Here is a 55,690-nt window from a genome sequence, read left to right as displayed (position 1 = left end):
GGTCCGGTTCGGCGGCGCGGTGGCGATCTGCGCGAGCAGCAGGTCGCTGCCGGTGCGGCGGATCCAGCAGACAGCGGGCCCCGGCGTGCCCAGGAAGACGCTGCCGTCGCCGAGCGAGCCGGCCAGGTCCGGGCAGTCGCTCTGCACCCCGTCGGCGGCGTCGAAGGTGCGGTCGGCCCAGACCTCGCTCCGCGGCAGCGACCCGTACCAGGTCACCGGGACGGCGGCGGGCGCCGGGACGGCCCCGATCCGGTGCAGGGTCAGCGTCAGCCGGGCGTCCTGCCGGCTCGGCGCGGCCAGGACGCCGAGGCCGGTCAGCGTCAGCGGGTAGCTCCGGCCCGCGGGCGCCGGCAACGGCAGGTCCACCAGGTGCCTGGCCCCATCGGCCGGGGGCAGCCGGACGGTGACGGTGGAGTCGATCCCGGCGGCGTCCTCCAGCGTCAGCACCAGCTGCGGCGGCGCGGTGTCGCCGTCGCTGCCCAACGTCTCGTCCAGGCGCAGCGCGGCCGGGCGTCCGGCCAGCGGCAGCCCGTGCGCCGGGATGCCCCGGCCCAGCGCGGCCAGGCGGCCGGGGAAGCCGGGACCGGCCAGGTCGGCCCGGAGCGCGGGCGCCGGCGGCGGTGCGGCGCCGGGGGCGAGCGGGCCGGTGTCGATGCCGACGACCTGGTCGAGACCGCCGTCGGGGTTGGCGGCCGAGGTGTCGCTGACCGGTGTCGCCGCGGTGACGCCGGGCAGCGCGGTCAGCGCGCCGAGCCGGGCCGGGTCGGCCCGCAGGTCCTGCTGGTCCACCCGGACGTCCGCCCCGACCGCGAACCTCGCCTGGTCGGCAGCCAGTCGGTCCAGTCCGGCCAGGGCGGTGGTGGCCAGCGCGCCCACCGCGACCGCCAGGCACATCAGCACCACGGGCCCCGCGTTGCGGGCCGAGCGCCGTCCCAACTGCCAGGCCGCCAGCGGCAGGACCAGACTGCTCCGGCGTCGGCCGAAGCGGTCCAGGGCGAACGAGGCCAGCGGCAGCAGCCGGAGCAGCAGCAGCGCCGCGGCCAGTGTCGCCACGGCGGGGATCAGCACCAGCACCGGGTCCACGCCGATCGTGCCGTCGGTGCCCGCACCGGTCACCGTGGTCCGGTAGTGCGTGAGTTGGAAGTAGCCGAGGACGGTGAGCAGCAGCAGCGCCAGGTCCACGCCGATCCGCTGGACCACCGCGCCGCGCGCTCCGCGCAGCCGCAGCCGGGAGACCGCGTCCCGGCCGCCGACCGCGCCGAGCACCGGCAGCAGCGTCGCCGCGGCGTGGACCAGAGCGGTCAGCGCGACGGCCGCCCAGGCGGCGGCGACCAGGGTGCTGCCGGGCGCGGGCCCGCCGAGCAGTCCTGCGGCCCGCAGTCGGCCCAGCAGCGGCCCGGCCAGGAACGGCGCGGCCAGCACGGCCGGGAGCGCCACCGCCGCCCACTCGCCCGCCGCGGCTGCCAGCAGCCGTCCGGTGCCCGCGCCGCGGGTCTGCCGCAGCACCAGCTCCTCGCGCCGATGCGAGGCGAGTTGACGTGCCGTCAGAATGATGGCGGCGAAGGCGAGGACGGCCAGCAGGGCGGCCGGGAGGTCGAGCGCGGAGCGGGCCACCACCATCGGTGCCGCCAACTCGCCCACCGCGTCCGGAAGTGTGGAGGCGGCGGACATCTGCTGCAACGAGGGCCGTCGGCCCCGGAACACCGAGCCGACCGGGTCGCTGGCCGAGAAGTCGCCCACCCGCTGGGCCAGGCCCGGCAGTTGGGAGGTAGCGAGGTGGTCGAGGTCCGGCAGCGCGCTCCAGGAGACCTGCACCTCGGCGGCGAACGAGGCGTTGCCGAGCAGTGCGGCCGGGGAGACCACCAGCAGGCCCCCGGTCCTGGCGTCGCCGTCCACCGGAGTGCCCACCGCGCCGGGCCAGAAGCCGGGGGCGCCGGTGGCCGCGTAGACGCCGGTCACCTGTACCGTCACCGGCTTGCCGAAGGCGTCGACAAGGTCGAGGGCGCTGCCCGGCCGCAGCCGCAGCCGCTCGGCCAGTGACTGCGGGACCGCGGCGGCCACGGCGGCGGACGCGCTGCCTCCGGCCGGGGTCGGGCCGGGGGCCGCCGCGGTGAAGGCCGCGGTGTCGGGGGTCGCCGCGCCGGGCGGCCATGCGCCGGACAGCAGCCGGGCGTGGGCCGCGGCCCCCTGCAACGCCGCCGGATGCAGCGCGAGCTGGGCGAGCGCTGAGCCGGAGGCGGCTCCGCGCACGGTCACCGGGTCCAGGCCGTAGAACGCCAGATAGGTCTGCTCCGGTACGTCGCCGAACACCGCCGCGAGGGTGCCGCGGACGGCCCGGTCGGCGGCCGGCAGCCCGGCCGGGGCGTAGTGGGCGTTCACTCCCACCTCCGCCCGGGGGTCGGCGGCCAGCCGGGCGGCGGCGCCGGCGTCCACCGCGTGGCCGGCCAGCGCGGCGAGCGCGGCCAGCACCGTGGCCGCCAGCAGCACGGTCACCGCCGTCGCGGCCAGCACCAGGCCGTGGTGCACGGAGCCGCGCACCACCGGGGGCAGCGCCGCACGGACCGGCCCGCGGGGTGCTCCCGGCACTGGCCCGCGGGCTGCTCCGACGGCCGTCGAGGCCACGCGACTCCCCCATCGCTCCTGCCGCACTGCGGCGTCCGACGGCGAACAGTCTGCGACAGGACGAGAAAACTGGCGATGGTTTTGCAAAAATCAATTGGATAACAGAAATCTATCGACAGCGGCGCGGGGGACGTTCCGGGACCAATGACGTCGCAGATCCTTGGGCGGGCACACTGAATCAGAAGAGGCCCGAATGAGGAGAGAGCCATGAGCGACGACGCAGGCATGGGTGACGACGTCTACCAGCCCGATCCCGACGAGGACCAGCTGGACGACGCCGGTGTGCTCGACCGCGAGGACACCCTGCTCGACCGCGGCGTGGCGGACGCCCTGGACGAGGGCTACTCGCCGCCCGAACGGCCGCTGGGCGCGGAGCACTACGGCGTCACCGCCGACGAGCAGCAGCGCGGCGAGAGCCTGGACCAGCGCCTCGCCGAGGAGGTGCCCGACCTCCCGTCCGGCCAGGACGACGACCTCGGCGACGCCTCGGACACCGACGGCGAGTTGCGGGACGAGGAGGTGGGCGACCTCCGCTCGGGCCGCCTGGTCGCCCCCGGCGAGGGCGCGCACGACGAGCACGGCGGGATGATCGCCTCGGACGTCGGCATCGACGGCTCGGCGGCCTCCGCCGAGGAGGCCGCCATGCACATCACCGACGGCCCCGAGGCCTGACCGCGCCCCGCCGCCGTCTAGCCGGAGGCGGTGTCGAAGCGGAGGTGCGAGGTGATCCGGTAGCGGTCGCCCCGGTAGACCGCGTGCGCGAACTCGACCGTGCGGCCGGTGGTGTCCCGGGTGGTGCGCTCGACCTGGAGGATCGGGGCGTAGACCGGGATGTCCAGCAGGTCCGCCTGGTCCGGGTTGGCGACGGCGGGCTCCAGGGTCTGCACCGCGTCGCAGACCACGATGCCGAAGCGCTCGCGCAGCAGCCGGTAGAAGTTGCCGTCCTCCATGTCCTCCCTGGTCAGCCCCGGTAGGAGGGCGGCAGGCAGTTCCAGCCGCTCGATCGACATCGGCTCGTCGTCCACCATCCGCAGCCGGACCACCCGCAGCACCGGCTCGTCCGGGCCGATCAGCAGCCGTCCGGCCCGCAACCCCGCGGGGGAGCTCCGGAACTCGACCACCCGGCTGGTCCACTCCCCCTCTGCGGGCGGTACGGCGAAGGCCGATGACGGTCCGTCACTCAGCTCCTGGGTGACCTTCTCCGGGCTGGTGAACGTGCCGCGCCCCCACTGCCGGACCAGCAGCCCGGTGCCGATCAGCTCGTCGATCGCGGCCCGGACGGTCGGCCGGGACACCCCCAACTCCTCGGCCAGGTCCCGCTCCGAGGCGAGGCTGGTGCCGGGCCCCGCATTCTCGATGACGTCGAGCAGGTGCTGCCGGACCCGGTCGCGCTTGGCCGTCGGACGGGCGCGTCCGGCCTCCGCCGGATCGACGGTGTCCGTGGTGTCGGTGGTGGTCACTGCTGCATTCTCCCAGCGAGCGCGCCCCGTTCGGCCGGGGCGGGACGGATGCCGAGCGCGCGCAGCCGCGGGTAGTGCGGTTCCAGCCGGGCCCGGAACTCGGCGAAGTCGCCGCTGCCGCTCCAGACCGCCTCGGCGAAGCCGCACAGCCGGGGGAACATCAGGTAGTCCACATGCGCCGGGGTCGGTGCGAACTCGGTCCACAACTGGGCCTGTGCGCCCAGTACTCCGGGCGCCTCCCCGTCGGACACCGGAAGGCCGCCGGCCAGCGGGTCGAAGCCGTGGATGTCGGCCAGGGTGACCGGGTGGCCGGGCTGGCCGGGCGGCTCCTCGGGGTGCCGGTGCTGCTGGTAGTCCAGGTAGGTGGAACGGTGCGGAGCCATGATCACCCGGTGCCCGCGCCGCACCGCCTCCGCCCCGTGCGCGGCGTCCCGCCACGGTACGACGGTGATGTCCCGCGGCAGCGACCCGACGGCGTGGCCGCTCTCGTCCCAGCAGATGCTGCGCCGGCCGCGGTCGGCCAGGAAGTCCCGCATCTCCTGGAGGAACCAGCCGCGCAGCTCGGCCGGTTCGGCCAGCCCGAGCAGCCGCGCCTTCTCCCGGGCCGCCGGGCTGTTCTCCCACTGCACGGTCGGGCACTCCTCACCGCCGATGTGCACGTACAGCGAGGGGAACACCCGGCGGACCTGGTCCAGCACCTCCCGGCAGAGGTCGAGCGCGGCGTCGCCGACCCCGAGGATGTCCTCGCACACCCCCCACCCGGCCCACACCGGCAGCGGCCGGTCCGGGAAGTTCCCCAGCTCCGGATAGGCGGCGAGCAACGCCCGCACATGGCCCGGCAGCTCGATCTCCGGGACGACGGTGACGCCGCGGGCCGCGGCGTAGTCGACCAGCCCGGCCAGCTCGCGCTGGGTGTAGAAGCCGCCGTGCGGGACGCCGTCGTAGCGGTCGTTGGGGACGCCGTCGACGACGTCGGGGCCGACCATCGACTCGCTGCGCCAGGCGCCGACCTCGGTGAGCCGGGGATGTCCCTCGATCTCCATCCGCCAGCCCTGATCGTCCGTCAGGTGCAGTTGGAACACGTTGAGCTTGTGGAACGCCAGCCGGTCGACCACCTGGAACAGGTAGGGCATCGGCATGAAGTGCCGGGCCACGTCCAGCAGGAATCCACGCCAGGGCAGTCGCGGACGGTCCGTCAGGGTCAGGCAGGGCCAGGACGGTTCGTCGGCGTCCAGGAGTTGACGGAGCGTCTGGACCCCGTGGAACAGCCCGGCCTCGGCCGGGGCGGTCAGGCTGACCGACTCCGGGCCGATGTCGAGCGCGTAGGACTCCGGCTCCCCGTCGCCGCGCAGGGCCAGCAGGACCGGCCGCCCCTCGGCGGATCCGGTGAGGTCGGCGCCGAGGTACTCCCGGAGCAGCGCGGCGGGGCGCTCGGCGCCGGGGCCGACCGACAGCCGCGCCCCCCGGTCGAGGGTGAAGCGGCCGGCATGCCGCTCGACGGCGGCGGGGCGGGGGATGATCACGGTGGCCCTTCTGGGGTCCGAAAGCGGATACGGGAACGAACTGAGGGGGGAGCGCGGTCGCGGGCGGGCGGGTCAGCCCTTCACCGCTCCCGCGGTCATCCCGGCGACCAGGCGGCGCTGCACCAGCATGAAGAACACGATCACCGGGACGGCGAACAGGCTGGTCGCGGCGATGAGCCCGCCGTAGTCGGTGCCGACGGCGGTGCTGAACGAGGCCAGCCACACCGGCAGGGTGTACTTGGCCTGGTCGTCCATCATCACGTAGGCGTAGGTGTAGTCGTTCCAGGCGGTGATGAAGGCGAACACGCTGGTCGCCACGACTCCCGGCATCACCAGCGGCAGCAGGATCCGGCGGATGATCGTCATCCGCCCCGCGCCGTCCACCATGGCCGCCTCCTCCAGCTCGACCGGGACCCCCTGGAGGAAGCCGCGCAGCACCCAGATGGTCAGCGGCAGCACGAACGCGGTGTAGGTGAGCGAGAGCCCGATCAGGGTGTTGAGCATGTGCAGACTCTTCAGGCCCAGGAACAGCGGGATGACCAGGGCGGGTTGGGGCACCATCTGCACCGCGAGCACGATGATCAGGAACCCGCGCCGGCCCAGGAAGCGGAACCGGGTGAGCGCGGTGGCCGCCAGGAAGGCGATGCCGATCGCGACCACCACCACCGAGCAGGTGACCAGGGCGCTGTTGAGCAGGTCCGTGCCGAAGTGCGAACGGTGGATCGCGGAGCCGAAGTTGGCCAGGGTGAACGGGAACGGCAGGAAGTGCGGGGTGGAGCTGAGGATGTCCCCGGTGGGCTTGAACGCGGTGTTGAGCATCCAGTACACCGGGAACACCCAGAGCAGGCAGAACCCGGCCGCCGCCGCGTTGAGCAGCGGCCTGCTCCGACGTGTGGTGGTCACAGTTCCTCTCCCGACCGCACCAGCCGGCGCACGTAGTAGACCGTCAGAGCGAGCAGCAGCAGGACCGAGACCACGGCGATCGCCGCGCCCTGCCCGTACGACTGGGCGGCGAAGGCCTTGGTGAAGGACCAGATACCGAGGGTGGTGGTGCCGTCGGCCGGACCGCCCTTGGTGAGGATCCAGATCTGGTTGAAGACGTTGAAGTCCCAGATCACCGACATGATCGAGACCAGCAGCAGGATCGGCCGCAGGAACGGCACGGTGATCACCCGGTAGCGGGTCCAGTAGCCGGCCCCGTCCAGCTCGGCGGCCTCGTAGTACTCCGCCGGGATCTGGGTCAGCCCGGCGTAGAGGGTCAGCGCCACGAACGGGACCGACTGCCACACCACCAGCGTCCAGACCACCGCGAACGCCGACAGCGACTGCGACAGCCAGTTGTGCTGCTGGAAGTCGCCGAACACCCGCAGCTGGGTGAGCAGCCAGTTGACCACCCCGTAGGTGGGCTGGAACAGCCACTGCCAGACCAGTGTGGCCGCGACGTTGGGGACGGCCCAGGCGGCGATCAGCGCCAGGGTGACCGCGCTGCGCATCCGTCCGCCGAGTCCGCGCATCATCAGCGCGACCAGCATCCCGATCACCAGCGTCCCGACCACCAGGGCCGCGCAGAACGCCACCGTCCGGACCAGGACCGGCAGCAGCTGGTCGTCGTCCCAGACAGCACGGTAGTTGGCCAGGCCGATCCACGGCGTGGCGCCGGTGAACAGCGCCCGCAGACCGTAGTCCTGCAGCGAGATGACGACCAGTCGGACCAGCGGGTAGCCGATCACCAGGGCCAGCAGCAGCGCGGCGGGGGCCAGCAGCAGGTAGGGCAGCGGGGTCCGGCGCCGACCGCGCGCCGGGCTCGGGGCCGCCGCCCCGGGGCGGGCGGCGGTCGGCGCGGGGTCCAGCTCGGTTTCGAGGCCGGTCGTCTCGGTGGTCATGGTCACTGCGCGGCGTTCAGCGCCTGGTCGAGGTGCGCATCGAAGGCCTTGGCGGCGTCGGCGGTGGACTTGCGTCCGGTGGCGATGTCGGCCAGGAAGCTGTTGATCGAGTCGTCCGCCTCGATGGTGCCCCAGCCCGGGGTGGACGGGGTGGCCACGCTGTTCTTGGCGGCGGTGAAGAACGCCTGCGAGGTCGGCGGCAGCGAGGAGACGGTCTGGTCCAGCAGCTGGGTGGAGGCCGGGGTCCAGCCGTCGATGCCGACGATGGCGCTCGCCTGGACCGCGGGGCTGGTGGCGGCCTTGAGGTAGGCGAGGCCGAGGTCCTGGTTCTTGCTCTTGGTGGCGATGGCCAGGTCCGAGCCGCCGAGGAAGACCGGCTGGGTCTTGCCGGGGGTGGCGCTGGGGAACGGGAAGGTGCCCAACTGGTCCTTGATCGCCGGGTTGTCCTTGACCACGGTGTTGATCGAGGTGACCAGGATCGCCGAGGTCTTGCCCGAGGCGAGCAGCGCGTTCTGGTCCGGCGCACGGTCGTTGACGTCGCGTGAGGACTTCGCCGAGTAGGTGTTCTGGAAGCTCTTCCAGGCCTGCAGACCGCGCTGCGCGGCGGGCGAGTCCAGCGCGCCGGTCCACTTCCCGCCGGACTCGGTGGCGATCTGGCCGCCGGCGTCCCAGACGAACGGCAGTGCGCTGTACCAGTACTTGCCGGGCATGTTGATCGCGGAGAAGTCGGCGGCGTGGTTCGCCGCCTTGACCTTGTCCAGGTCGGCGGTGAACTCGGCGAAGCTGGTGGGCGGCGCGGTCACCCCGGCCTTGGCCCAGACCGTCTTGTTGTAGACCACGGCGCGGTTCCCGGCGAACAGCGGCGCCGCATAGACCTTGGAGTCGATCGTGGCCGGACCGATCAGACCCGGCAGCCAGGTCTGACCGTCCGTCATGTCCGGTACCTGGCTGGTGATGTCGGAGAGGCCGCCGCTGGCCGCGAACATCGGCACATCGGTGTTGCCGATCTCCAGCACGTCCGGCGGATTGTCCCCGGCCAGGGCGGTGGTCAGCTTGGTGTTGATGTTGTCCCACTCCTGGATCTGGACCTTCACCTGGGCCCCGGTGGCCTTGGTGAACGCCGCGTTGATCGCGGCCACGGCCTTGTCGGAGAGGTCGCCGTCCATGTACCAGACCGTCAGCGTCCGCCCCTTGCCGGAGCCCGTGGTCGCCGAGACGGCCTTGGCCGAACCGCCGGTACCGCTGCTACAGGCAGTGACGGTGCAGGCCAGAGCCAATCCGGCGGCGAGTGCGGTCCAGGTGCGTCTGTGCATGGCGTTCCTCCTTGACGAGTCGGGGCGGGCTGGTCGGGTCGGGCCGGCCCCGCTGTGGCGTGGCCAGATGCTGGCACCTTACCTCTGGTCATGTCAATGGCTTCTGACGAATACTCAGCAGGTCGCGGGCGAACCGTGGGCCCGCCCGGAACATCAACCAACTCGCTGCTCAGAACTAGTGCTTGACAAGGACAGGGCGGAGCATCATCTTTGAGCCCGACCGGTCGAGCGACTTAACCGGTGGTTAGTTCACTCCGGTTCCCACCGGAGGGCCCGACCACGTCGACCCGAACCCGCCGGACGTGGTGGCCCAGCCCCCTGGAGGCTGGGAGCCACGTCCGGCGCCTGACGCACCACCGTCACCGGCAGCGTTCCGGCCCGCTCCCCTGCTCACGGACCGTCATGGCCGCTGCCTGCCCGCGGACTCCACGTCCCGCATCAGCACCGTCGCCCATCCGCACCACCGTCACGGCTAGGAGATCCCCCATGCACGCCTCCAGACGCCCTGCGCGTCCCACCGCCCGCCGGGCCGCCCTGATCGCCGCCCTCGGGCTGGTCGCCGGCGGCCTGACCACGGCCGGCCTGGTCACCGGCGCCCAGGCCGACACCGCGCCGACCGTCGCGCTGCAGTACAAGACCACGACCCCCGGGGCCACCGCCGACGAGACCGAGCCCTGGTTCACCGTCAGCAACACCGGCACCGCGCCGCTGGCACTGTCCAGGGTCGCGATCCGCTACTACTTCACCGCGGACGGCAGTTCGCCGTACCAGTTCGCCTGTGCCTGGGCGGTGGTGGGCTGCGGCAACGTCAGCGGACACGTGACTGCCATGGCCACCCCCACCGCGACCGCCGACCACTACCTGGAGGTCGACTTCGGCGCGGGCGCGGGGACGCTCGCCCCCGGCGCCTCCACCCAGGACCTGCAACTGCGGCTGTGGCGGCAGGACTGGCAGTCGGTGAACCAGGCCGACGACTACTCGTTCAAGGCCGGGCAGACCGCCTACGGCCCGAACACCGCGGTGACCGTCTCGGTCGACGGCACGATCGTCTCCGGCACCGCGCCCGGCGGCAACCCGACCGCCCCGCCGAGCACCACCCCGCCCACCACCACCCCGCCGACCTCGCCCCCGCCCACCTCGCCGCCGCCGTCCGGCGCCGCACTGTTCGACGACTTCCACTACACCGGACCCAGCGACCCGAACATCGCCGCGCACGGCTGGACCATCCGCACCGGCGCGGGCGGCCCCGGCGTGCAGAACTCCTGGTCGGCCGACACCTTCAGCTTCCCCAGCGACTCCAGCGCGCAGGGCGGCAAGGTGATGGACCTGACCGCCAGCACCGACGGGACGACCGCCGGCACCAAGCAGGCCGAGATCGACACCACCGCACGGAAGTTCTTCGAGGGCACCTACGCCGCCCGGGTCTACTTCAACGACGCCCCGACCACCGGCGCCAACGGCGACCACGTCAACGAGACCTTCTACACCATCACCCCGGACGACTCGCTCTACAGCGAGAACGACTTCGAGTACCTGCCCAACGGCGGCTGGGGCGGCCCGGCCGACTCGATGTACACCACCAGCTGGTACAGCGCCGACGCGATGGACCGGGTCACCAACGACACCATCGGCAGCCTGCAGGGCTGGCACACCCTGGTCGCCACGGTCGCCGGCGGCACGGTGACCTACTACATCGACGGCACGCAGGTCTTCTCCAGCAACGGCAAGTACTACCCGCGCGAGAAGATGACCATCGACTTCAACGAGTGGTTCATCGACCTGCCCTTCACCGGCGCCCGCAGCTGGGACGAGAAGGTCAACTGGGTCTACTACAACGCCAACGCGCTCACCCCGGCGGCCGTGACCAGCGCGGTCAACGGCTACTACGCCGCCGGCACCCACTTCACCGACACCGTCCCGAACTGAGTCAGTGAGCGCTCACTGACCCGGCGTCAATGACCCGACGCGTCAGTCCTCGTGCGGGCGGTGCTGCCCAGGCAGCACCGCCCGCCGCGGTGCGGACGGACGCGCCCGCTGCCGGGCCGCCTCGTACAGCACCGCGGTGGCCGCGTTCGCCGCGTTCAGCGAACTGGCGCTGCCGGACATCGGGATGCTCACGGTACGGTCGCAGCGCTCGCGCCAACCCGCGCTCAGCCCGGCGGTCTCGTTGCCGACCAGCAGCAGCACCGCCTGGTCCGTGAAGTCGAAGTCGTAGAGCGGGATCTCGCCGCGCTCGTCGGTGCCGACCACGGTGACCGGACGGCCCGCGGCCCGCTCCCGGTCCAGCCAGTCCTCCACCTCGCGCTGCGAGGGGACCCGCACCGCCGGCAGCGCGAACAGCGAACCCGTGCTCGCCCGGACCGACTTGGGGTCGTAGACGTCCGCCGCGTGGCCGGTCACGATCAGACCGTCCGCGCCGAAGGCGTCGGCCGAGCGGATCACCGAGCCGATGTTGCCGGGGCTGCTGGGGCGGTCGAAGAGGACGCCGAGGAAGCCGTCGTCCCCGACCGTGATCCGGGACAGCTCGTCCTCCGGGATGCCCACCACCGCGATCACCTCGGGCGGCGACTCGTTCTTCTCGCCCAGCTCGGCGAGCAGCTCCGCCGCCATCGCCACCCGCTCGACCCGGCGGTCGACCCCGTGGACGGCCCCGTGCTCGCCCCCGCCGCCGTCCAGCAGTTCGGTCGCCCAGCGCGACAGCGCCCGCTCCCCGTCGTACAGCAGTGCGTGCAACGGCCAGCCGTGCCGCAGCGCGAGGGTGATCGGGCGGACCCCCTGCACCAGGAACTCCCCTGCCCTGGTGCGCTTGTTGCGGTTCGTCAGCAGCGCCTGCCACTGCTGGAACCGGGCGTTCCGCACGGTGATCCGCGGGCCGCGCAGGCCGCGCGGAGTGCTCGGGGTGTTCGGTGTGTTCGGGGTGCGCTGTGCTCCGGCCAACTTCCCTCCCAGGGACGTCCGCCACGCTACTCCGTTCGGCGCGACGCCCCGGCCGCGCGGCTCCGCCCGATCGGCCCTGGCATAGATTGGCCGAGGACGTCCGCGTCCGACCAGAACCCTCCGACCTGAGGACTGCCGCGACATGAAGTACGTGAAGCTCGGCTCTACCGGTCTCGACGTCTCCCGGATCTGCCTCGGCTGCATGAGCTACGGCGACCCGGCCCGGGGCAACCACGCCTGGAGCCTGGACGAGGAGCAGAGCCGGCCGTTCATCCGGCGGGCGCTGGAGGCCGGGATCAACTTCTTCGACACCGCCAACGTCTACTCGGCCGGCAGCAGTGAGGAGATCACCGGCCGCGCGCTGGCCGACTTCGGCCGCCGCGACGAGATCGTGCTCGCCACCAAGGTGCACGGGACGATGCGCCCCGGCCCCAACGGCGGCGGGCTGTCCCGCAAGGTGATCCTGACCGAGATCGACAACAGCCTGCGCCGGCTCGGCACCGACTACGTCGACCTCTACCAGATCCACCGCTGGGACCCGCACACCCCGATCGAGGAGACCCTCGAAGCGCTGCACGACGTGGTCAAGGCCGGGAAGGCACGCTACATCGGCGCCAGCTCGATGTATGCGTGGCAGTTCTCCAAGGCCCTCTACCTGGCCGAGCGGCACGGCTGGACCCGCTTCGCCACCATGCAGAACCACTACAACCTGCTCTACCGCGAGGAGGAGCGGGAGATGCTCCCGCTGTGCGCGGACCAGGGCGTCGGCGTCATCCCGTGGAGCCCGCTGGCCCGCGGCCGGCTCACCAGGGACTGGGACACCACCAGCGCCCGCAGCGAGACCGACGCGTTCGGCCGCACCCTGTACGGCGAGGACGACCGCGCCATCGTCGACGCGGTGGCCCGGGTGGCGGAGGCCAGGGGCGTGCCGCGGGCCCAGGTCGCACTGGCCTGGCTGCTGCACAACCCGGTGGTCACCTCGCCGATCGTCGGCGCGACCAAGCCGGAGCACCTGGAGGACGCCATCGCCGCGGAGTCGCTGACGCTGACCGAGGACGAGCTCAAGCAGCTGGAACAGCCCTACGGACCGCGGGCGGTGGCCGGATTCGCGTAGGGTCTGCCCGGCCCCGGCGCGCGGCCTGACCGACCCTCAGGGCCGTCCCGCGCCGGGGACGTCCACCGGGACGGCGAGCAGGCGGCCGGTCCCGGCCGGGACCATCGCCGCCGGGCCGCCCCACTCCGCCGCGGTGACGAACAGGGTGCGGCGGTCCGGGCCGCCGAGGACGCAGGCGAAGGCGCCGCGGTCGAAACCGACTGTGCGCAGCACCGCGCCGCCCTCGGCGACCCGGACGCAGCGGCGGTGGGGCACGTCCGCGTACCAGACCGCGTCCTCCGCGTCGACGCAGATGCCGTCCGGCACCCCGCCGTCCAGCGCGGCCCAGACCCGGCGTCCGGACAGGCTTCCGTCGGCGGCGATGTCGTAGGCGGTGAGCCGGCTCGCGTAGGACTCGGCGACGATCAGGGTGCCGCCGTCCCGGGTCAGCGCCATCCCGTTGGGGAAGCTGAGCCCGTCCGCGACCTGGCGGACCGTCGCCCCGTCCGGGCCGACCAGCGCGATCAGGCCCGCGTCCGGGGCGCCGCCGGTGAAGGCGTCGGCGACGTTGTCGACATAGGCGTTGCCGTGCCGGTCCACCACGATGTCGTTCCAGCCTCCCGCGGCGACGCCGCCCAGCTCGGCATGGGTGACCAGGGCGCCGTCGGGCTCGCGGCGCAGCAGCAGCGCGTCGGGGACCGAGACCAGCAGCAGCCGTCCGTCCGGCAGCCAGTCGGTGCACAGCGGGAACGAGTCGACGTGGGCGAGGACCTCGGTCCGGCCGTCGGGGGCCAGCGCGAGGACGTCGTGCGCGTCCCAGTCGGAGAAGTACAGCCGGCCGTCGTGCCAGCGCGGGGCCTCGACCAGGCCGAATCCCGTGGCCAGGGTGTGTACGTCGTCGGTCACCTGCGGTGCCTTCCGTCGTGCTTCCGGCCGAACCGGAACGGACTCGGCTGCTTACAGCGTCTCTGTCAGTAGAGACCGTTGCCCGTCGGACGGGTCATCGGTCCGCACGGCGCCCTTCAGAGACTTTGCCATTCCTTTGCAACCCCCTTCCCGGCTGCTTCGTCTCTACCGCACGACCAGGCCACAGCCCGTCACCGCACCCGGTGGCCGGGCCGACCAGAGAGAAGCTGCTTCATGCGCAGTAACCCCTTGCTCCCCCTCGCCCTCGCCTGCGGCGCGCTGCTGCTCGGCGCCGGGCCCGCGCTCGCGGACGGCGGCGCGGCGCCCGCCCCCACCCCCACCCAGTCCGCTGCTCCGAGCACGTCCGCCCGGCCCACCGCCGCCCCCGTCCCGACCGCCGTCGCGACCCGCGGCGGGCAGGTCGGTGTGGTGCCGCAGGGCGCGCCCGACACCGGCGTGCCGCCGGTCGCCTCCGGCGGCAGCGACACCGCGGTCGTCGGCGCGACCGCCGCGGGCGTGGCGCTGCTCGGCGCGGCCGGGGTGGTCGTACTGCGCCGCCGGTCGGCCAAGGTCCGGGGCTGACCGTTGCCAGGAGCAGTCGAGGGCGGCGGACGGCGCCGTGACGGGGCGGTGCGCCGCGACGGGCGGAGGGCGGTGACCGCGCCGGTCGCCGTCGCGCTGCTGGCCGTCGCGCTGGTGGCCGGGTGCGGGTCCGCGACCGGGTCTGCCACCGGGGCCGGGGCGGCTCCGCCCGCGTCGGCGACGGTGGGCGCCGCCGCGCCACCGTCCGGCGCGGGCCGGGCATCCGGCACCGGCACGCCGTCCGCACCCGTCCCGTCGGGCGCTCCCGCCCCGCTGGCCCGGTCCGTGCCGGTCCGGCTGGAGATCCCGGGCATCGGGGTGGACACCCCGGTGATCCGGCTCGGGCTCGCGGCGGACGGGACGGTGCAGGTGCCGCCGATCGCGGCGCACGCCCCGGCCGGCTGGTACCAGGGGTCGCCGACCCCGGGCCAGACCGGGCCCTCGGTGATCCTGGCGCATGTGACGGTCGGTCAGTACGGCGACGGGGTGTTCCTGCACCTGTCGCGGATGAAGCCGGGCGACCGTGTGGTCGCCCGGCTGTCCGACGGGGCCTCGGCCGTCTTCACCGTCTACCGGGTGCGGACCGTCGCCAAGTCCGCCTTCCCCACCGCCGAGGTGTACGGGAACACCGCCCGCCCGGAGCTGCGGCTGATCACCTGCGGCGGCCCGCGCGGCAGCGACGGGACCGGCTACCTCGACAATGTGGTCGTGTTCGCCGCGCTGACCTCGACCTCCGGGGGCACCGCAGCGTGAGCCGGTCGAACGACGAGGAGGCGTCCGAGCTGTTCGCCGTCCTCTATCCGCGGCTCGCGGGCTGGTGCCGTCGTCTGGTCGACGACGACGGCACCGCCCACGAGGTCGCCTCCGAGGCGTTCACCCGGCTCTGGGCGCGCTGGACCAAAGTGGAGGAGCCGCGCGGCTTCCTCTACGTCACGGCCGCCAACCTGGTCCGGGACCACTGGCGGAAGGTGGAGCGCGAGCGCCGCGCCATGCGCCGGGCCACCACCGAGGCGGTGCTGCGGCAGCAGGGCGCGAGCCCGGACGGCGGCGGCGTACGGGAGTTGGTCCAGTCGCTGCCCGAGCGGCTCCGCACGCCGGTGCTGCTCTACTACTACGCGGACCTTCCGGTCCGGGAGGTCGCGATGCTGATGGGACGGAACGAGGGCACGGTGAAGGCCGATCTCCACGCGGCCAGGGAACTGCTGCGCGCCGGACTGGGAGGACGCCTTGATCGGACGCGTTGATCAGGAAGGTCAGGACGGCCTCCCCGACCGCCCCCACAACGACTTCCACGACGATCTGCTGGTGACGCTGCTGCACCCGGGCGGCGAGCTGCTGCCCGCGCAGCCGGGCTCGTTCGACCTGATCCGGCGCGGGGCGACCCGGCGGCGCCGGCTGCGGACCGCCCTCGGCGGCGGGCTCGTGGCCGTGGCAGCCGTGGCAGTCGCGCTGCCGATGCTGCTGACGGGGGCTCAGACCGGCCGCACCGCACCGGTGCCGCCGCTCGCCCCGAACGGGCTGTCCGGGACCGGCCTCCGGCACACCCCCGCGCCCAGCGCCTCCCGGCCGCCCACGGCACGGCCGGTGCCGGAGCCGAGCAGCAGCAGGCTGACCGGGCCGACCCAGGTCCCGACCCCGATCCGCACCGGCGCCGGGTCCAGCACCTCCCGGGGCCCCCGGTCCGGCAACCCCGACCGGCCCGGACCGACCACGGCCACCCCGACCCCGACCCGGGGCGTGTCCGCGCCGACCGCCCTGCCGAGCGCCGCGTCCACCGCGGCGGTCACCGGACGCTAGGAGACCCCCGCACCCGAAGTGCGGGGGTCCCGACTACGGCACGCTCACCGCTTCGCGTACTCGGCCAGGACCGCCGGGGCGGTGCCCGACGCCTCGGACCCGGCCTGCGACGCCGGGACGTTCCCGGCCACCACGACCGTCCCGGTCGCCCCGCGCCGAGGGACGGCCAGGCCCAGCAGCGCCAGTGCCGCCAGCACCATCACCGCCACGCCGTACTCGCGGGTGGTCGGCAGCAGGCCGCCGCCGTGCACCACCAGGAAGCCGCCGATCACCGCGGGCAGGCCCATCGCCAGGTAGGAGACCACGTAGAGGGTGGACAGCAGCCCCGACCGCTCGTGCGGCGCGGCCAGCGGGACGACGGTGCGGATCGCGCCCTGGAAGCCGCCGCCGAAACCGGCCCCGGCCACCACCGTCCCGGCGAAGAAGCCGAGGGCCGAGTCGTGGTCGACCGACAGCAGGGTCACCCCCACGCCGACGATCAGCGCGACCGTCCCGAACAGCATCACCCGGCGCGGTGCGCCGTCCCGGAGCAGCAGCACGGTCACCGCGCCGCTGATCGCCAGCGCGAACAGCGCCAGCCCGCCCAGCAGCAGGGAATTCGACCTGAGCACGGTGCGCAGCACGGCGGGGACGACCGAGCCGTAGAGGCCGGCCAGCGCCCAGACCGCGACCAGCACCGGCACCGCCACCAGCAGCGGGCCGCGGGCTGCCCGCGGGACGCCGAGGCGGGGGCGCAGCGAGGCCAGTGCGCCGGGCTTCGGGCTGGAGGTCTCCCGCATCAGCGCGACGCCGACGCCCTGCAGCAGGAACACCCCGAGGATCACCAGGTAGACCAGGTGGGTCGGGGCCGGCAGGTACTGCACCAGCAGGCCGGAGACCAGGGCGCCGGTCGCGGTGCCGGTCATCGGGGCGACGGCGTTGGCGATGGTGCCCTTGGCCTTGTCCAGGTCGATCATCCCGGCCCCGACCGCGCCCACGGCCGCGCCGGTGGACAGGCCCTGGACCACCCGGGCGAGCATCAGCTCGGGCACGCCGCCCGCGGTGGTCAGCACGACCATCGCGACGGCCTGCAGCCCGATCGCGGTCAGCAGCACCGGACGCCGCCCGATGTGGTCCGACAGCGAGCCGACGGTGAGCAGCGCGGCCAGCACGGCCAGCGCGTAGATGCCGAAGACCAGCGTGGTGGTGATCGGGGAGAAGCCCCATTCGCCCTGGTAGACGGCATAGAGCGGGGTCGGCGCACTGGACGCGGCGAGGAAGGCCACCACGATCGACGCCTGCAGGTAGAAGGCCGCGGTCGGCGGGAGGCGGAAGGATCGGCGGACGAAGGGGTCGCTCACGGGGAAGGTCGACTGGGAGGACATCGGTGGGCTTCTTTCGCCGGATAGAGAAATCAGACCGGTCTGTCTAGTGACGCTTACACTAGACAGACCGGTCTGGTAGTGTCAAGTCATGGCTACGAACGCGACAGCGAAGCGGATCACCGCCCGTGAGCGGCTGCTGGCGGCCGCCAACGACCTCTTCTACGAGGAGGGCGTCCACGTCGTCGGCATCGACCGGGTGATCGAGCGCGCCGGGGTCGCCAAAGCGACCCTCTACAGCGCGTTCGGCAGCAAGGACGCGCTGATCGGCGCCTACCTGGACGGACGCCACGAGATCCGCCGGCGCAGGGTGACCGAGGCCGTCGCCCGGCACCAGGACCCGCGGGCGCGGCTGCTCGCCGTCTTCGACGCCCTCGGCGAGGCCTTCGCCGAGCCCGGCTACCGGGGCTGCGCCTTCCTCAACGCCAGCGCGGAGGCCGGGCCCGACAGCCTGATCGTCCAGGCCACCGACACCTACCGGGGCTGGATCAGGTCCCTGTTCACGGAGCTGGCCGCGGCGGCGGGCGCGGCCGACCCGGACCAACTGGCCGACCAGCTGGTGCTGCTCTACGACGGCGCGGGCGTCTCCGCCCGGATGGACCGCAACCTCGCCGCGGCGGCCACGGCCCGCGCCGTCGCCGCGGTCATGCTCGACCTGGCCGTGACCGGGACGCCGGGCCCGGCAGCGGCGGCGCAGGACTGACGCGGGCTCAGACCCCGGCCCCGGAGGCCGGGCTCAGACCCCGACCGCGCCGTCGATGCCCTCGCGGAGGAAGTCGGCGTGGCCGTTGTGGCGGGCGTACTCGTGGATCAGGTGCAGGATCACCATCCGCAGCGACACGTCCTCCTCCCACCGCTCGCTGTAGCCGGTGACGTCGAGCGACTCGGCCGCCCGCTCGATCTCGCGGGACCTGGCCACCTCCGCCTCCCAGGCCGCGAACGCCTCGTCCCGGGAGGCCTCCCCGGCGTCGTAGGCGACCTGGTAGTCACCGCTGTCCGACCACACCAGCGGGATGTCCTCGCCGTCCAGCACCCGGCGGAACCAGGCCCGCTCGACCTCGGCCATGTGCCGGACCAGGCCGAGCAGGGAGAGCGTGGACGGCGGCGAGGACCGGCGGCGCAGCTGCTCCTCGGACAGGCCCTCGCACTTCATGGCGAGGGTGGCCCGGTGGAAGTCGAGGAACGCGCGCAGCATCTCGCGCTCCCCCGCGGTCGAGGACGGTCCTACCCGTTCGTCAGTCATGATCGCCAGCCTAGGGCGCGGGCTCGGCGGCATCCACCGGATTCGGCCCGGCCCGCACCGCCAGCAGCGCCATGTCGTCCTGCGGCGGGCCTCCGGCGAAGCCGAGCACCCGCTGCTCCACGGCCCGTACCAGGGCCTCGGCGGAGGCTCCGGCGGTCTCGGCCAGGACGGCGGCGAGGCCCCGCTCGTCGAAGAAGTCGCCGTTCCGGTCCCGCGCCTCGGTGGCCCCGTCCGAGTAGAACAGCAGGGCGTCGCCCGGTTCCAGCACCACGTCCTCCAGCGCGACGTCGGCCGGCTCGCCGATGCCGAGCGGGCAGCCGCCGCCCTTGAGGAAGGCCACCTCCCCGTGCGCCCGGACCAGCGCGGCCGGGAGGTGGCCCGCGCTGGCCACGGTCAGCCGCACCGCGCCGGGGCCGGCGGCCGGTTCCGGCCGGAGCCGGGCGAAGACCGCGGTGGCGAAGCGCTCGGTGGCGCCGTGCACCGCCATCGCCCGGCCGACCTTGGCGAGCACCTCGCCGGGGCAGGAGTCCCCGACGCTGATCGCCCGCGCGCCGTGCCGGACCGCGGCGGTCACCGCGGCGGCCTCCTCGCCCTTGCCGCAGACGTCGCCGAGGAGCAGGCCCCAGCCGTCCAGCACCGGGAACACGTCGTAGAAGTCCCCGCCGACGGCGGCCCCGCCGCGCGGAGCCAGGTAACGGGCCGCCAACTGGACGCCGGGGACCGCGGGCAGGACCGCGGGGAGCAGGCTGGACTGGAACAGCTGGGCCGCGGTGGACGCCCGGCGGCGGCAGCGCCCGGCCCGCAGCGAGAGGGCCAGCTGCCGGCCCAGCTCCTGGAGCAGACCCAGCTCGTGCAGCACGAAGTCGTCGCCCCTGAGCAGCACCAGCGAACCCAGCACCTGGTCCCCGGCCGCGAGCGGAACCGCGAGCAGCGCGCCCGCGCCGTCCCCGCCGCCCGCGCCGTCCCCGCCCTCCCCGTCGTCCCGCACCGGCCGCCCGCGCAGCACCGGCTGCCCGGACCGCTGCACGGCAGCCGCCGCCGCAGCGGCCCGCCGCTCCGCCGAGCCCGACCGGTCGACGCCCCGCCGCGACCCGTCCACCGGGCCCGGAACAAGCGGGCCCGATCCCGCCGCGCCCGCGCGGGCCTCGGCGACCCGGTGCGGTGGCGCGTAGGCGGGCCCGTCCCCCGGCTCCGCCAAGAAATGGGCGGCCTCGTCCTCCGGCTCCGCCAGGAAGACGGTGACCCCCGCGCCGAACTCCTCGGCCAGCAGTCGGGCCGCCCGCTCCAGCAGGACCGTTTCCCCGTCCGGCTGCTCCCCGACCAGCAGCGCGGTCACCCGGCAGACCGCGGCCAGCCTCCGCAGCGCCTCCCGCGTGGGCGTCCGCGCTGTGCCGGTCACGGGCGCCCAACTGCTCCAGGCAGGCCCGCAACCGCCCCTCCGCGACCTCCAGCTCGAACAGCGTGCGCTCCAACTCGGCCCGCAGGCGCAGCGAGTCCACCCGGCGCCGGCCGCGGTGGCCGGAGATCCGGGTGTGCAGCGCGCGCAGTTCCTCGTCGAGGCCGGAGGCACGCCAGTACTCGCGCGCCGCCGCCCCGCCGAGCGGATAGCCACGGGCCTTTTCGCCCGTAGCGCCCGTGCGCTCCGGCGTGGAGGTCACCTGAAGCACGCTAGCCCCGCCCCGCACCGGTCCACCGGCACAAGCCCGGGACAGCACTCATTGAGAGGTATTTTCGCCGCACCGCGCCCGCACCGCCGTCGCCGCCACTACGGTGGAAAGCTCACCCCTCAGCCGCCCGCCGCACCGCCCGCCGACCGCGCGGCAGGTCACACCAGCGCCCCGGTCATCGCCACCACCAGCGGCCCCAGCAGCGGCAGCACCACGTTGGAGAGCGCGTAGACGATCGTGTAGGCCATCAGCGGCGTGGTGTTCCCCGCCGCCGTCTGCACCGCGGTGATCGCCGGGGTGCTGCACTGCTGCCCGGCGACCGAGCCGAGCGCCAGCGGGGCCGGCAGTTTCATGAGCTTCCAGGCCACGAACATGGAGATGCTGGCCGGGATCAGGGTCATCAGCAGGCCCGCGACCGCCAGCGACACCCCGTACTGCTTGATCAGGTCGACCGCCTGCGGTCCTGAGCTGAGGCCGACCGCGCAGATGAAGGTGGCCAGGCCCAGGTCCTTGACCACCTGCGCGGCGGCCGGGTGGTACTGGCCGTACTTCGGGTTCCTGGCCCGCAGCCAGCCGAAGACCAGTCCCGACAGCAGGCAGCCGCCGCCGGTGCCCAGCGACAGCGGGACGCTGCCCAGGTTGACGGTGATCCGGCCGATCAGCATGCCGATCACGATGCCGATGGAGATGAAGACCAGGTCGGCCTTGACCCCGGGGTCGATCCGGAAGCCGACCCTGGGCACGAACGAGGCCAGGTCCCGCTTGGTCCCGGAGAAGTGGATGGTGTCACCGTTGTTGACCACGGTGCCGGGCTGGATCGGTAGGGCGTGGTCCATCCGGGTGATCCCGGTCAGGAAGACCCCGTGCCGCCGCTCGGTCGGGACCATCTCGCGCAGTTCGCCGATGGTCTTGCCGCCGGCCTCCTTGGCGGTCAGCACCACGTCCGCGAGGTCCAGGTCGAGGTCCATGCCGGCGGTGGGCGCGACCTCGGGGCCGATCCGCCGGTCGCCGATGAGCAGCTGCTCGCGCGGTCCGACCAGCAGCAGGATGTCGCCCAGGACGAGTTCGGTGTCCGGCGCCAGGTCGACCGGTTCGCCGCCGCGCCGCAGCCGCTCGATGGTGACATCCTGGCCGAGCGTCCGCTCGACCTGGCCGACGGTCTCGCCGTCCGCGTGCGTCACCATGTGGGCGCGGCCCACGAGTTCGGGCAGCGCCGGGGCGGAGCCCTCCTCGGTGGAACCGCCGCCGAGCTTGGCCCAGAGCTTCTCGGCCTCCTCGCGGATGTCGATCCGCATCAGCGCCGGATAGATCTGGCTGGTCATCAGCACGATGGTGATCAGGCCGACGATGTAGGAGATGGAGTACGCGGTACCGACGTTGGCCTGCAGCTTGCTGATCTGGTCGGCCGGCAGTTTGAGCTTGCCGATCGCGTCCGTCGCCGTGCCGACCACCGCGGACTCGGTGGCGCCGCCCGCCATCAGCCCGGACGCGGTGCCCTGGTCCAGGTTCATGGTCACCGTCGCCACGGCGGTGACGGCGAGCACCGCGACCGCCTCGATCAGCGTGAAGATCCCGTAGCGCAGGCTGTTGCGGTTGAGGCTGGCGAAGAACGAGGGGCCGCTCATATAGCCGAGGGTGAAGATGAACAGCGCGAAGGCGATGTTCTTCACCTCGGAGTTGAGCGCCACCCCGATCGTGCCGACGAAGATCGCGACGATCAGCGTCCCGGCGACACCGCCGAGCGAGATCTTCCACAGCTTCACCCGCCCGATGGCGAACCCGATGGCGAGACACACGAACAGCTGGATCTCGGGGCTGTCCTTGAACAGGTGCTTGATCCACTCCATGGGTCCGAAGTATCCCGGCCGCGCCGGTGCGCGCCCCCGCGCCGCGCTGCGCGCTCCTCCCGATGGCCCAACCCCGGCCGAGGGGGCGCGAGCGGCGGCGCGGGACGCCGAGGGCCCGGGTCAGCCCGCCGTCGGCGCCGCCGCCAGCGCCTGCTTGACCGAGTCCGCCAGCGGGGTGGTGCGGCGGCCGATCAGCCGGGACAGCTCGCCCGGGGTCCCGGCCAGCTCGCCGCGGCCGATGCCTGCGTCCACGTCGGCGAACATCCGGGCGACCGGCTCGGGCAGCCCGGCGCCGACCATGATCTGCACATGCTCCTCGAACGGCACGTCGTGGTGGACCACCGGCTTGCCGGACTGCGCGGCGATCTCGGCCGCGAGCTCGCTGAAGCTCCAGGCGGTGTCGCCGCTCAGCTCGTACACCGCGTTCCGGTGGCCCTCGGTGGTCAGCACCACGGCCGCCGCCTCGGCGTAGTCGCGGCGCGCGGCGGAGGCGACCCTGCCGTCGCCGCTGCTGCCGGTGACCGCGCCGAACTGCAGGTAGGTGCCCAGCTGGGCGGTGTAGACCTCGGTGTACCAGGCGTTCCGCAGCAGCGCGTACGGGACGCCCGAGGCGCGCAGCAGCGCCTCGGTGGCGTGGTGGTCGTCGGCGAGGGCGAAGGTGGTGTCGTCGCCGCCGAAGATGCTGGTGTAGGCGAGCAGGCCGACCCCGGCCTGCTTCGCCGCCTCGATCACGGCGCGGTGCTGCTCCACCCGCGCGCCCATGTCGGTGCCGGAGATCAGCAGCACCCGGTCCACCCCGGTCAGGGCGGTCCGCAGCGTCTCGGGCTCGCTGTAGTCGGCCTGCCGGACGTCCACCCCGAGCGCGGCCAGGTCGGCGGCCTTCTCGGGGTCGCGGACGGCGACGGCGACCTCGGTCGCGGGCACCCGCTCCAGCAGGCTCTCGACGACGAGGCGGCCGAGCTGGCCGGTGGCGGCGGTGACGAGGATGGTCATGGTGGGCGTTCCGATCGTGGTGAGGGGAGAACGGCGCCGGTGCGCCGCTTCACCCTCCCCACGCTAGGCACGGTACTTCCGAATCGGAAGTACCCACTTTGAAGTAAGCTGGTGTCATGAGTGCGATACCGCCGTTCACCGTCTACGACAAGGCCTGCCCGTCCCGGTTGGTGCTGGAGCACGTCACCAGCCGCTGGGGGGTCCTGGCACTGGCCGCGCTGCGGGAGCGGACCTACCGCTTCAGCGAGCTGCGGCGGCGGATCGAGGGGGTGAGCGAGAAGATGCTGGCGCAGACCCTGCAGACACTGGAGCGGGACGGCTTCGTGCTGCGGGTGGCGCATCCGGAGATCCCGCCCCGGGTCGAGTACAGCCTCACCGGGCCGGGACGGGAGGCCGCCGAGCTGGTCGTCGACCTGGTGCAGTGGGTCGAGCAGCAGATGCCGCAGGTGATCGAGTCCCAGCGGCAGCGGGACGCGCTGCGCGCCGAGGCGTCCTGACCCGGCCGCGGCACGCCGGTGACGGTGCGTGGGTGGTGCTACGTCAGTGGCAGGGGAAGCCGAGGAAGTGCCGGGAGTCGTGGACGAACTCGTGGATGTGCATGTCGTTCCCGAACACCGAGTAGGCGCCCTGGTCCACCCCGATGAAGTAGTACACCGCGAACGCGATCAGCGCGGTGCCGACCAGCCACAGCACCGCCTTGGACACCGGCAGGACGACCGGCGTGGCTATCACGGCGGGGGGTGCGGACAGACTGCTCATGACAGAGCCTCCTTGAGCGGGATCGTGCGTCCCTCAGTGAATGGAGCGGAGCGACGGACGACTGTCTGACTCGCCGTCACCGACCTTCGACCTGCCGACCGGTGACCGCTCACAGTGGCGCGACCGCGCTGGATTCCCACCAGCTTCCTCGTGCCATCACTCACGGTTGACAGTACGGACCTGTACGCGACGCGTCAATCACGCCGGACCGCCGGGCGCTGCTCCCCGTGCCCGGCCAGCAGCGCGTGCAGCCGTCGGCCGACCTGGTCGGCGTCCGGCAGCGGCTCCCCGAACGACAACCGGACGTCCTGGTGCGGCGGGTGGGCATGGCGCCGGCCACCGGGCCACTCCCGGGACAGCCGTAGCACGATGCCGTAGCGGTCCAGCGCGAGCGGGCTCACCTCGGTTACCCCGTACAGCAGTTGAGGATCAATCAGACCGAGCAGCGCGGCCACGTGGCCCTGGTGGTCCTCGGCGAGGTGGAGCAGCAGCGCGGCCTCGACCACGGCCAGCGGGTCGGGTTCGGCCCGCAGCAGCTCCGCCGGGTCGACCAGACCGTCCGCGCCGGGTGTGGCGAGCGCCACGTGCCGGACGTCCACCGGCAGCGACAGCATCCCCTCCGGTTCGGTGCGCCCGCGCGACGACAGCATCCCGGCGATCCTGACCCGGGCGCGGATCCGCTGCCGGACCGCCAGCGGTGCGACGTCGGTCCACTCCAGCGCCACCGGCAGCCCGCCGCCCTCCCCCGCGACCATCGCCGCCTCCCGGGCCAGCCTGCTGTCCAGCGGCACCCGCAGCCGCAGTTCCGCCCGCTCCTCGGCCCGCTCCTCCGTCCGCTCGACCACGGCGATGTCCGACCCGAGCAGTTCATGCCTGCTCCCGTTGGCGACGGCGGTGAGCGAGGTGGCCGCCCGCAGCACGCTGCGCACCACCTCCGCGTCCGACGGCTCGTACGCGCGCGACTCTGACCCGACCACTCGGCAGCCCTCCTCTAGTTAGGCAAGCCTTACCTTATCTTGAGGTCGAGGGGCTGCCAAGCACACCCGCCCGCTACGGTGGGCACCGGCACCCGGTCAGTGCCCTTGACCACGGAGGTGACAGTGCCGATGACCCGTCATGTGCTGGTGCTCGGCGGGACCGGTGAGGCACGTCTGCTGGCCGCCGCGCTGGTGCGCGAGCCCGGCGTGGCGGTGACCAGCGCGCTGGCGGGCCGGGTGGCCGAACCCCGGCTGCCGCGGGGGCGGGTCAGGATCGGCGGCTTCGGCGGTGCGGACGGGCTGGCGGCGTGGCTGCGCGAGCAGGACGTCGCCGCGGTGGTCGACGCCACGCATCCGTTCGCCGCCCGGATCAGCGCGAACGCCGTCCGGGCGGCGGCCGGGGCCGGAATCCCGCTGCTGGCGCTGCGCAGGCCGGGCTGGACCGCGACCGAGGGCGACCGCTGGCACCCGGCCGACTCCGCGGCGGAGGCGGCAGAGCTGCTACCGGGGCTGCTGCGGGAGGCGGCCGGGACGCCGGAGGCGGCTGGGCGGGTGTTTCTGACGACGGGTCGGATGGGGCTTGCGGAGTTCGCCGGGCGGGCGGAGTTGGCCCGGCGGTTTGTGCTGCTGCGGGCGGTGGAGCGGCCGGAGCAGCCGCTCCCCCCGGCCTGGCGGCTGCTGCTGGACCGGGGCCCGTTCACCCTGGACGGCGAACGCGCGCTGCTGCGCGAGCACCGGATCGACGTCCTGGTCACCAAGGACAGCGGCGGCGCGGCCACCGCCGCCAAGCTCACCGCCGCGCGTGAGGCCGGACTGCCGGTGGTGCTGCTGCGACGCCCTCCGGCCCCGCCGGGGGTGCGGACCGTCCCGGACCCGGACGCCGCCGTCCGGCTGCTGCGCCTGCTCCTGCGCGACGACTGACCCGCCCTCAGCGACCGCCACACCTCAGCACGCCGGACCCCACCGCGCCGGACCCAGCACGCCGGACCCCAGCAACCGCCCGGCCCCACCGTGCCCGGCTTCAGCCGTCGGTGCGGCGGAGCAGGTAGGTTTCCATGATCCAGCCCTTGCGGGCCCTGGCCTCGGCCCGTACCCGCTGGATGGTCGGCGCGACCTCGCCGACCGGCCCGGAGAGCAGCAGCTCGTCCGGGGTACCGACATACGCGCCCCAGTAGATGGTGAAGGCGTCCGGTTCGGCCAGTCCGGCGTAGGCGTCGTGCGCGTCCAGCATCACCGCGACGTCGTCGGGAACGTCCGCCGCCGCGGTCTCGGCGAGCCGTCGGCCAGTGGTGACCGTGAACGGCCTCCCCACCCGGTTCAGCGGAACCCGGTGCGCCGCGGCCAGCGCGGAGACGCAGCTGATGCCGGGGACCACGCTGTACTCGAACCGCACCTCGCCGTGGGCGAGCACCTGCTCCACCGCGGCGATGGTGCTGTCGTAGAGCGAGGGGTCGCCCCAGACCAGCAGCGCGCCGACGCCGTCGGCGGCGATCTCGTCGCGGACGAACCCCTGGTAGAGGTCGGCCCGACGGCTGCGCCAGTCGCCGACCGCCGCGGCGTAGGCGGCGGGGGCGGCGGCGCGGTCCCGCTCCGGGTCGGCCGCCTCGACCACCCGGTGCCCGGGACGCGCGTGCGCGGCCAGCAACTCCTGGCGCAGCCGGGTCAGGTCGTTCTTCTCCTCGCCCTTGTCCAGGACGAGGAAGACGTCGGCGCGGGCGATCGCCTTCACCGCCTGCAGGGTCAGGAAGTCGGGGTCGCCCGCCCCGATGCCGATGACGAGGAGTTTCTTCATGACGGCGAGTCTGCCGCACGCCCCGCGACTACGACGCGGGCACCCCGGCGACCACCGGGTAGACCACCAGCGTCGGGCAGCCGGGCATCTGCAGCGCGACCTTGGTGGAAGTCTTCGTCCCGGGCGGGGTGACCAGCAGCGCCGGGTAGCTGGGGCAGCTGGTGAGGTTGCCGCTGGGCACGTCCACCCCGCCGACCAGGGCCGAGGCGGTGGCGCCTGGGGCGACCAGCACCGTGCTGGCGGAGGCGCTGCCCAGGTAACCGTTGGTGGTGCGCTTCGCCTGGACCTGCTGCTTGCCCGCGGCGTCGAGCCCGGCGACACCGGGGAAGCCGTAGAGCGTGCAGGCGGCGGAGGAGGTGTTCTTGAAGATCACCCTGGCGCCGATGTGCCCGGCCGCGCCGTTGCTCTGCCCCGCGCTCACCGCGATCTGCGACCCGGTGCAGGCCGCCGCGCCCGCGGGCGGCGTCGGCGGCGTGCTCGGCGCGGGCGTCGCGCTCGGCGCCGAACCGCCGCCGCCCGAACTCGCGGACGCAGGCGCGGACGCGGACGCGGACCCGGCGCTGGTCGCAGGCAGGGGGCTGGCACTGGGCCCGGCCGACGGAGCGGTGCCGCCACCGGTGCTGGCGCACGCGCTGAGGGCCAGCCCGAGCGCCGTGGCGGTCAGGGCGAGGCGGAGGGGGGTGCCGGTCTGCTTCATCATCGCTCTCATACCGGTGGGGACGTATCCGAACGGCCAGCTGGTTCTGACCCTCTGTCACAGTACGTCGACCGCACGGTAACACTCCCCTATGCTGGGCCTTTTCTCGGTCGAGGGAGTTTGCTGTGCACAGGTTGCGGATCGTCGCCGTGGGCGCCGTCGTGCTCGTGGCCGGGCTGGCCGGCTGCCGTCCGGTCACGGGGACGTCGAGCGACAGCGCGTCCGGCGGCGCGACCGCACGGTCGACGTCCAGTGGGTCCGCGCCGGCGGGCGGCTCCGACGCCTACCGCGGCTCGGCGGCCGGAAAGGCGCTGGACGGGCTGACGGTCCGTCCGAAGGGCGCCATGACCGGCTACGACCGGCTGAAGTTCGGCGCCGCCTGGACCGACAACAACAACGACCCCGGCGGCCACAACCACTGCGACACCAGGGACGACATACTGGCCCGCGACCTGACCGGGATCAGCTACAAGTCGGGCCACTGCACCGTCGCCACCGGCACCCTGCAGGACCCCTACACCGGGAAGGCCATCCACTTCGTGCGCGGGCCCGACTCGACCAAGGTGCAGATCGACCACGTGGTCCCGCTCGGCGACGCCTGGGTGACCGGGGCCGCGCAGCTGACCGCCACCCAGCGGATCGACCTGGCCGAGGACCCGCTGGAGCTGATCGCCGCGGACGGCCCGGCGAACGAGGCCAAGGGCGACGGCGACGCCTCGGAGTGGCTGCCCGCCAACACCTCCTACCAGTGCAGCTATGTGGCACGGCAGATCGCGGTGAAGGTGAAGTACAAGCTGTGGGTGACGGCGGCGGAGAAGTCGGCGATGCAGCGGGTGCTGAGCGGCTGCCCGGACCAGAAACTGCCCACCGAGTGACGGCGGGTCAGCCGGACTCGGCGGCCTTGACGTCGGCCCCGGCCTTGGCCCAGTTCTGGTGCAGGGTGTCCAAATACGTCTGCGCCTGCGCCCCGGGCTTCACCCCGCGGGCGAAGGCCTGCATGTTGCCCGCGCCGGTGTTGTAGCCGAGCGCCATCAGCTCGTCCCGGCTGAGCCCGGTGGAGAGGTGCGCGGGCAGCTGTCGGCCGAGGTCGTGCAGGTAGTAGGCGGCGGCCTCGATGGCGAGGCCGGGGTCGTCCGGCAGCTCGTCCCAGCTCCGGTCGGCGAAGTCGCGGCCCTGCTTGGTGTCGTCGAACGCTGCCTTGTGCATGTTGGCGATGCCGAACGCGGCGTCCGGCTTGAGCTTCTGCCAGGAGCGCTGGAACGCCGGGTCGTGCGGCTTGTAGGACTCGTTGTAGAGGATCGCCATCAGCAGCTGCGGGTCGATGCCCGCCTTCTTGGCGTAGGTGACGACCTGGGGCGCGAACAGCGCGGTGTCGTTCTGGTCCAGGCTCGCCGAGGGGCTCGGCGCGGCGCTCCCGGCCGTACTGCTCCCCGCCGTACCGCTCCCCGCCGCGCCCGCGGACCCGGAGGGACGCGCGGAGCCCGAGGCCCCGGCCGCGCCGGTGCTGCCGTCGGCGCGGCCGTGGTGCTGTACCGTCCAGCCGATCACCACGGCCGCGGCCACCACCACGGCCCAGCCCCAAAGCCGCCGCTTCTGCGCTGCTGGCATCCTTCGCCTCCTGGTCAGGGCTGCCAACATACCAACCGCGGCAGCCCGGCCCGGGGACGGTCAGCCGCCCGCGAGCCCGTCCAGGGTGCGGACCCGGCGGACCGGGGAGGGCAGCACCCACAGCACGCCGAGCACGGCCCCCGCGGTGGCGATCCACAGCGCGTCGCGCAGGCCGAGGACGCTGCCGAGCCAGCCGCCCGCCAGCGCGCCCAGCGGTCGGATCCCGTAGTTGAACAGCCGGGTCGCCCCGGCCACCCGGGAGCGCAGCTCGTGCGGGATCACCGCGGCGTTCATCGAGCCTGACGCGATGTCGAGGACCATCACGCCGAAGCCGGAGCCGAACTCGGCCAGGAACAGCAGCACCAGCGCCGCCGACCGCGGCCCGGACGCGAGCGGGACCAGCAGCAGCGGCGCAGGGAACGCGGCGAAGCCGAGCACCACCGCGGGCCCGATGCCGATCCGGCGGACGATCCGGCCGGTGACGACCGAGCCGATGACGCTGCCGACCGCGCCCGCCCCGAGCACCAGCCCGAGCAGGCCGGGGCTGATCCCGAGCGCGGTCGTGGCGTAGAGCACGAAGACGGCCTGGAAGGCGAAGTTGAAGAAGTTGAGGGTGACCACGGCCGCGCAGTTGGGCCGCAGCAGCGGCGAGCGGGCGATCAGCCGGAAGCCGGCCCACAGGTCGCCGCGCCCGCGCTCCGCGACCGGTGGCTCGACCGGGGCGATCCGGGCCAGGAACGCGGCCGAGACCAGGTAGGAGCAGGCGTCCGCGACCAGGGCGTACGGGGCGGAGAGCAGCTGCACCAGCAGTCCGCCGAGGCTGGTGCCGCCCACGTAGGACATCGCCCGGCTGCCGTTGACCAGTGAATTCCCTTGCACGAAGCGCTCGGTGGGGACGAGCGAGACGAACACCGCGGCGTTGCCGACCTCGAACAGCACGCTGAGCGTCCCGGCCGCGAAGGCCACCGCGTAGAGCTGGGCCAGGCCGAGCCCACCGACCGCGTAGACCACCGGGATCGACCCGACCAGCAGGAAGCGGCCGAGGTCGGCGGCGATCATCATCCGGCGGCGGTGCCCGCGGCGGTCCGCCCAGACCCCGGCGTGCAGCGAGAACAGCAGGCTGGGGAGCAGTCCGGCCGCGGTCAGCCGGCCCATCTCGGCGGCCCCGGCGTGCAGCATCAGGACCGCCACCAGCGGCAGCGCGACCATGGACACCTGGTCGCCGAAGAGGGAGACGGTCTGCCCGCTCCAGTAGCCGCGGAACGGGCGGTCCCGCAGCAGCTCGGGTATCCGGGAGCGGACGCCCCCGCGCCCGGCGGCCGGGCCCGCCGCCGTCGGCGCGGTCACTGCGGCGCCTGGTCGGGGACCTCGCGCACCGGGTGCGCGAACTGAACGTAGGAGACCCGGCGGGAGCCCTCGGGGCGCAGCTCGGGCCGCTCCAGGCGTTCGGCGTACGGGCGCAGCAGCTCGCGGAACGCCTCCCCCAGCCGGGCCAGCTCGTCGGCGGTCAGGTACATCGTCTCGTCGCCGAGCGGGGCGGCCTGCTGCCATTCCGGGGGCTCGGTCGGGCTGCGGTCCAGCCAGTGCGCCATCTCGGCGAAGTAGCGCTCCACCATGGCGCGGTTGAGCGCGCCGACCGCCGAGGCGACCGCAGGGTCCGCCGAGTACCCGGGCCAGGAGGTGGAGTGCGAGGTCGCCCGCCAGGGCTTCTCCCGGCCCTGACCGCCCTCGGCCTCGGCCACCAGGCCGTACTTGGCGAGCATCCGCAGGTGGTAGGAGCAGCTGGCCACCGACTCGCCGGTCAGCTCGGCGGCCCTGGTCGCGGTGAACGGGCCCTGCCTGCGGAGCAGGCCGACCAGGGCCAGCCGGATGGGGTGGGCGTAGGCGCGCAGCGCGCGCGGATCGGCGAGGGGGACGTTGTCCATGGATGTAAAGGTATCTTTAGAAAGAAGTCTTTACAAGAGGGTCGGCTAGGCTGCGGAGCCATGACCGGACCAGCACTCACCCTGTCCTACGGCGCGGACGCCCCGAGCGTCTGGCGGCCCGAGTTCGCCGACCAACCCGACAGCATGCTCAGCGAGGACCTGTGCGTGATCAGAGGTGAGGCGTTCTTCATCCAGGGCCTGATCGAGATACCCGTCCGGGACACCGGGGAGGTGTTCTCCTGGGGCGTCTGGACCTCGCTCAGCAAGCAGAACTTCGGCCGGGTCATCGACCGCTGGGAGGATCCGGACCGGGACCGGGAGCCGCCGTACTTCGGCTGGCTCAGCACCGAACTGACGCCGTATCAAATCCCGACCATGAACCTGAAGACCCATGTGCACACCCGTCCCCCCGGCCGCCGTCCGGGCATCGAACTGGAGCCCACCGACCACCCGTTGGCGGTGGAGCAGCGCTCCGGCATCAGCGCGGCCCGGGTACGCGAGCTGGGCGAGCTGCTGACCGGCGGGTAGCCTGCACAGGGGCGGGGAAGGGGGTGGCCACGGTGGACGACCACGACGACGTCATCAGCAGCGAGCCGCCGACGGCACGGCGCGGCGGCGCCGCCCGCAACTGGCGGATCGCCGGGGCCGGGATCGCGGCGGTGCTCTTCGGACTGGCCGTCAGCCTGCGCGGCGGGGTGACCGTGCACGACTCCGCCGACCACCCGGCGGCGACCACGGGTCCTGCCGTCCCGGTGGTGGAGACCGGACCGCCCGCGCCGCCGCCGATCCGGATCACCCCGGCCCGCGCCGCGGCCGACACCGCCTGGTACGCGGGCGGCGGGCGGGCGCTCGCCGCGGTGCTCCTCGCCGACGCCGACCGGATGGCCGCCGACCGGATCGACCAGGACTACAACGCCCTCGGCAGCGACTGCAGCCGGCTCGGCGACGACGTGGTCACGGCGCAGGCGTACCGGCCGATCCCGGACCAGGGCGCGCAGAACGCCTGGGCGGTCGCGCTCGGCCACCTCGGCCTCGGCGCGGACGCCTGCCTGGACGGCGTCAGCAACTCGCTCACCTCCCAACTCGCCTCCGGCGCCATAGAGATCGACACCGGAACGACCACCCTGCGGTCCATGGAGACCCAGCTCGGCCGACCGTAATCCCGTGCCGGCGTGCGAGACACGCTGCTGATCGGGAAAGGGTGGGAAAGGGTTGGCGGCGGTGCGTCGACCGCTGGCATGCTGGCCGGGTGGAGAGACCGGAGATCTCGATAGAATTCGCCCCCGAGCTGCACGTCTTCGTCGCCGGGGCCCGGCGCACCGGCCGCTCGCCGCTGCGTACCGACGGCTCGTCGACGCTCGGGCACGTGGTGGAGTCCCTCGGGATCCCGCTCACCGAGGTCGGCACCCTGGTGGTGGACGGCCGGACGGTGCGCCCCGCGCACATCCCGGTCGACGGCGAGACCGTCACCGTCGCCGCCGTGGCCCGACCGCAGCAACTGCCGGGCCCGGCCCGCTTCCTGCTGGACGTCCACCTCGGCACGCTGGCCCGGCGGCTGCGGCTGCTCGGCGTCGACGCCGCCTACGAGAGCGTCGACATCGGCGACGCCGCGCTCGCCACCCGCTCCGCCGCCGAGCAGCGGGTGATGCTCTCGCGCGACCGTGGCCTGCTCCGCCGCCGCGAGCTGTGGGCCGGGGGGTACGTCTACAGCCACCGCCCGCCCGAGCAACTCAAGGACGTGCTTGCCCGGTTCGCGCCGCCGCTGCTGCCGTGGAGCCGCTGCACCGCCTGCAACGGCACCCTGCGCCCCGCCGACAAGGAGTCCCTGCACGAGCAGTTGCACGACGGCACCGAGCGCTCCTACGACGTCTTCGCCCAGTGCCCCGACTGCGCACAGGTGTACTGGCGCGGCGCGCACCACGCCCGGCTTGAGGCCATCGTCGAGGAGGCCCTGCAACTCACCGCCGCAGCCCGGAGTTGACGCAACATCAGCACCGTTGCGCCGCCTGGATCACAGCACCTCGGCCGCGATCCGGGCGACGGCGGCGGCCAGCACGGTGAGCGCCGGGGAATCCAGCTTCCACTGCTGCCAGTACAGCGGGACGTCGACCGGCCGGTCGGCGGCGAGGTCGACCAGGGTCCCGGCGGTCCGGTGCGGCGCGGCCTGGGCCTCGGGGACCATGCCCCAGCCCAGCCCGGCGGCGACGGCGGCGACGAAGGCCTCCGAGGCCGGGACGCAGTGCCGGGTCACCGGCTGCGGGCGGTCCGGGGCGATCCCGCGGTGGAAGGCGTCCTGGAGGTCGTCGCTGCGGTCGAAGACCACCACCGGGGCCTCGCCCAGCACCTCGGGCAGCGGGCCCCGGGCGAGCCAGCGGGCGGCGAACTCCGGTGCCGCCATGGCGTGGTAGCGCATCCGGCCGAGCCTGCTGACGGTGCAGCCCTGGACCGGGTCGGGCGAGGAGGTGACCGCCGCCATGACCAGGCCCTGGCGCAGCAGCCGGGTGGTGTGGTCCTGGTCCTCCCGGTGCAGGTCGAAGCAGACCGGCAGTTCGGCGGCAGCGGCGGCAAGCGCGGGCAGGAACCAGGTGGCGAGCGAGTCGGAGTTGACCGCGACCGACAGCCGGGTCGGCCCGCCGCCCCCGGACAGGCCCAGCTCGGCGCTCGCGTCCCGCTCCAGCAGGGCGAGTTGGCGGGCGAACCGGACCACCACCTCGCCGGAGTCGGTCAGCCGCACCGGCTTCGACCGCAGCAGCAGGACCCGTCCGGTGCGCTGCTCCAGCGCCTTGATCCGCTGGCTGACCGCGGACGGGGTCAGCCGCAGCAGCCGGGCGGCGGCGTCGAAGGTGCCCTCGTCCACGGCGGCCAGCAGGGTGCGGACCTGGTCCAGCGGGAGGTCTGTCATCACGGTTTCTTATGGTACTGAAGGAACATTAGTTTGTCTTATGAAAGCTCGGTTCCTAGGCTCTGGCCATGCCTGAAACCCTCCTCGCGGCAGCCGCCGGACTCGGCACCGGCCTGTCGCTGATCGTGGCCATCGGCGCCCAGAACGCCTTTGTGCTGCGCCAGGGCATCCGGCGCGAGCACGTGCCGGTGATCGTGGCGATCTGCGCACTGTCGGACGCCCTGCTGATCGCGCTCGGCATCAGCGGGATCGGCACCGTGCTGCAGGCCTGGCCGGGCGCGGTCACCGCGATCTCCTGGATCGGCGGCGCGTTCCTGGTCGGCTACGGGCTGCTCGCCGCCCGGCGGGCGCTGCGTCCTTCCGGTCTGGAGCCGGGCGAGGACACCGCCCGTCCGCTGCGCGCCAGCGTGCTCACCTGCCTCGCGCTGACCTGGCTGAACCCGCATGTCTACCTGGACACCGTGCTGCTGCTCGGCTCGGTGGCGAACAGCTACGGCGCGGAGCGCTGGGCCTTCGGCTCGGGCGCGGCCGTCGCGAGCGTGCTGTGGTTCGGCGGGCTCGGCTTCGGCGCGCGGCTGCTGGGGCGCTTCTTCGCCCGCCCGAACGCCTGGCGGGCACTGGACGCGGTGATCGCCTGCACCATGACGGTGCTGGGCGTGATCATGATCGGACGGGGCTGACCGGACGGACCGAACGGGGTCGGCCGAGGAATTGGCAGAACTCGTACGTCCACGACACGGATCCGCATCATTCCCTTAACACGGGCCGGGCAGGATAGTGATCACAGCAGGCAGCCGAGCTTGGCGGCAGCGAAGGTCCGGAGCGGCTCCCGGGTCCCGCGGTCGCCGACTGGGTGCGGCGGACGGCGTGAACCCGTCCGGCCGTGCCCGCCCGCTCTCCGCGTTCCCGGGTGGGGGACACAGCGGAGTCAGGAGGGCCGGTCCGTCAAGGACCGGCCCTCCTGGTGTCTGCACCGACCATCCGCCGCCCGGCATTCGCGGCCCGCGGCGGCTCAGTCGGTCGCGCCCATCGGCCCGTCGCCCCAGCCGTGCTCCAGCAGGGCGAACACCTCGCGCATCGCGCCCGGCCGGTCCTCCCGGCCGCGGACCAGGCCGGAGCTCTCCATCGCGAAGTGGGCCAGCGCCGCCACCGCGAGGTCGTCCTCGGCGCCGCCGATCGCCTCGGCGATGGCGGCGGCCAGGGCCTTCTCGTGCCGACGCCACATCCGGTCGGCGTACTCCTGCAGCGCGGGGGTGGTCCGCAGCAGCTCCATGATGGCGACGAAGTCGGGGTTGTCGGGGACCGTCACCCTGGTCCTGACCAGGTGGTCGCGCAGGGCGTGCAGCACCGACCGACCCGGCGGCCGGTCCCGGACCGCGGCGACCAGGGCGGCCTCCTGCCCCTCGTCCTCGTCGAAGATCAGCGCTTCCTTGCCGGAGAAGTGCTTGAACAGCGTGCTCACCGACACGTCCGCGGCCTCGGCCACCTCCCGGACGCCGACGGCATCGAAGCCGCGCTCGGCGAACAGCCGCAGCGCCGCGTCCGCCAGCGCCTGCCGGGTCTGGGCCTTCTTGCGCTCGCGGCGCCCCACGGTCTCCTCGGTCATGGGATCACTCTACCTCGCCTTCGGAGCGAGTAGAAAAGTAGAACCGTTGCACTTGTGTAGCCGTTGTGATTCTCTGGAGGGGCACGAACGCCCACCGAACGCACCCTCCCGAAAGGCGGAACCCGCCATGTCCACCCCACACCCCCCACCCCCGAAGGCCCTGCGCTGGACGATGCTCGGCATCATGCTGGCGATGCTGCTGGGCATGCTCGACAACATGGTCGTCGGCACCGCGATGCCGACGATCGTCGGCGAGCTCGGCGGCCTGAACCACCTCTCCTGGGTGGTCACCGCGTACACCCTGGCCACCGCCGCGTCGACCCCGGTCTGGGGCAAGCTCGGCGACCTCTACGGCCGCAAGGGCACCTTCCTGGTCTCGATCGTGATCTTCCTGGCGGGCTCGGGCCTGTCCGGCGCCGCGCAGGACATGAACCAGCTGATCGCCTTCCGCGCCCTGCAGGGGCTCGGCGCCGGCGGCCTCGCGGTCGGCGCGTTCGCGCTGATCGGCGCGCTGGTCGCACCGCGTGAACGCGGCAGGTACCAGTCGATGACGGCCGCGGTGATGGCGGTCGGCACCATCGGCGGACCGCTGCTCGGCGGCTTCGTCACCGGGCACCTCGGCTGGCGCTGGTGCTTCTACGTCAACCTGCCGATCGGCATCCTGGTGCTGGTCTGGATGCAGCTCGTGCTCAGGCTGCCGAAGCAGCGCTCCACCGCCCGGATCGACTACCCCGGCGCCGCGCTGCTGGCCGCCACCATCACCGCGCTGACCCTGGTCACCACCTGGGGCGGCGGCCAGTACGCCTGGGGCTCGGTCCAGATCGCCGGACTGCTGGCGCTCGCCGCGGCCGGGCTGGCCGGGTTCCTGTGGTGGCAGACCCGGGCCCCCGAACCGCTGCTGCCGCTGGGCATCTTCCGCAGTCGCAACCTGCGGCTGGCCTCGGTGATGATGTTCGTCATCGGCGCGGCGATGTTCGGCGCCACCCTCTACCTGCCGATGTTCCAGCAGTCCGTGCAGGGCGTGTCGGCCTCCGACTCCGGGCTGCTGCTCCTGCCGATGGTGCTGCCGATGCTGGTGTTCTCGCAGATCGCCGGACGGGTGATGACCAGGACCGGCCGGTACCGGATCTTCCCGATCCTCGGCACCGCCCTGGTCTCCGCCGGGTTCGCGCTGCTCTCCACCATGGGCGCCGGCACCGGCCGACTGGAGTCCTCGCTGTTCATGGCGGTGCTCGGGACCGGCCTCGGGCTGGCCATGCAGATGCCGATGACCATCGCGCAGAACAGCGTCGAGCTGAAGCACATGGGCGTCGCCTCCGCCGCGTCCACCCTGTTCCGCACCCTCGGCGGCTCGCTCGGGGTCGCCCTGTTCGGGTCGCTGTTCAGCCGTCACGTCCACCAGGGCGTGCAGACCGCGCACGCCGTCGCGGCCGGTACCCAGCAGCTCTTCCTGTGGGGCGCGGTGATCAGCCTCGCCGCAGTGGTCGCGGCCTGGTTCGTCACGGAGGTCCCGCTGCGCGGCAAGCCCGGATCCGCGCCCGCGCCCGCCGGGCCCGGCAGGTCCGACACCCCGGAGCCGGCCGCCGCTCCCGCCCGGTGACGCAGGACGCAGGCATGGTCGCCGGGAACCAGGGCACACGCCCGATGTCGGCAGTTCCGGTCGACAACGGCAGAACTGACAAACCATCAGGCGGACGTCAACCGCCACAGGGAGGGTACCGTGCTCTGGCTGCTCTGGCTCATCATCGAAGGCCTGGTCATCGGCATACTTGCCAAGCTGGTCGTGCCCGGTCGCAACCCGGTCCCGATCTGGCTGACCATCCTCATCGGCATCGCCGGCGCCCTCATCGGCAACTGGATCTCCAACTACGTCGGCGTACGGCACACCAACGGCATCGACTGGATCCGGCACCTGCTGCAGATCGGCGTCGCCGCCGTCCTGGTCGCCTTCGCCACCCCGACCTACGGCCGCGGTCGCACCCGCTGACCCGGCCGAACACCCGGTGCGAGCCCCGGTACCCCGATCCGTCGGGGGCCGGGGCTCGCGCCGGTTCAGAACCGGTGGCCGTTCGGGCCGGTGCCGCTCAGGGCCGGTGTCTGCTCAGGGCCGGTGTCTGCTCAGGGCCGGTGTCGGCTCAGGGCTCGCGTTGGCAGCGCGGGCACCAGAAGACCACCCGCTCCTGCGGGGCGGCGCCGAAGGTCGAGGTGCGGATGCCGGTGCCGCAGCGGCGGCAGGGCTGCCGGGCCCGGCCGTAGACCCAGTGCCGCCGGTCCACCCGGGCGTCCCCGGTGGTGACATGGCCGTGACTGAGCCGGTTCAGCGTCAGCAGCCGGTGCGCCAGCGCCACCACCCGGTCCATCCCGGCCACCCCGCCGACCGGCGCCCACGGGGCGACCCCGGCCATGAAGGCCAGCTCATTGGTGTAGACGTTGCCGAGTCCGGCCAGATTGCGCTGGTCCAGCAGCGCCGATGCGAACGGACGGTCCGGCTCCGCCGTCAGTCGGCGCAGCGCCTCGCCGGCGTCCCAGTCCGGGCCCAGCAGGTCGGGCCCGAGGTGGCCGACCGCGCGCTGCTCCGCCGCCGTGGGCAGCAGTTCGACCACCGGCAGCCGGTAGCCGACCGCGGCCCGACCGGCGGTCCGCAGCACCGCCCTGATCTGCCAGGCGGCCCCGCCGCTCCAGCGCTCACCGGCGGCGAAGACCTTCCAGCGGCCGTCCATGCGCAGGTGCGTGTGCAGGGTCAGGCCGCCGTCGAACCGGGTCAGCAGGTGCTTTCCGCGCGGCACCACCTCCAGCACCCGGCGTCCGACCAGGTCGGCCGTGGCGTGTGCGGGCACCCGGAGGTCGGCGCCGGTGAGCAGTTCTCCGCCCAGCGCCGACCGCAGCTCCGCCGCGACGCGGAAGACCGAATCACCCTCGGGCATCAGAACGCGAGGTCGACCCGCACCCGCTTGCCGCCCGCCTGCCGCTCCACCTCGAAGCGGCGGCACACGGCGACGACGATCTCCAGGCCGTGCCGTCCGATCCGGCCGGGGTCGGCCAGGGCCGGGACCGGCAGGGAGGTGTCGGTGTCCCAGAGCGTCACCCGCAGGGCGTCGTCCAGGAACTCCAGGTCGAGCAGGCAGGGGCCGGGGGCGTACTTGGCGGCGTTGGTGACCAGCTCGCTGACCACCAGCCGGACGTCCTCGACCAGCAGGTCGGTGACCGGGACGCCGTGGTCGGCCTGGGCCCGGCGGAGGAAACCGGTGGCGAAGTCGCGCGCCGCGCCGATCGTGCCGGGGCCGCCGTCGTAGGCCGCGCCGACCGGGGGGACGACAGGGGCCGGGGGGACGGCGGGGGCCGCGGCACGGGGCAGCCGGTGCGACCGTTCCGGCCCCTGGGTGACTCCGTGGTCCATCGGTATCAGCCTTCCCGCGCCACGCGCTCGGTACCGGGTGGCGGTACTTCCTTCAGCGTCAGCAATCCTCTACCCCCGCCTCATCCACCCAATCCACCGCATGCGGAGCACTCCACCGGGCCCTGAGCGCAGCGGTTTTAACGTTGGAAAGCCACTGAGCTGGGTAAATCGCCCTGCCGCCCGAAGCACCGATCCCAACTTCCGCCGGGAACCTGGACAGTGCCGATGGGCCCCGACATTCTAACGTTGGAACGGACCCCACTCGCCGTCGTCCCCGGAGCTCCCCATGCCCCTGAACCGACGCCAGTTCGTCGGCACCCTGCTCGCCACCGGCACCGCAGGACTGGTCTACCGCCCCACCCTGGCCGCCGCGGCCACCCCGGCGTCCGGCACGGTCGCCCCCGCCCCCGGCGGCCTCTACTCCCCCAACGCCGCTCCGCTCCAGCCCACCGCCTTCCTCCGGCTGCCGCCGGGCAGCACCACCGCCCGCGGCTGGCTGGCCGGTCAACTGCAACTGCAGCTCAACGGCCTGTGCGGGCGCTACCAGGACACCTCGCACTTCCTGGTCAAGGCGAACTCGGGCTGGGTGAACCCCGGCCAGGCCGGCTGGGAGGAGGTGCCCTACTGGCTGCGCGGCTATGTCGACCTCGCCATCGCCACCCAGGACGCGACCGCGCTGGCGAGCGTCCGCAGCTGGATCGACGCCATCGTCGCCACCAAGCAGTCGGACGGCTTCTTCGGGCCGACCGCGCTGCGCACCTCGCTCAACGGCGGCCCGGACTTCTGGCCGTTCCTGCCGCTCACCTGGGCGCTGCGCTCCTGGCAGGAGTACTCCGGCGACAGCCGGATCGTCCCGCTGCTGACCGGCTTCTTCCACTACATGAACGCCCAGGGCCCCGGCGCGTTCAACAGCAGCTGGGTGTCCTTCCGCTGGGGCGACGGCCTGGACAGCGTCTTCTGGCTCTACAACCGCACCGGCGACGCCGCGCTGCTGACCCTCGCCGACAGGATCCACTCCGGCGGCGCCGACTGGGTGGACAACCTGCCCACGCTGCACAACGTCAACATCGCCCAGGGCTTCCGCGAGCCGGCCCAGTACGCGCTGCGCTCCCCCTCGGCCGCGCTGACCCAGGCCGCCTACCAGAACTACAGCTCGGTGATGGGAAGTTACGGGCAGTTCCCCGGCGGCGGATTCGCCGGGGACGAGAACGCCCGCCCCGGCTACGGCGATCCGCGCCAGGGCTTCGAGACCTGCGGCATCGTCGAGTTCATGGCCAGCCACCAGCTGCTCAACCGGATCACCGGCGACCCGGTCTGGGCCGACCGCTGCGAGGAGCTGGCCTTCAACTCCCTTCCGGCGGCCCTCGATCCCAGCGGCAAGGGGGTGCACTACATCACCAGCGCCAACAGCACCGACCTGGACGACAACGCCAAGACCCAGGGCCAGTTCGACAACAACTGGGCGATGCAGGCCTATATGCCGGGCGTGGACCAGTACCGCTGCTGCCCGCACAACTACGGCATGGGCTGGCCCTACTTCACCGAGGAACTGTGGCTGGCCACCCCGGACAAGGGCCTGGCCGCGGCGATGTACGCGCCCAGCTCGGTCACCGCCAAGGTCGCCGACGGGACGGCGGTGACGGTCACCGAGACCACCGACTACCCCTTCGCGGAGACGGTGACGCTCACCCTGGCGCTGCCGAGGAGCCTGGCCTTCCCGCTCTACCTGCGCATCCCCGGCTGGTGCGGAGCGCCCCAACTCGCGGTCAACGGACAGTCGGTGAGCGCACCGGCCGGTCCCGCGTACACCAGGGTCAGCCGGACCTGGGCGAACGGCGACACGGTCACCCTGCGGCTGCCGCAGCAGACCGCCGTGCGCACCTGGAGCAGCGACCACAGCGCGGTCTCGGTCGCGCACGGCCCGCTGGAGTACGCACTGCAGATCGGCGAGGACTACGTCCAGTACGCGGGCAGCGCCGAGTTCCCCGAGTACGCGGTGCACGCCACCACCCCGTGGAACTACGGTCTGGCGCTGAACCCGGCCGCCCCCACCGCCGGGCTGGCCTTCAGCGCGGCGGGCGGGGCGCTGGCGGCCAACCCGTTCACCCAGAGCGGCACCCCGGTGAAGATCACCGCACCGGCGCAGCGCATCCCGTCCTGGGCGGCGGACAGCCAGAACGTGGTCACCACCCTGGAGAGCAGCCCGGCCAGGACCACGACCGCGGTGGAGACGGTCACCCTGATCCCGATGGGCGCGGCCCGGCTGCGGATCTCCGCCTTCCCCACCGTCTCGGCGGGCGGCGCCGCCTGGGCCCCGGGCAGCGGCTACGTCCGGATCCGCAACCAGAACTCCGGCAAGCTGGTCGGGGTGGACGTGATGTCCACGGCGGACAGCGCCCGGGTGGTGCAGTACGACGACAACGGGACCGCGGACCACCTCTGGCAGTTCGTCGACAACGGTGGCGGCTGGTACCGCGTCCGCAACCTCAACTCCGGCAAGGTGCTGGGCGTGGACGGGATGTCCCTGGCCGACAGCGCCAATGTGGTGCAGTACGACGACAACGGGACGGCGGACCACCTCTGGCAGCTGCTGGACAGCGGCGGCGGCTGGTACCGCATCCGCAACCAGAACTCGGGCAAGGTGCTCGGGGTCGCCGGGATGTCCACCGCGGACAGCGCCCAGGTGGTCCAGTTCGACGACAACGGCACCAGCGACCATCTGTGGCAGCTGATCTGACGCCACGACAGAAAACGGGCGGGGCCTCGGTCGACCGGGGCCCCGCCTGCTGTCGAACCGTCAGCCCAGGCTCGCCAGCGCTTCGTTGAGGATGGCCGACGGGCGCATCACCGCGGACGCCTTGGCCGGGTCCGGCTGGTAGTAGCCGCCGATGTCGACCGGCGAGCCCTGCACCGCGAGCAGCTCGGCCACGATGGCCTGCTCCTGCTCGGACAGGGTCTTGGCGAGCCCGGCGAAGGCCGCGGCCAGCTCCGCGTCCTCGGTCTGCACCGCCAGCTCCTGGGCCCAGTACAGGGCCAGGTAGAAGTGGCTGCCGCGGTTGTCGATGCCGCCCAGGCGGCGGCTCGGCGACTTGTCCTGCTCCAGGAAGCTGCCGGTGGCCCGGTCCAGGGTGTCCGCGAGGACCTGCGCCCGCGCGTTGCCGGTGCTCTGCGCCAGGTGCTCGAAGCTGGCCGCGAGCGCGAAGAACTCACCCAGGCTGTCCCAGCGCAGGTAGTCCTCCTTGAGCAGCTGCTGCACGTGCTTGGGCGCGGAGCCGCCGGCCCCGGTCTCGAACAGGCCGCCGCCGGCGATCAGCGGGACGATCGACAGCATCTTGGCGCTGGTGCCCAGCTCCAGGATCGGGAACAGGTCGGTCAGGTAGTCACGCAGCACGTTGCCGGTGACCGAGACGGTGTCCTCGCCGCGGCGGATCCGCTCCAGCGAGAAGGCGATGGCCTGCTCGGGGGCCAGGATTCGGATGTCCAGGCCCTCGGTGTCGTGCTCCGGGAGGTAGGCCTCGACCTTGGCGATCAGGTTGGCGTCGTGCGCGCGGTTCTCGTCCAGCCAGAACACGGTGGGGCTGCCGGTGGCGCGGGCCCGGTTGACGGCCAGCTTGACCCAGTCCCGGATCGGCACGTCCTTGGTCTGGCACATCCGGAAGATGTCGCCGGCGCCGACCGGCTGCTCCAGCACCGCGGCGCCGGACGCGTCGACCACCCGGACCGTGCCGTCGACCGGGATCTCGAAGGTCTTGTCGTGGCTGCCGTACTCCTCGGCCGCCTGCGCCATCAGGCCGACGTTGGGGACCGAGCCCATGGTGGACGGGTCGTAGGCGCCGTGCGCGCGGCAGTCGTCGATGACGACCTGGTAGATGCCGGCGTAGCTGCTGTCCGGGATGACCGCGAGGGTGTCGCCCTCGTTGCCGTCCGGGCCCCACATGTGGCCGGAGGTGCGGATCATGGCCGGCATCGAGGCGTCCACGATCACGTCGCTGGGGACGTGCAGGTTGGTGATGCCGCGGTCGGAGTCAACCATGGCCAGGGCCGGGCCCTCGGCCAGCTCGGCGTCGAAGGAGGCCTTGATCGCCGCTCCCTCGGGAAGCGCGTCCAGGCCGCCGAGGATGCCGCCGAGGCCGTTGTTGGGGTTGAGCCCGGACGCCGCGAGCAGCGGGCCGTACTCGGCGAAGGTCTTCGGGAAGAAGGCACGGACCACGTGGCCGAAGATGATCGGGTCGGAGACCTTCATCATGGTGGCCTTGAGGTGCACCGAGAACAGCACGCCCTCGGCCTTGGCGCGGGCGATCTGCGCGGCGAGGAAGCCGTGCAGCGCGGCGACGTGCAGCACCGAAGCGTCCACGACCTCGCCGGCCAGCACCGGCACCGCGTCGCGCAGCACGGTGACCGCGCCGTCGGCGGCGACCAGCTCGATCCGCAGCGAGCCGTCGGCGGCGATCACCGCGGACTTCTCGGTGGAGCGGAAGTCGTCGGCGGTCATGTGCGCGACATTGGTCTGGGAGTCGGCGGTCCAGGCGCCCATCCGGTGCGGGTGCTTCTTGGCGTAGTTCTTGACCGAGGCGGGCGCCCGGCGGTCGGAGTTGCCCTCGCGCAGCACCGGGTTCACGGCGCTGCCCTTGACCTTGTCGTAGCGGGCGCGGATGTCGCGCTCCTCGTCGGTCTTCGGCTCGTCCGGGTAGTCGGGGAGCGCGTAGCCCTGCTGCTGCAGCTCCGCGACGGCGGCCTTGAGCTGCGGGATCGAGGCCGAGATGTTCGGCAGCTTGATGATGTTGGCCTCGGGGCTCTTGGCGAGCTGCCCCAGCTCGGCCAGGGCGTCGTGGATCCGCTGACCCTCCTCAAGACGCTCAGGGAAGCCCGCGATGATGCGCCCGGCCAGGGAGATGTCGCGCGTCTCCACACTGACCCCCGCCGTGGAGGCGTACGCCTGGACCACGGGCAGGAACGAATACGTCGCCAGGGCCGGGGCCTCGTCAGTATGCGTGTAGATGATGGTCGAGTCAGTCACCAGAACTCCGCTTCACGTCGATAACGTCTCGATGTCAAGATATCTCGACCGGGGGCCTCCGCGACACCAACCCCCCGTACGTCGGAGTCAGAGCGAGCGGGTCAGTCGCAGGCGTTCGTCCAGACGGGCGTCTATCCACTGCAGCAGCCGCTGCACCTCTACCCCGTCCCGGGCGGCGCGGGCGCGCGCCAGCAGCGCGGTGGCCTGGGCCAGGACGTAGTCGAGCGAGGCGGCCGGGTGGCTCGGGGCCACCGGACGGATGCCGAGCCGCGGTGGCGGCGGCGCCGCTGCCGGGGCGGACGGTTGCTCGGAGCCGAGGCGCAGTCGCCGCCATGCCCACACGGTGCTGCCCTCCAGCGGGACGGTTTCCTTCCGGCCGCCCACCCTGCGGAGGCGGCCCCGACTCTCCAACGATCCCAGTTGTCCGACCGTTCCTCCGCCCGGGAACCGTCCGTTCACCCGGTGTCCCTACCGTGGGGAGGGCAGCCACCCTGGGGAGGGCAGCCGCTCCGGCCCGCCGCCGCCATGACGAGAGGACAGCCGTGTCGACCGACAGCGCCAGGCCCCGCCCCCGGGCCATGTCCGAGGGTGTCGAGCTTCTCTCCGACCTCCGGATCGACTACACCGACCAGGACGAGCCGGTGCTGATCCGCCCGGACGGCAGCGCCGTCGAGACCTGGCGCGAGAACTACCCCTACGACGAGCGGATGCAGCGCCCGGAGTACGAGCTGCACAAGCGGCAGCAGCAGATCGAGCTGCTGAAGCTGCAGAGCTGGGTGAAGACCACCGGCCAGCGCATCGTCATCGTCTGCGAGGGCCGGGACGCGGCGGGCAAGGGCGGCACCATCAAGCGCTTCACCGAGCACCTCAACCCGCGCGGGACCCGGGTGGTCGCGCTGCAGAAGCCGACCGAGCGGGAGGGCGGCGAGTGGTACTTCCAGCGCTATGTGGAGCACCTGCCGACCGCCGGGGAGATCGTGTTGTTCGACCGCTCCTGGTACAACCGGGCCGGGGTGGAGCGGGTGATGGGCTTCTGCGACGACGGCCAGTACCAGCGGTTCATGCGGCAGGCCCCGGCCTTCGAGCAGATGCTGGTGGACGACGGGATCGCGCTGGTGAAGTTCTGGTTCTCGGTCTCCCGCGCGGAGCAGCGCACCCGGTTCACCATCCGGCAGATCGACCCGGTCCGGCAGTGGAAGCTCAGCCCGATGGACCTGGCCTCACTGGACCTGTGGGACGAGTACACCGCGGCCAAGGTCGCCATGTTCCGCGAGACCGACACGGCCGCGGCGCCGTGGACGGTGGTGAAGAGCAACGACAAGAAGCGCGCCCGGGTGGAGGCGATGCGCAGCGTGCTGGCCCGGTTCGACTACACCGACAAGGACGCGGCGGTCGTCGGCTCCGCCGACCCGCGCATCGTCGGCGCGGCGGCCAATCTGCTGGAGGCGGGCGAGGAGGTCGGCGCGGAGGCCGGCCGGACGATCGGAGCCGAGGTCGACGGGGCGACCGGCGGGGCGACCGGTGCCGTGCCGACCCCGCGGGGTGCGGACGCCGGGGCGGCCGTATGATCGTGCCGTGCCTGAACCCACCGCGCTGACTCCTGCCCAAGCCCTGGACCTGCTGCGGCAGGGGAACCGCCGATTCGTCGACGGCCTCGCCGAGCACCCCAACCAGGACGCCTCCCGACGCGCCCAGCTGGCGCCGGTGCAGCACCCGTTCGCGGTGCTCTTCGGCTGCTCGGACTCCAGGCTGGCCGCTGAGATCATCTTCGACCGCGGCCTCGGCGACCTGTTCGTGGTCCGCACCGCCGGGCACGTCGCCGGTCCCGAGGTGCTGGGCAGCATCGAGTACGGCGTCAGCATCCTGGGCTGTCCGCTGGTCGTGGTGCTGGGCCACGACACCTGCGGCGCGGTCGGCGCCGCGCTCAGCGCGGTGGACCACGGGACCGAGCAGCCCGGCTACGTCGGCGACGTGGTCGAGCGGGTCACCCCGAGCGTGCTGGCCGGCCGCGCCGCCGGTCTCACCGAGCCGGACGACTTCGTGGACCTGCACATACGCCGCACCGTCGACCAACTGCTGAACCGGTCACGGGTGCTGGCCGAGGCCCAGGCCGATGGGCGGCTCGCCGTGGTCGGCCTGTCCTACCGCCTGGTGGACGGCAGCGCCCGCGTGGTGGTCGGGCCGGGCGGGCACGCCGAACCGTGAGCTTTCGGAAACACCCAGGCTGCCCGGCGGACATCTCCAGGTAACACGAAACGCGGGCGAAACACCTCTGTTCGCGGCCGGTAATACGCGCGGGCGACGATCGGGACATCCGGCCTGTCCGGCCTGCCCCGATCACGCCCCACCGCAGCCCCTCGGGCCGCCCGTGGACAAGGAAGACGCCTCCCGATGACCGACGTCCTCTCCGCCGCCGCGCCCTCGGGACTCAGCGCCGGCGACACCGCGTGGCTGCTGGTCGCCACCGCCCTGGTCCTGCTGATGACCCCGGGGCTCGCCCTCTTCTACGGCGGCATGGTGCGCACCAAGAGCGTGCTCAACATGCTGATGATGAGCTTCGTCTCGATCGCGCTGGTCACCGTGGTCTGGCTGGCCGTCGGCTACAGCCTGGCCTTCGGCCACGACCTGGGCGGGGTCGGGCTGCTCGGCGGCTTCGAGCACCTGGGCATGCGCGGGATCACCCCGACCACCCTGACCGGGCACATCCCCACCCTGCTCTACGCGACCTTCCAGCTCACCTTCGCCATCATCACCGCCGCCCTGATCAGCGGCGCCATCGCGGACCGCACCCGGTTCAGTGCCTGGGTGGTCTTCGTGCTGGCCTGGACCCTGCTGGTGTACGTGCCGATCGCGCACTGGGTGTTCGCGCCGGACGGCTGGATCGCGGGGCAGCTGCACGCGCTGGACTTCGCCGGCGGCACCGTGGTCGAGGTCAACTCGGGGGCGTCCGGCCTCGCGCTGGCGCTGGTGATCGGCCCGCGGCTGGGCTTCCGGCGGGAGGCGATGCGGCCGCACAACCTGCCGCTGGTGCTGCTCGGCGCCGGGCTGCTGTGGTTCGGCTGGTTCGGCTTCAACGCCGGGTCCGCGCTGGGCGCCAACGGCCTGGCCGCGGCCGCCCTGCTGAACACCCAGGCGGCGGCCTGCACCGGGCTGCTCGGCTGGCTGGTGGTGGAACGGCTGCGGGACGGGCACCCGACCACGCTGGGCGCGGTGTCCGGCGCGGTGGCCGGAATGGTCGCGATCACCCCCTCCTGCGGCTCGGTGGACCTGCTCGGCGCGCTGGTGATCGGCCTGGCCGCCGGGGTGCTCTGCTCCTACGCGGTGTCCTGGAAGTTCCGTCTCGGCTACGACGACTCGCTGGACGTGGTCGGCGTGCACCTGGTCGCCGGGATCGCCGGGACGGTGCTGATCGGGGTGTTCGCCACCGGCGTGATGACCGGCGGCCCCGAGGGCCTGCTGCACGGCGGCGGCCTGGGCCAGCTGTGGCGGCAGGCGGTGGCGGTGCTGGCCACCGGCGCGTACGCGTTCGCGATGAGTTACGGGCTCGGCAAGCTGATCGACCGGCTGATGGGCTTCCGCGCGCCCGCCGAGCACGAACTGTCCGGCCTGGACCTCGCCCAGCACGCGGAGAGCGCATACGATCACGGCGTCATCCACCAAGGCGCCCTCTCCGGGTCCGCCGCCCACCGGAACGAGATCCACGCGCCATGAAGCTGATCACCGCTGTCATCAAGCCGTTCCGCCTGGAGGCGGTCAAGGACGCACTGCGCGACCTCGGCATCAACGGACTCACCGTCACCGAGGCCAGCGGCTACGGCCGTCAGCACGGCCACACCGAGGTCTACCGGGGGGCCGAGTACCGGATCGACCTGGTCCCCAAGGCCCGGATCGAGCTCGTGGTCGAGGACGACGCCGCCGACGGGGCGATGGACGCGATCCTCGCCGCGGCCCACACCGGCAAGATCGGCGACGGCAAGGTCTGGTGCGTCCCGGTGGAGACCGTGGTCCGGGTCCGCACCGGCGAGCGGGGGCCGGACGCGGTCTGACGTGGCGTCGGGTTTCGTCGGGCTCCGTCGGCTTCGCCCGGTAGCCCGCGCCGCCTGCAACTCAGGTGCGGCGCGGGCTAGTTGTACCGGAGCGGAATGCAGAAGTCTGCGCCCGGGCGGCGGGTTGCGACCATCACCGTCCGGGCATTCACAAGGATGGCACGTACACGTCACACAAGCAACGCTCTGCCCACCCTTTTCTTCCATCCCGTACGAACCTCCGGGTCCCGACGGTCAGCCGAAGGTGAAGGAGTAGGCGCTCAGTCCCGGGGACAGGGTGACCTGCAGCCGGTCCTGCCCGACCGCCTTGCGGTGGACCAGGGTGTAGATGTCCGGCGCGCCGGAGACCGGGTAGCTGGTGGTCTTCCCGTCCACCGTCGCGGTGATCGTCCCGGTGCCGCCGACGTCGAGGTAGACGTCGTCCGCGTCGAAGCTGAGCGCGATCCCGGCGCCCGCGCTGCTTGCCCCGGCCGCCCCGCCCGCCCCGCTCGCCTTCGCGGTCAGCGACTCGTCGGTGACCGCCCAGGTGCCGGTCAGCGCGAAGGCGTCCCCGGGCAGGGAGAAGGGGTAGCCGAAGGTCGCCGTCCCCGGCTTGAGCGGGGTCTTGCCCGCGTAGTTGCCGGCTCGGGCGGCGCCGAGGTAGGTCTCCGGGGTCTGCACCGCCGAGGTCGGCGTGGTGTCCGGGACCTCGGTGGCCGCGGGCAGCGTCGCGCCCGGACGCGCCGCCGCCAGCAGCTGCCGGATCAGCGACTCGGTCCCGGCGTAGTCGCCCTCGCCGATGCCGACGTGCCGCACCACGCCGGTCGAGTCGATCAGGTAGTCGGCCGGCCAGGACTGGTTGCCGAAGCTGTTCCAGGTCGCGTAGTCGTTGTCCAGGGCGACCGGGTACCGGATGCCCAGCCGCTTCGCGCCCGCCGCGACGTTCCCCGGGACGTGCTCGAACGCGTACTCGGGCGTGTGCACGCCGATCACCTCCAGGCCGGCCGCCCGGTAGGCGGCGTACCAGGCGTCGACATGGGTGATCGCGCGCTGGCAGTTGATGCAGGAGTAGGCCCAGAAGTCGACCAGGACCACCTTGCCCTGGCTGCGCAGCGAGGCCAGGGTGAGCGGCGTGCCGCCAGGGGTGTTCAGCCACTGCTGGATCCCGGTGAGCGCGGGCGCGGCCCCGCAGTCCTGCAGCCCGGCCGGGCCCTCGCCGCTGCTCGCGGCCTGCACGCAGTCGGCGAGCGAGAACGAGGGCGTCCCGGCGGCTCCGGACGCCGCGTCCTGCCCGGACTTCCCACTGCCCTGGCCGCCGCCTTGGCCGCCGCCCTGACCCCGTGCCCCGGCCAGCGCCTTGCTCGCGCCCTGCGGCGCGTCCAGGGCCCGGTTCAGCGCGGTGGTGTAGTCGGGGATCGCCCGCTGCACGGCGTCGGTGACGTTGAAGGTGAGCGCGACCGCGAGGGCGATCACCACCACCCCGGCGACGGCGCTGATCCTGCGCCGATGGCTGCGGAACCAGCCCAGCCGCTCCGCGAGACCCCGTCCGGCCAGCGCGAACGCCAGCAGCGGAAGCGCCGTCCCGACTGCGAAGGCGAGGGTGAGCAGCAGGGTGTGCCCGCCGATCCGGCCGGTCGCCCCGGCCACCGTGATCGCCGCGAGCACCGGGCCTGCGCAGGGCACGTACACCGCGCCGAGCGCCAGCCCGAGCACGAACGCGCCCCGGTCCGCGGCCACCCTGCGCTGCGGGATGCGCGAGAACGGCCGCTCCAGCAGGGCCTCCAGCCGGGGGAACAGCATCCCGGCCCCGAGCAGCACCAGCACGGTGAGCCCGGCCCAGCGGATGATGTCCTGCGGCAGCGGCAACGCGCTCAGCAGCACCGTCCCGAGCAGGGTGAACGCGGCGAAGCTGAGGGTCAGCCCGAGCACCACCAGGTAGGGGCGTCGACGGTCGGCCCGCGCGCCCTGGACCCCGCCGGACAGGAAGACCACCGGGAGCACGGGCAGGATGCAGGGCGAGATGCCCGTGATCAGACCACCCACGAAACCGATCAGGACCAGCGTGAGCAACGGTTCCTCCCCAGCGCACCGCGCGCCGACGGCACCGAGCACCGACCGACCCGCGCGGGCTCCCAGCCTAGGCCCACTCCCTGAGAACCTCCGCCGAGACCCGCAAGGTCCGACTCCTCCCCTGCGCAGCCCGCTGACCAGCACATCCGTCGCCCGAGCGGGCACCGAAGCCCCTGCGCCCGCCGCGCGAAACGTGGGCGCGATCACCACCCGACGTGCTGTATTGTTCTTCCTGTGCCCGGGAGACCGGGAACAGGCAGCGAGGCCCAGCGCCACGCAGCCTCGGGACGTGGCGCAGCTTGGTAGCGCACCTGACTGGGGGTCAGGGGGTCGCAGGTTCAAATCCTGTCGTCCCGACCGCATAACCGCAGGTCGGAAGCCTACGTCATCGAAAGATGACGTAGGCTTTTTGGCGTGTCGCGGGGTGGTGGTCGCAGGGTGGTCGCAGCCTCGTCCGGCCGCGGTGTGTGTCGTTAGCGGGCTGACCAGGGCATCCCGCCGCAGCGCCGCGGGAGTTCGTGCCGATGACTCGCCCGGGACTTCAATTTTCTGCCGTCGCCCACCCCTCGCGGCGGGTACTGGTGTGCTCGAGCAGCGTCGGATCCCGCCGAAGGCGGCAATTCTGCACACTTTCTGATGCTTTGTCCGCATCTGTTGGTTGGCTCGGCCTGCGACCACCGTGCGACCATCTGGTGGGTTGTATGTCCCCTGGCGTGTCGCGATCCCTTCACTCGGCGCAAGATGCTCCCATCTGTGTCGCTGGGCGGGGGCAGGAGTGCTGACCCCCCGGGTGCGTCTGGTGCGGCTGGGCACTGTCCTGAACAACAGCGGTGTGCCGTTGGGGCCGCTTGGCGCGGTCGACATCGAGGGGCACACGGCTGTTGCAGGCAGGGGCGTTCTGCACGGACAGGGGAACTGCCGTGCCCTGGAATCGGGTTCGCGCAAGGTCCGCGTACAGCTCGCGGGAGCGCAGCTGTGTGGGGCGTGCGCGTGGCCGCTGGAGGAAGACCACCCGCTGAGCGGGTTCGCGGTTGCGGTGACACGGTTGGAGACGCCGGCCGTGGCGCCGGACTCGGCCGCGGCGCCGGATCCGATGGCGCAGCCAGCGGTGCCCGCGGTACGTGCTCCAGGGGTGCGGGCGTGGCGGCGCGCGCAGACCGCGGTCCTGCTGGGGTATGCGGCCGTGCGGGAGTTTTCCTGGCTGGAGCAGTGGGCGCAGCCCAGGCTCGTGGCGATGGCGGACGTCGCCGAGCGGGCCCGTAGAGCCGTGGTGCCACTTGTCGACCCTGGCGATCTCATCGCTGCGGCGTGCGTGGCCTCGATGGAGCCCGGCCATGTGGGTGCGGTGCTACCGCAGTCGAGCGCGACGTGGGGCCTGGACGGCGAAGCGCTGCTGCGGCAGGCGTGGGCGCAGTGGCATGCCGAGTGCGTCAGCGGCACCATGTCGGTCGCGATGTCTCTTCCGGGGGCGAGATCGGCCGTCTACGCGGCTTTCGGGCGGCGGCGCAAGGGGCGTGATGAGGCGCTGGACAGCGTCCAGCACCTCATCACGCCCCTGATCGAGCAGGCACGGCAGTGTGCCGAGGCCCAGCGCGCGCTACCCGGCCGCAGGTGTGAACTCGCAATCCCGCCGCTGGAGAGTGGCGCGTGGCCGACGGTTCAGGGCGACCCGCTCACACCGTGGCAGGCGGGGGTCCTCGCAGTCCACCAGGCTGACGTCGACTGGCAGACCGGCCGCGCCGTACTCCTGGCCCCTGCGCCGGTGGTAGACCGACTGGCGGCTGGGTGACCCGTGCCCGAAGGCGCGGGCCACCTCCTCGGCGCCTTACGCTGCGGTGCGGAACCGCGGACCGGTCCAGTCCTCGAGAGCAGCCTCGGCTTTGTCGTAGGCCTGGGCGAGTGCTGTTGCCGCGTCGTCGGCCGCGTATTTGAGCAGGTGCCCGTAGATGTTGATGGTGGTCGCGATCGTGGAGTGCCGCAGCATCTTGGACACGATCGCGATGGGCACCCCCGAGGAGATCATGATGGTGGCCGCCGTATGGCGCAGGTCGTGCAGGGTGATCTTCGGCAGTTTCGCCTCGGCCAGGCGCTTGCGGAGCTGGTCCAGCACGTACTGCGGCCGAAGTGGTGCGCCGTCGACGCGGCCGAAGACGAGACCCTCCAGCGGTGCGCCGGGCGGCAGGAGCGCCTGCTGCACGGCGGCCTGGCGGTGCAGCGCGGCCATCACCCGCGGGTTGAGGCTGACCCAGTTCCGGCTCGCCTTGGTCTTCGGTTCGCACAGGTGCAGCTCGTTGTTGTCGATGGTGGCCAGTGTCCAACGCACGAACAAGGTGCGCTCCATGAAGTGGACGTCGCCCCAGTGCAGTCCCAGGACCTCTCCGCGCCGCATGCCCGTCCCGAGCATCACCTCGAACAGGTCTGCCAGTTGGTCGTTGTAGTGGACGGTGTTGTGCCGCAGGAACGCCGCGGCCTGCATCGGGTCCCAACACGTGCGCTCAAGAGCCTTCGGCCTTGAGCCCATCGCGTCCTTGGCCGCGTTGTACTGCACCAGGTGCAGCACCTTCTGGGCGTGGCTGAGCGCACTGCGCAGCGTCGCACCCAGCCGGTATACCGTCGGCGCGCCGCGCTCCCTGTCGCGCATGCCGTCCATCCAGTCCGTCACGTGCTGCGGGGTCAGGTCCACCAGCCGCATCCGTCCGAAGGCCGGAAGCAGGTCATTGTGCACCGCCTTGTCGTAGGAGGACGCGGTGGAGGGCTTGAGCGTCAGCTTCTTCAGCTTCAGCCACTGCAGCAAGAAGGGCTCCATGGTGAGTTTGGCGTCTTCGTGCACACCCGTGGCCTGGGCGTTGAGCACGGCCTGCAGCTTGTAGACGGCATCCTCCCTGGACGCGAAGCCGCTGCGGCGCCGGGTACCGCGCCCCTGGCCATTGGTGGGCAGGTCCACCGCATAAGCCCAGCTGCCGTGCCCGGGATCATCGGCCAACTTCGGACAGCTCGGACCCAGTTCCTTGCGCTCGGCATCCTTGCACCCGCAGCGGCGGTAGACCCGCCCGCGCTCGAACTCCGTTCCAGCAGACGTCATTTCGCAGAACCCTCATCGCAGTCGTCGGCGCCGAGCGAGGTCACGCAGCTGATGTCATTCAGGGAGATCCTCGGTAGCTGCGCCTCGGCCGAACGCTTGCGGAACTGTTGCAGCACCCACTCCGGTCGCAGCGGAGCACCATCATCAGCGGGGAAGACCAGGCCTTCCAGCGGTGCGTTGGACGGAAGCAGGGACCGCTGACGTTGCAGTGCAGCGACCCCTCCCTCGGACAGGCCGATCCAATTGCGGCGGGCCCGAACCAGGTACGGTTGAGCGCTGTTGCGCGAGGTGAGGGCCCAGCGCACGTACAGGCGCTTGTCCGCGAGGTGAAGATCTGCCCAGTGCAGTGCCAGGACCTCGCGGTAGGGCAGGTGCGTCTCGTCCAAGACCTCGAACAGGTAGCGGAGTTGATCGGCGTTGTGGTGCGCGTTGTGCCGCCGAAACGTTGCGGCCTGCTGCGGAGTCCAGTACACCGACCGGCGTACAGGACGCGGGACGTTCACGTCGCGGGCGACGTTGGAAAACACAAGGCCATGGCGCACCGCATCGAAGAGAGCGGTGCGCAAGGTGCTGACCACACGCTGAACGGCGCACGGCCCGCGTCCTCGTGCCAGCTGAGATTCGGCCCAATCCATGATGTGCCTGCTGCGCAGGTCGCTGATCCGCATCACACCGAACGCCGGCACCAGGTCCTTGTGGATCACGGCCGTGTAGCTCGCGGCGGTGGCGGGCCGCAGCACAGCTTCCTTCCGCTCAAACCACTCCACCAGGTGGGCACCGATGCTGACCTCAGACGCCTCCGCGCCGCTGTTCTGCTTGGGCGCCAAGAGCCCTTCAAGTGCGCGCCATGCGTCCTGGGCACTGGGGTAGCCGACGCCTCGGCGGATTTCGAGGCTACCGTTGGCACCCAGCGGTTCCACCTCGTAGGCCCAGGTGCTGTGACCTTCGTCGGTGGCCAGTCGCGGGCAGTCGTCTCCCAGTGGGCGCTGTTCAGCGTCGTGGCAGTCGCAGTGCCGGTAGAGGCTGATTTCCTGCGGACTGATGCCCATCCAGCAACTCCCTCGGTCAGTTGATCGTCGACAGATGGGTGCCCGCTGCAGTCACGGAACAGGCGGTCGGACGCAGGGAGTGCGGGGCGCAGATACGGCGCTCGAGAGCACGTGCGGGGCAGGAGGAGCCGAGCACACCGGCGGGTGCTCTCGAGCGCCCCAACCGCTGGCATTGGGGATACCTGTGCGGGGTATCTACCCTTCTTTGCGCGGCCTCCGGTTACCGCCTGCAACGCCGGGTACGGTCGGGACGTGGTACCGAGTACGGCCACCTCTGCGCCCAGACATCGAAGTCGGGCGCGACAGCGACGACCTAGGAATATCGGGCAATTGGTGCCTCGAGCCAACAGCACGACCTAGTACTCCAGTTCTACTTCGTGATCTCAGCTGGGCGGGGTGGCCTGTAGCTGCTGGGTGTCCGGTCAAGGGGCCAGCTGGGCAGGTCGAACGGTCTCCCGGAGGGCCTGCAGCCACATGGTGGACCCGAGCCGACAGTTCTCGGAGCGCAGTTCGGAGCGGCCGCGGCCTGAGTAGGGTTGGCGTCCATGGAGAAATGGGGAGCCAGCCTGTTCGGGGATCCGTGTGGCGGCTGCGGGTTCAAGTGGTCGCTGACGCCGCGAGAGGCGATCGGGATCGTGGAGGAGCTTCCGACCCGCTTTCGCGTACTTCTCGCGGGACGTACGGGATTCGAGCGGCATCCGGATTTGGCATGGACGCCTGCGGCCTACGTCAGCCACGTAACCGACAACCTCCGCAACTGGGCCGAACGGCTCGCTGGCGCTCGGCTGTACGGAGCGGTCGTTGTGCCCGGCTACGATCCAGATCTTGTCGCGCAGGCCCGTCATTACAACGAGATCGCCCCCGGTGCGGCCCTGTGGTCTCTGGAACACGCGGTGGATGCCTGGGCGGCGTCGGTATCTGCCGCGCTGGAGGGGGGGTCGTCCTGCGGCATGCCACCCGCGGAGTCCAGCGAGCGGAGGACGTCGCGCGCAACAACGCCCACGACGGACACCACCATGCCTGGGATATCGAGCGCATCCTGCGGGACGCCGGGGCCGCGTGACAGTTGGAGCGGCCACCGCGTGATCATCAGGGGTTGTGTGGACTCTTGAAGATAGTGCGGTGGCCGCGGGCCATAGCGTAGACCCTGCCCGCTGGCGGGCGATGTTCGACCAGGCCATGGCCCGAATCGCGGGCCGGTTCCGACGCGTTGAACCCCGTTCGACGGTACGGGCGTTCGTGCTCGGGCTGCTGTCCGGCGTCGAACGAAAGAACTGCTGGCAGCTGGCCGAGCAAGCTGGACATGCTCGTCCCGGCGCGATGCAGCGGTTGCTGCGGAGCGCACGCTGGGACGCCGACGAGGTGCGCGACGACGTGCGCTCCTACGTCCTGGAGCACCTTGGCGGTGATGGGGTGCTGATCGTGGACGAGACGGGGTTGTGAACGACGGCGGTTTTCCCCAGGGGTGGTGTCGGCGTAATTCTCCAACCCCTGGGGCCGCCGCAGTCAGGCTGCGGACTGCTGGCTGATCTTCTCGGTGGGGGTCCTCGGTCGCTT

General features: G+C 72.5%; 52 protein-coding genes, 1 tRNA gene, 1 pseudogene and 1 riboswitch (1 of these 55 cut by a window edge). Of the genes and pseudogenes, 25 read left to right on the top strand and 29 right to left on the bottom strand.

What is annotated here, in order from left to right; translation table 11 throughout:
• Positions 1-2,586 carry the 5' portion of an FtsX-like permease family protein gene (locus ACEZDE_RS28410; protein ID WP_380541947.1) on the bottom strand. The gene continues 834 nt to the left of window position 1, outside the view, so 2,586 of the gene's 3,420 nt are visible here — the first part of the coding sequence; its start codon is at positions 2,584-2,586; its stop codon lies beyond the left edge, outside the window.
• A 243-nt stretch (positions 2,587-2,829) separates the two neighbouring features.
• On the opposite strand from ACEZDE_RS28410, the gene ACEZDE_RS28405 reads away from it, so the two are divergent.
• Positions 2,830-3,294 (top strand): DUF5709 domain-containing protein, encoded by a 465-nt coding sequence (locus tag ACEZDE_RS28405; RefSeq protein ID WP_380541944.1) that lies wholly within the window; start codon positions 2,830-2,832, stop codon positions 3,292-3,294.
• Between the two features lie 17 nt (positions 3,295-3,311).
• Here the strand turns inward: ACEZDE_RS28405 and ACEZDE_RS28400 are convergent, their stop codons facing one another.
• The 5 genes from ACEZDE_RS28400 to ACEZDE_RS28380 form a co-directional block, all read right to left on the bottom strand.
• Complete coding sequence (locus tag ACEZDE_RS28400; RefSeq protein ID WP_380541941.1) at positions 3,312-4,082, bottom strand: GntR family transcriptional regulator; 771 nt, start codon at positions 4,080-4,082, stop codon at positions 3,312-3,314.
• On the bottom strand, positions 4,079-5,605 hold the full coding sequence (locus ACEZDE_RS28395) for a beta-N-acetylhexosaminidase (RefSeq protein WP_380541938.1): 1,527 nt from the start codon (positions 5,603-5,605) through the stop codon (positions 4,079-4,081). The genes ACEZDE_RS28400 and ACEZDE_RS28395 overlap by 4 nt, the downstream gene beginning before the upstream one ends.
• A 72-nt stretch (positions 5,606-5,677) precedes the next feature.
• A complete protein-coding gene (locus tag ACEZDE_RS28390) occupies positions 5,678-6,508 on the bottom strand; it encodes a carbohydrate ABC transporter permease (protein ID WP_380541935.1) in 831 nt (276 codons plus the stop codon).
• Positions 6,505-7,488, bottom strand: a complete 984-nt coding sequence (locus tag ACEZDE_RS28385) for a carbohydrate ABC transporter permease (RefSeq protein ID WP_380541932.1) — start codon at positions 7,486-7,488, stop codon at positions 6,505-6,507. Before ACEZDE_RS28385 ends, ACEZDE_RS28390 begins: the two co-directional genes overlap by 4 nt.
• Before the next feature lie 2 nt (positions 7,489-7,490).
• A complete protein-coding gene (locus tag ACEZDE_RS28380; RefSeq protein WP_380541929.1) occupies positions 7,491-8,801 on the bottom strand; it encodes an extracellular solute-binding protein in 1,311 nt (436 codons plus the stop codon).
• A 486-nt stretch (positions 8,802-9,287) separates the two neighbouring features.
• On the opposite strand from ACEZDE_RS28380, the gene ACEZDE_RS28375 reads away from it, so the two are divergent.
• Entirely contained in the window at positions 9,288-10,727 is a 1,440-nt protein-coding gene (locus tag ACEZDE_RS28375; RefSeq protein ID WP_380541926.1) for a cellulose binding domain-containing protein, read from the top strand.
• Positions 10,728-10,769: 42 nt separating this feature from the next.
• Here the strand turns inward: ACEZDE_RS28375 and ACEZDE_RS28370 are convergent, their stop codons facing one another.
• Entirely contained in the window at positions 10,770-11,681 is a 912-nt protein-coding gene (locus tag ACEZDE_RS28370; protein WP_380542077.1) for a TrmH family RNA methyltransferase, read from the bottom strand.
• Between the two features lie 199 nt (positions 11,682-11,880).
• Here ACEZDE_RS28370 and ACEZDE_RS28365 point away from each other — a divergent pair, with 199 nt between their 5' ends.
• On the top strand, positions 11,881-12,852 hold the full coding sequence (locus ACEZDE_RS28365) for an aldo/keto reductase (RefSeq protein WP_380541923.1): 972 nt from the start codon (positions 11,881-11,883) through the stop codon (positions 12,850-12,852).
• A gap of 36 nt (positions 12,853-12,888) precedes the next feature.
• On the opposite strand, the gene ACEZDE_RS28360 is transcribed toward ACEZDE_RS28365, so the two are convergent.
• Positions 12,889-13,737: an SMP-30/gluconolactonase/LRE family protein gene (locus ACEZDE_RS28360; RefSeq protein ID WP_380541920.1), complete on the bottom strand. Its 849-nt coding sequence runs from the start codon at positions 13,735-13,737 to the stop codon at positions 12,889-12,891.
• A 234-nt stretch (positions 13,738-13,971) separates the two neighbouring features.
• On the opposite strand from ACEZDE_RS28360, the gene ACEZDE_RS28355 reads away from it, so the two are divergent.
• From ACEZDE_RS28355 to ACEZDE_RS28340, 4 genes are all read left to right on the top strand, one after another.
• Positions 13,972-14,319: an LPXTG cell wall anchor domain-containing protein gene (locus ACEZDE_RS28355; RefSeq protein ID WP_380541917.1), complete on the top strand. Its 348-nt coding sequence runs from the start codon at positions 13,972-13,974 to the stop codon at positions 14,317-14,319.
• 99 nt (positions 14,320-14,418) lie between these two features.
• Complete coding sequence (locus ACEZDE_RS28350) at positions 14,419-15,072, top strand: class F sortase (RefSeq protein ID WP_380542074.1); 654 nt, start codon at positions 14,419-14,421, stop codon at positions 15,070-15,072.
• The gene (locus tag ACEZDE_RS28345) at positions 15,069-15,563 is read left to right on the top strand and encodes an RNA polymerase sigma factor (protein ID WP_380541914.1); all 495 of its coding nucleotides are present in this window, start codon (positions 15,069-15,071) and stop codon (positions 15,561-15,563) included. The genes ACEZDE_RS28350 and ACEZDE_RS28345 overlap by 4 nt, the downstream gene beginning before the upstream one ends.
• The gene (locus ACEZDE_RS28340) at positions 15,547-16,116 is read left to right on the top strand and encodes a hypothetical protein (protein ID WP_380541911.1); all 570 of its coding nucleotides are present in this window, start codon (positions 15,547-15,549) and stop codon (positions 16,114-16,116) included. The genes ACEZDE_RS28345 and ACEZDE_RS28340 overlap by 17 nt, the downstream gene beginning before the upstream one ends.
• A gap of 44 nt (positions 16,117-16,160) precedes the next feature.
• On the opposite strand, the gene ACEZDE_RS28335 is transcribed toward ACEZDE_RS28340, so the two are convergent.
• Positions 16,161-17,480: an MFS transporter gene (locus ACEZDE_RS28335; RefSeq protein ID WP_380541908.1), complete on the bottom strand. Its 1,320-nt coding sequence runs from the start codon at positions 17,478-17,480 to the stop codon at positions 16,161-16,163.
• Between the two features lie 88 nt (positions 17,481-17,568).
• On the opposite strand from ACEZDE_RS28335, the gene ACEZDE_RS28330 reads away from it, so the two are divergent.
• Positions 17,569-18,180 carry a TetR/AcrR family transcriptional regulator gene (locus ACEZDE_RS28330; protein ID WP_380541905.1) on the top strand — a complete coding sequence of 204 codons (612 nt, stop codon included), beginning with the start codon at positions 17,569-17,571 and terminating at the stop codon, positions 18,178-18,180.
• Between the two features lie 33 nt (positions 18,181-18,213).
• Here the strand turns inward: ACEZDE_RS28330 and ACEZDE_RS28325 are convergent, their stop codons facing one another.
• The 4 genes from ACEZDE_RS28325 to ACEZDE_RS28310 all read right to left on the bottom strand — a co-directional run bounded on the left by ACEZDE_RS28325 (position 18,214) and on the right by ACEZDE_RS28310 (position 23,227).
• A complete protein-coding gene (locus ACEZDE_RS28325) occupies positions 18,214-18,720 on the bottom strand; it encodes a DinB family protein (protein WP_380541902.1) in 507 nt (168 codons plus the stop codon).
• Between the two features lie 10 nt (positions 18,721-18,730).
• Entirely contained in the window at positions 18,731-20,119 is a 1,389-nt protein-coding gene (locus tag ACEZDE_RS28320; protein WP_380541899.1) for a PP2C family protein-serine/threonine phosphatase, read from the bottom strand.
• A gap of 426 nt (positions 20,120-20,545) precedes the next feature.
• Positions 20,546-22,234 (bottom strand): aspartate-alanine antiporter, encoded by a 1,689-nt coding sequence (gene aspT, locus ACEZDE_RS28315; protein WP_380541896.1) that lies wholly within the window; start codon positions 22,232-22,234, stop codon positions 20,546-20,548.
• 120 nt (positions 22,235-22,354) lie between these two features.
• Positions 22,355-23,227 (bottom strand): SDR family oxidoreductase, encoded by an 873-nt coding sequence (locus ACEZDE_RS28310; protein ID WP_380541893.1) that lies wholly within the window; start codon positions 23,225-23,227, stop codon positions 22,355-22,357.
• Positions 23,228-23,343: 116 nt separating this feature from the next.
• Between ACEZDE_RS28310 and ACEZDE_RS28305 the strand changes: the two genes are divergently transcribed.
• A complete protein-coding gene (locus ACEZDE_RS28305; RefSeq protein WP_380541890.1) occupies positions 23,344-23,724 on the top strand; it encodes a winged helix-turn-helix transcriptional regulator in 381 nt (126 codons plus the stop codon).
• Positions 23,725-23,767: 43 nt separating this feature from the next.
• On the opposite strand, the gene ACEZDE_RS28300 is transcribed toward ACEZDE_RS28305, so the two are convergent.
• Together ACEZDE_RS28300 and ACEZDE_RS28295 are read right to left on the bottom strand one after the other, a co-directional pair.
• Positions 23,768-23,986 carry a CbtB domain-containing protein gene (locus ACEZDE_RS28300; RefSeq protein WP_380541888.1) on the bottom strand — a complete coding sequence of 73 codons (219 nt, stop codon included), beginning with the start codon at positions 23,984-23,986 and terminating at the stop codon, positions 23,768-23,770.
• A gap of 38 nt (positions 23,987-24,024) precedes the next feature.
• Positions 24,025-24,187, bottom strand: a riboswitch (cobalamin riboswitch).
• Positions 24,181-24,963 (bottom strand): DUF2470 domain-containing protein, encoded by a 783-nt coding sequence (locus ACEZDE_RS28295; RefSeq protein WP_380541885.1) that lies wholly within the window; start codon positions 24,961-24,963, stop codon positions 24,181-24,183. Its footprint overlaps the riboswitch before it by 7 nt.
• 129 nt (positions 24,964-25,092) lie before the next feature.
• Between ACEZDE_RS28295 and ACEZDE_RS28290 the strand changes: the two genes are divergently transcribed.
• The gene (locus ACEZDE_RS28290) at positions 25,093-25,884 is read left to right on the top strand and encodes a cobalt-precorrin-6A reductase (RefSeq protein WP_380541882.1); all 792 of its coding nucleotides are present in this window, start codon (positions 25,093-25,095) and stop codon (positions 25,882-25,884) included.
• A gap of 100 nt (positions 25,885-25,984) precedes the next feature.
• Here the strand turns inward: ACEZDE_RS28290 and cobF are convergent, their stop codons facing one another.
• Positions 25,985-26,755 carry a precorrin-6A synthase (deacetylating) gene (gene cobF / locus ACEZDE_RS28285; protein ID WP_380541880.1) on the bottom strand — a complete coding sequence of 257 codons (771 nt, stop codon included), beginning with the start codon at positions 26,753-26,755 and terminating at the stop codon, positions 25,985-25,987.
• 28 nt (positions 26,756-26,783) lie between these two features.
• A complete protein-coding gene (locus ACEZDE_RS28280) occupies positions 26,784-27,455 on the bottom strand; it encodes a DUF4232 domain-containing protein (protein WP_380541877.1) in 672 nt (223 codons plus the stop codon).
• Between the two features lie 122 nt (positions 27,456-27,577).
• Between ACEZDE_RS28280 and ACEZDE_RS28275 the strand changes: the two genes are divergently transcribed.
• Positions 27,578-28,327 carry an HNH endonuclease family protein gene (locus tag ACEZDE_RS28275; RefSeq protein ID WP_380541874.1) on the top strand — a complete coding sequence of 250 codons (750 nt, stop codon included), beginning with the start codon at positions 27,578-27,580 and terminating at the stop codon, positions 28,325-28,327.
• 7 nt (positions 28,328-28,334) lie between these two features.
• Here ACEZDE_RS28275 and ACEZDE_RS28270 read toward each other — a convergent pair whose 3' ends face one another.
• Genes ACEZDE_RS28270 through ACEZDE_RS28260 form a run of 3 tightly spaced genes read right to left on the bottom strand, consistent with a single transcriptional unit; the run spans position 28,335 to position 30,985 of the window.
• Entirely contained in the window at positions 28,335-29,060 is a 726-nt protein-coding gene (locus ACEZDE_RS28270; protein WP_380541871.1) for a transglycosylase SLT domain-containing protein, read from the bottom strand.
• A gap of 60 nt (positions 29,061-29,120) precedes the next feature.
• A complete protein-coding gene (locus tag ACEZDE_RS28265; protein WP_380541868.1) occupies positions 29,121-30,407 on the bottom strand; it encodes an MFS transporter in 1,287 nt (428 codons plus the stop codon).
• Positions 30,404-30,985, bottom strand: a complete 582-nt coding sequence (locus tag ACEZDE_RS28260) for a winged helix-turn-helix domain-containing protein (protein ID WP_380541864.1) — start codon at positions 30,983-30,985, stop codon at positions 30,404-30,406. The genes ACEZDE_RS28265 and ACEZDE_RS28260 overlap by 4 nt, the downstream gene beginning before the upstream one ends.
• A gap of 60 nt (positions 30,986-31,045) precedes the next feature.
• On the opposite strand from ACEZDE_RS28260, the gene ACEZDE_RS28255 reads away from it, so the two are divergent.
• The 3 genes from ACEZDE_RS28255 to ACEZDE_RS28245 all read left to right on the top strand — a co-directional run bounded on the left by ACEZDE_RS28255 (position 31,046) and on the right by ACEZDE_RS28245 (position 32,966).
• Positions 31,046-31,513 (top strand): DUF2199 domain-containing protein, encoded by a 468-nt coding sequence (locus tag ACEZDE_RS28255; protein ID WP_380541861.1) that lies wholly within the window; start codon positions 31,046-31,048, stop codon positions 31,511-31,513.
• A 32-nt stretch (positions 31,514-31,545) separates the two neighbouring features.
• Positions 31,546-32,145, top strand: coding sequence for a hypothetical protein (locus ACEZDE_RS28250; RefSeq protein ID WP_380541858.1), 600 nt, complete (start codon positions 31,546-31,548; stop codon positions 32,143-32,145).
• Positions 32,146-32,234: 89 nt separating this feature from the next.
• A complete protein-coding gene (locus tag ACEZDE_RS28245) occupies positions 32,235-32,966 on the top strand; it encodes a Mut7-C RNAse domain-containing protein (protein WP_380541855.1) in 732 nt (243 codons plus the stop codon).
• Positions 32,967-32,996: 30 nt separating this feature from the next.
• On the opposite strand, the gene ACEZDE_RS28240 is transcribed toward ACEZDE_RS28245, so the two are convergent.
• Positions 32,997-33,887, bottom strand: coding sequence for a LysR family transcriptional regulator ArgP (locus ACEZDE_RS28240; protein WP_380542071.1), 891 nt, complete (start codon positions 33,885-33,887; stop codon positions 32,997-32,999).
• A gap of 68 nt (positions 33,888-33,955) precedes the next feature.
• On the opposite strand from ACEZDE_RS28240, the gene ACEZDE_RS28235 reads away from it, so the two are divergent.
• Entirely contained in the window at positions 33,956-34,567 is a 612-nt protein-coding gene (locus tag ACEZDE_RS28235) for a LysE/ArgO family amino acid transporter (RefSeq protein WP_380541852.1), read from the top strand.
• A 332-nt stretch (positions 34,568-34,899) separates the two neighbouring features.
• Here ACEZDE_RS28235 and ACEZDE_RS28230 read toward each other — a convergent pair whose 3' ends face one another.
• Complete coding sequence (locus tag ACEZDE_RS28230; protein ID WP_380541849.1) at positions 34,900-35,493, bottom strand: TetR/AcrR family transcriptional regulator; 594 nt, start codon at positions 35,491-35,493, stop codon at positions 34,900-34,902.
• 127 nt (positions 35,494-35,620) lie between these two features.
• On the opposite strand from ACEZDE_RS28230, the gene ACEZDE_RS28225 reads away from it, so the two are divergent.
• Entirely contained in the window at positions 35,621-37,093 is a 1,473-nt protein-coding gene (locus ACEZDE_RS28225) for an MDR family MFS transporter (protein ID WP_380541847.1), read from the top strand.
• A gap of 120 nt (positions 37,094-37,213) precedes the next feature.
• Positions 37,214-37,480, top strand: a complete 267-nt coding sequence (locus tag ACEZDE_RS28220) for a GlsB/YeaQ/YmgE family stress response membrane protein (RefSeq protein ID WP_380541844.1) — start codon at positions 37,214-37,216, stop codon at positions 37,478-37,480.
• A gap of 148 nt (positions 37,481-37,628) precedes the next feature.
• On the opposite strand, the gene ACEZDE_RS28215 is transcribed toward ACEZDE_RS28220, so the two are convergent.
• Complete coding sequence (locus ACEZDE_RS28215) at positions 37,629-38,417, bottom strand: DNA-formamidopyrimidine glycosylase family protein (protein WP_380541841.1); 789 nt, start codon at positions 38,415-38,417, stop codon at positions 37,629-37,631.
• Entirely contained in the window at positions 38,417-38,890 is a 474-nt protein-coding gene (locus ACEZDE_RS28210) for an ATP-binding protein (protein WP_380541838.1), read from the bottom strand. Before ACEZDE_RS28210 ends, ACEZDE_RS28215 begins: the two co-directional genes overlap by 1 nt.
• 286 nt (positions 38,891-39,176) lie before the next feature.
• Between ACEZDE_RS28210 and ACEZDE_RS28205 the strand changes: the two genes are divergently transcribed.
• Positions 39,177-41,627 carry an RICIN domain-containing protein gene (locus ACEZDE_RS28205; RefSeq protein WP_380541835.1) on the top strand — a complete coding sequence of 817 codons (2,451 nt, stop codon included), beginning with the start codon at positions 39,177-39,179 and terminating at the stop codon, positions 41,625-41,627.
• Positions 41,628-41,687: 60 nt separating this feature from the next.
• Here ACEZDE_RS28205 and ACEZDE_RS28200 read toward each other — a convergent pair whose 3' ends face one another.
• Positions 41,688-43,907 carry an NADP-dependent isocitrate dehydrogenase gene (locus tag ACEZDE_RS28200; protein WP_380541832.1) on the bottom strand — a complete coding sequence of 740 codons (2,220 nt, stop codon included), beginning with the start codon at positions 43,905-43,907 and terminating at the stop codon, positions 41,688-41,690.
• An 87-nt stretch (positions 43,908-43,994) separates the two neighbouring features.
• Positions 43,995-44,291, bottom strand: a complete 297-nt coding sequence (locus ACEZDE_RS28195) for a hypothetical protein (protein WP_380541829.1) — start codon at positions 44,289-44,291, stop codon at positions 43,995-43,997.
• 194 nt (positions 44,292-44,485) lie between these two features.
• On the opposite strand from ACEZDE_RS28195, the gene ppk2 reads away from it, so the two are divergent.
• From ppk2 to ACEZDE_RS28175, 4 genes are all read left to right on the top strand, one after another.
• Positions 44,486-45,475 (top strand): polyphosphate kinase 2, encoded by a 990-nt coding sequence (gene ppk2, locus ACEZDE_RS28190; RefSeq protein WP_380542068.1) that lies wholly within the window; start codon positions 44,486-44,488, stop codon positions 45,473-45,475.
• A 7-nt stretch (positions 45,476-45,482) separates the two neighbouring features.
• The gene (locus ACEZDE_RS28185; protein WP_380541827.1) at positions 45,483-46,112 is read left to right on the top strand and encodes a carbonic anhydrase; all 630 of its coding nucleotides are present in this window, start codon (positions 45,483-45,485) and stop codon (positions 46,110-46,112) included.
• A 186-nt stretch (positions 46,113-46,298) separates the two neighbouring features.
• Positions 46,299-47,618, top strand: a complete 1,320-nt coding sequence (locus tag ACEZDE_RS28180) for an ammonium transporter (protein WP_380541825.1) — start codon at positions 46,299-46,301, stop codon at positions 47,616-47,618.
• Positions 47,615-47,953 (top strand): P-II family nitrogen regulator, encoded by a 339-nt coding sequence (locus ACEZDE_RS28175; protein ID WP_380541822.1) that lies wholly within the window; start codon positions 47,615-47,617, stop codon positions 47,951-47,953. The genes ACEZDE_RS28180 and ACEZDE_RS28175 overlap by 4 nt, the downstream gene beginning before the upstream one ends.
• Before the next feature lie 234 nt (positions 47,954-48,187).
• Here ACEZDE_RS28175 and ACEZDE_RS28170 read toward each other — a convergent pair whose 3' ends face one another.
• Entirely contained in the window at positions 48,188-50,002 is a 1,815-nt protein-coding gene (locus tag ACEZDE_RS28170; RefSeq protein ID WP_380541819.1) for a cytochrome c biogenesis protein DipZ, read from the bottom strand.
• Between the two features lie 283 nt (positions 50,003-50,285).
• Between ACEZDE_RS28170 and ACEZDE_RS28165 the strand changes: the two genes are divergently transcribed.
• Positions 50,286-50,359 (top strand) — tRNA-Pro (locus ACEZDE_RS28165).
• A gap of 433 nt (positions 50,360-50,792) precedes the next feature.
• Positions 50,793-51,791 carry a hypothetical protein gene (locus tag ACEZDE_RS28160; RefSeq protein ID WP_380541816.1) on the top strand — a complete coding sequence of 333 codons (999 nt, stop codon included), beginning with the start codon at positions 50,793-50,795 and terminating at the stop codon, positions 51,789-51,791.
• Between the two features lie 36 nt (positions 51,792-51,827).
• On the opposite strand, the gene ACEZDE_RS28155 is transcribed toward ACEZDE_RS28160, so the two are convergent.
• Both ACEZDE_RS28155 and ACEZDE_RS28150 read right to left on the bottom strand, forming a co-directional pair.
• Complete coding sequence (locus ACEZDE_RS28155; RefSeq protein ID WP_380541813.1) at positions 51,828-53,084, bottom strand: tyrosine-type recombinase/integrase; 1,257 nt, start codon at positions 53,082-53,084, stop codon at positions 51,828-51,830.
• Positions 53,081-54,133 (bottom strand): tyrosine-type recombinase/integrase, encoded by a 1,053-nt coding sequence (locus tag ACEZDE_RS28150; protein WP_380541810.1) that lies wholly within the window; start codon positions 54,131-54,133, stop codon positions 53,081-53,083. Before ACEZDE_RS28150 ends, ACEZDE_RS28155 begins: the two co-directional genes overlap by 4 nt.
• Before the next feature lie 1,179 nt (positions 54,134-55,312).
• Here ACEZDE_RS28150 and ACEZDE_RS28145 point away from each other — a divergent pair.
• Positions 55,313-55,570, top strand: a pseudogene (locus ACEZDE_RS28145) (transposase); the annotation flags it as partial.
• Positions 55,571-55,690: the final 120 nt, after the last annotated feature.

It is taken from the genome of Streptacidiphilus cavernicola (assembly GCF_042510955.1).
GTDB lineage: Bacteria > Actinomycetota > Actinomycetes > Streptomycetales > Streptomycetaceae > Streptacidiphilus > Streptacidiphilus cavernicola.
Note: the sequence above shows the minus strand (reverse complement) of the source record. Positions and strands in the feature narration are given on the sequence as shown.

What these genes read in the sequence shown, in the direction of transcription:
- aspT (WP_380541896.1), bottom strand. Translation starts at nt 22,234, where the DNA reads ATGGAGTGGATCAAGCACCTGTTCAAGGACAGCCCCGAGATCCAGCTG.
- ACEZDE_RS28330 (WP_380541905.1), top strand. Translation starts at nt 17,569, where the DNA reads ATGGCTACGAACGCGACAGCGAAGCGGATCACCGCCCGTGAGCGGCTG.
- ACEZDE_RS28270 (WP_380541871.1), bottom strand. Translation starts at nt 29,060, where the DNA reads ATGCCAGCAGCGCAGAAGCGGCGGCTTTGGGGCTGGGCCGTGGTGGTG.
- ACEZDE_RS28230 (WP_380541849.1), bottom strand. Translation starts at nt 35,493, where the DNA reads ATGACCGAGGAGACCGTGGGGCGCCGCGAGCGCAAGAAGGCCCAGACC.
- ACEZDE_RS28155 (WP_380541813.1), bottom strand. Translation starts at nt 53,084, where the DNA reads ATGACGTCTGCTGGAACGGAGTTCGAGCGCGGGCGGGTCTACCGCCGC.
- ACEZDE_RS28240 (WP_380542071.1), bottom strand. Translation starts at nt 33,887, where the DNA reads ATGACAGACCTCCCGCTGGACCAGGTCCGCACCCTGCTGGCCGCCGTG.
- ACEZDE_RS28180 (WP_380541825.1), top strand. Translation starts at nt 46,299, where the DNA reads ATGACCGACGTCCTCTCCGCCGCCGCGCCCTCGGGACTCAGCGCCGGC.
- ACEZDE_RS28235 (WP_380541852.1), top strand. Translation starts at nt 33,956, where the DNA reads ATGCCTGAAACCCTCCTCGCGGCAGCCGCCGGACTCGGCACCGGCCTG.
- ACEZDE_RS28375 (WP_380541926.1), top strand. Translation starts at nt 9,288, where the DNA reads ATGCACGCCTCCAGACGCCCTGCGCGTCCCACCGCCCGCCGGGCCGCC.
- ACEZDE_RS28260 (WP_380541864.1), bottom strand. Translation starts at nt 30,985, where the DNA reads ATGGACAACGTCCCCCTCGCCGATCCGCGCGCGCTGCGCGCCTACGCC.
- ACEZDE_RS28205 (WP_380541835.1), top strand. Translation starts at nt 39,177, where the DNA reads ATGCCCCTGAACCGACGCCAGTTCGTCGGCACCCTGCTCGCCACCGGC.
- ppk2 (WP_380542068.1), top strand. Translation starts at nt 44,486, where the DNA reads ATGTCCGAGGGTGTCGAGCTTCTCTCCGACCTCCGGATCGACTACACC.
- ACEZDE_RS28175 (WP_380541822.1), top strand. Translation starts at nt 47,615, where the DNA reads ATGAAGCTGATCACCGCTGTCATCAAGCCGTTCCGCCTGGAGGCGGTC.
- ACEZDE_RS28150 (WP_380541810.1), bottom strand. Translation starts at nt 54,133, where the DNA reads ATGGGCATCAGTCCGCAGGAAATCAGCCTCTACCGGCACTGCGACTGC.
- ACEZDE_RS28280 (WP_380541877.1), bottom strand. Translation starts at nt 27,455, where the DNA reads ATGATGAAGCAGACCGGCACCCCCCTCCGCCTCGCCCTGACCGCCACG.
- ACEZDE_RS28405 (WP_380541944.1), top strand. Translation starts at nt 2,830, where the DNA reads ATGAGCGACGACGCAGGCATGGGTGACGACGTCTACCAGCCCGATCCC.
- ACEZDE_RS28255 (WP_380541861.1), top strand. Translation starts at nt 31,046, where the DNA reads ATGACCGGACCAGCACTCACCCTGTCCTACGGCGCGGACGCCCCGAGC.
- ACEZDE_RS28365 (WP_380541923.1), top strand. Translation starts at nt 11,881, where the DNA reads ATGAAGTACGTGAAGCTCGGCTCTACCGGTCTCGACGTCTCCCGGATC.
- ACEZDE_RS28305 (WP_380541890.1), top strand. Translation starts at nt 23,344, where the DNA reads ATGAGTGCGATACCGCCGTTCACCGTCTACGACAAGGCCTGCCCGTCC.
- ACEZDE_RS28215 (WP_380541841.1), bottom strand. Translation starts at nt 38,417, where the DNA reads ATGCCCGAGGGTGATTCGGTCTTCCGCGTCGCGGCGGAGCTGCGGTCG.
- ACEZDE_RS28300 (WP_380541888.1), bottom strand. Translation starts at nt 23,986, where the DNA reads ATGAGCAGTCTGTCCGCACCCCCCGCCGTGATAGCCACGCCGGTCGTC.
- ACEZDE_RS28225 (WP_380541847.1), top strand. Translation starts at nt 35,621, where the DNA reads ATGTCCACCCCACACCCCCCACCCCCGAAGGCCCTGCGCTGGACGATG.
- ACEZDE_RS28385 (WP_380541932.1), bottom strand. Translation starts at nt 7,488, where the DNA reads ATGACCACCGAGACGACCGGCCTCGAAACCGAGCTGGACCCCGCGCCG.
- ACEZDE_RS28335 (WP_380541908.1), bottom strand. Translation starts at nt 17,480, where the DNA reads ATGTCCTCCCAGTCGACCTTCCCCGTGAGCGACCCCTTCGTCCGCCGA.
- ACEZDE_RS28355 (WP_380541917.1), top strand. Translation starts at nt 13,972, where the DNA reads ATGCGCAGTAACCCCTTGCTCCCCCTCGCCCTCGCCTGCGGCGCGCTG.
- ACEZDE_RS28325 (WP_380541902.1), bottom strand. Translation starts at nt 18,720, where the DNA reads ATGACTGACGAACGGGTAGGACCGTCCTCGACCGCGGGGGAGCGCGAG.
- cobF (WP_380541880.1), bottom strand. Translation starts at nt 26,755, where the DNA reads ATGAAGAAACTCCTCGTCATCGGCATCGGGGCGGGCGACCCCGACTTC.
- ACEZDE_RS28380 (WP_380541929.1), bottom strand. Translation starts at nt 8,801, where the DNA reads ATGCACAGACGCACCTGGACCGCACTCGCCGCCGGATTGGCTCTGGCC.
- ACEZDE_RS28290 (WP_380541882.1), top strand. Translation starts at nt 25,093, where the DNA reads ATGACCCGTCATGTGCTGGTGCTCGGCGGGACCGGTGAGGCACGTCTG.
- ACEZDE_RS28210 (WP_380541838.1), bottom strand. Translation starts at nt 38,890, where the DNA reads ATGGACCACGGAGTCACCCAGGGGCCGGAACGGTCGCACCGGCTGCCC.
- ACEZDE_RS28310 (WP_380541893.1), bottom strand. Translation starts at nt 23,227, where the DNA reads ATGACCATCCTCGTCACCGCCGCCACCGGCCAGCTCGGCCGCCTCGTC.